The following is a 57,671-nucleotide window of genomic DNA, read 5'->3' as shown; positions in this document are numbered from 1 at the left end:
CTCCTCGCGCAGCGGACGCGCGCGATTGTCGGCGGCCGCCTCGACATCCTCGTGGCCAATGCGGGTATCTCCGGCGCGGCGACGATTGAGGAGACGAGCGTCGAACTTTTTGACGACCTGTTCGCGGTCAATGTGCGCGCGCCGTTTTTTCTCGTTCAGCAGCTGCTGCCGGTGATGTGCAAGGGCAGCAGCATCGTGTTGCTTTCGTCGCTGGCCGCGCACGCGGCGCTCGGCACGCTGTCGGCCTATGCGGCCACCAAGGGCGCCATCGACACGCTTGTCAAACATTTCGGCGCCGCGCTCGGCGAACGGGGCATCCGCGTCAACGCGGTCGCACCCGGTGTGGTGCCGACCGACATGTCCAGCTTCGCAAAAACTGAAGCAGGACGAAACTTCGCGGTCGGCATTCAGGCGCTCAAGCGCATGGCGCAACCGGACGACATCGGCGCGGCGGTGGCCTTCCTCGCCTCCGACGAAGCGCGCTGGATTACCGGCGATACCTTGCATGTGGACGGCGGATCGAAGCTCTGATCACAACGTCGCATCTCAATCTCAAACGGAGAAAAAATCATGAAGCTGTATCACGCCAGCGGCTCGCCCAATTCGCGCCGCGTTCGCATCCTGCTTGCGGAAAAAGGACTCGACATTCCGCTCGTTCCTGTCGATCTCGGGAATAAGGAACAGTTTTCGGATGCCTACCGCGCCGTCAATCCGCGTGTGGTCGTACCGACTCTCGTGCTCGACGACGGCACGGCCATCGGCGAAACGCCCGTCATCATGCGCTATCTCGACGATGCCTTTGCACAGACACCGTTGTTTGGAACCACGGCGCAGGAAAAAGCGATCGTTGCGATGTGGGAGCGACGCGCGGAGACTGAAGGATTTGCCGCGGTGATGGAAGGCGTGCGCAACGCGGCGGCGGGGCTAAAGGGCCGTGCCGTTTCCGGGCCGCACGGATACGAACAGATTCCCGAACTGGTCGAGCGCAGCAAGCAGCGCGTGGCGAATTTCTATGGCGATCTCGAGGAGCGGCTGTCGAGCGTCCCGTTCGTTGCGGGCGAGCACTATACGGCCGCCGACATCACGGCGCTGGTTGCAGTGGATTTCGCTACCCGCGCGTTTGCGATGCCGATCCCTGATCTTCATGTCGCTGTCAGGAGATGGTACGAACGGGTTTCCACACGCCCGAGCGCGGCGGCTTGATGCGCTGTTTGGCTTCACGGGGCGCGAGTCGACGAAGTACAACAATCGGCGCGCCCGCTTCTCGCTAGCCAGTATTGCGCTTCAAGAAGCCACGTATCAGCGGCACCATCTCGTCTAGCTTGTCTTCGAGCGCAAAGTGCCCGGTATCTAGCAAATGGAACTCGACATCGGGTAGGTCCCGTTTGTAGGGATGCGCACCGTCGGCGGGGAAAATGTAGTCGTTCTTGCCCCACACGATAAGCATCGGCGGCTTGTGTTCGCGGAAGTAGGATTGGAGCTTGGGATACAGCGGCAGATTGGTTCGATAGTCGTAAAACAGGTCGAGCTGGATGTCGTTGTTGCCTGGCCTATCCAATAGCGCCTGGTCGTGAACCCAGTTGTCCGGCGAAATGCGCGTCGTATCGGAGACGCCATCGGTGTACTGGAAGATGGTTGTTTTGAGCGTAAGCAACGGAGCAAGCGCCTGGCGGCTGCTTGCTGCGCCGTCGTTCCAGTAAGCCTTGATGGGGTCCCAGAATTCCTTCAGCCCTTCATCGTACGCATTGCCGTTTTGCACAATGAAGCCGGCGACACGCTCCGGGTGCGCCAGCGCAATACGCCATCCGACCGGTGCGCCATAGTCCATGACATACATGAAGTACCGGGCCGCGCCTAGTTGAGCTAGCAGCCCGTCGACCGCTTTGGCGAAATTGTCGAACGTGTAGGCATATTCACGGCGGTCTGGTGAATCGCTTTGGCCGTACCCTGGATAGTCTGGTGCGATAACCCGGTACGTGTCCGCGAGCGCAGGAATAAGTCTCCGGAACATGTGCGAAGACGTGGGAAAGCCGTGCAGTAAGAGCACGACCGGGCCGTCCTTGGGGCCGGCTTCGCGAAAGAACAGCTTTACTTCACCCACTTCCGCAAATCGATGATGGACGACCGGGATTGTGTCGTTAGCCTGGTCGCGACTGCTCAGCGCTTGTTGCTCCATTGCACGGCTCCGTAGAGGAGCGGGTAGCCATCCCCTGATGCGCGTGGTTGTGCGTTTCGTTCAACATCGCATGTCCGCCGACTCCGCACATGCGTGAATCAGGCTTGGACTAACCCCTCGCTACGATTGATCCTTCAGTGGAGCGGATCATCGTGGCGTTCACGGCCGCAACAGAGGACGCAAGGCGGTGAGGCATCTACCGCATCGACCGCAGGGGCCACAAGGTGGAGTCTCCCGCATGGTTGGACAGCGGAACTTAACCTTAGCACTCCACGCGTGGTTCGTTTTGTCATATGCACGTTTCGCTGACTGGCATCGTGCGGTTTTGAAAATCCCGAGCTTTTCGTGTGCGACTGCAGCGGGATTTAGCGAGTCGAGATTTTGAGTCAGTAAGTCGCGATGCTGGTCTGATACCGGTCTGCGCCGGGGCGAGATTGCTGGCCGGAAAGTGCTGATAGCCAATTGTCCGCCGAATGTCGTGAAATTGCAGGAAAAATCGGTAAATTTCGGGAGCGAGAAACGTGCGATGACGAAACAATATGATGGTTGAGGCCGCGTTCTGCCCCACGCGGAGAGCCGTGAAAGGAAGTGGTCTGGAAAGCAGTGCGGATGGCGCTCCGAATCCTGGGACGTCGTCTCATGCTTTCAGCGACTAAACACGGTGCGTCAACGGCCATTTCGCTTTGGGCCGCCAGGATGCAAAAGATCGTCATCGAATGCGGGGCTGCCGGGCAGAATCAATCGTTGCGGCGTGGTGGATCAGGAGCGTCATTTACCAGGGCTCGAACGTATGATTCGGATCGGCTCCATAGAAGTGGACCTCGAACGTCGGCAGTTGCTGCGGGACGGTGCCCCGCTGCAAGTCGGGAGTCGCGCGTTCGACATCCTTGCGGTCCTGATCGAGGCACGCGGAAATCTGGTGCTTAAAAATGACTTGCTACGGCAGGTCTGGCCTCTCACGTTCGTCGAGGAAAACAATCTGCACGTGCAGATGTCGAGATTGCGTTACTTGCTCGGCGACAGTCGAGCGCTCCTCCAGACAGTAGCTGGACGTGGTTATCGGCTTTCCGGCACGGAAGTGCAGCAGATCGAGGCAGGCGGATCGCCAGATCGGCCGACCGGATCGGCGGCGAGCAGTCAGCGGAATGTGCCCAATAATCTACCCGAGCGGGCATCCGACATCATTGGCCGTGATGACGCCACCCTCGACATCATTAATGCACTTGAGACGAACAGGCACGTAACGCTGACAGGCGCTGGCGGAATCGGAAAGACGACGCTCGCCATTGAAGTCGCGTACAAAGCACTCGCCTCCTTTACAGACGGCGTGTACTGGATCTCTTTGGCATCTGCGACCGATTATCACAGTGTGCTGGACGCCGCATCGAAGGCAATCGGTATCAATCCGGCCGATGGACCGCTGTCTTTCGCCCGCATAGGTAAAGAACTTCGCGGCGTTCGGATGCTTTTCGTTATAGACAACTGTGAGCAGGTGGCTCCCGTGGCAGCCGAACTGGCAGAATCGCTAACCACGGTATTTAGCGATGCTCGGGTAATCGCAACGAGCCGTGAGTCCATTAAAGCGGCAGGAGAGCACGTTTACCGCGTGGGTCCGCTTCACGTGTCTGAGCAACCGGATCTTACTGGAGATGTTTTACCGGGTGGCGCGGTTCAGTTGTTTCTTGCGCGCGCACAGGCGCTGGATGCGCTGTTTCCTGTCGACCGACGTAGCACCGAGCTCATTCGCACCATATGCCGCCGGCTTGACGGCATTCCTCTTGCCATCGAACTGGCTGCGGCACGCGCAACGGTCCTCGGCGTTGAAGTTCTCGCGAACCGACTTGACGATCGATTTCGCGTACTCACCGGCGGTAGCCGTTCTGTCCTGCCCCGGCACCAAACGCTCAGAGCGACCTTTGACTGGAGCTACGCGCTGCTTGACGACGTCGAGCGCACCACATTCCGACGCCTGAGCATATTTTCCGCGGGATTTTCGATGCCTGCCGCCATCGCGGTCGCTATCGATGATTCGCTGGACGAATATGACATCGTTCGCGCAGTCTCGGGGCTGGTAGAGAAATCATTGATCGTGCGGCCGACCGGCGAACATGATCTTGCATACCGACTTCTGGAGACGACCCGCTCGTATGCTCAAGAGAAGCTCGAGCATAACGGAGAACGGCGCAAAGCGAGGCTCGGTCACGCAAATTACTTGATTACCCTGCTCGACACGGAATGGGCTCGCAGTCAGGACTATGGGACAGCAACGTGGCAACGCAACATGCGCCATCTGCTTGACGATCTGCGGACGGCTTCGGCGTGGGCGCTTTCTCCCGCGGGAGACAAATCAGTTGGTGAATCGCTCGCGGTGCGCCTTGTATGGCTTCTGTTCGAGTTGTCATTGGTCAACGAGTGCTGCGTCTGGGCGCGGCGATCACTGGTCGCGATGCAAAGCTGGTACGACCCTGGCATCGGGACGTCGCGCTTTAAGCGTGTTCGTCTACAGGTGCAGGCGGCGCTTGCCGCGGCCCTCGTGTATGTGAATGGGCCACAAAAGGAGACTTTCTCGACCTGGTCGGAAGTGTTGACGTCAGCGATCGCGCTTGGCGATAAAGCCCTTGAGGCACGGGCTATATGGGGCATGTGGAACGCTTCCCTCGGTTCTGGAGACATTCATGGTTCGGCATCATTCGCCGAACGTTTTTCGAAGCTCGAGTCGCAGTTTGCAGGCACGGATCTCGCTCCGGAGCGTGCAGCGTCAGGGCGGATGCTTGGCGATAGAATCATTGGCACTTCAGCCCATTACGCAGGCGATCAGAATCACGCGTTTGCCGCCCTGCAACGATTTTTGTCGCGAGCACGCGGTGTGCGTTCCTGGATGCCGCTAGGGCGATCCGTTGATCAGGACATCGTCAGCAGTGCGACCTTCTCGCGGGTCGTATGGATGAAGGGAGAACGGGAGCTTGCACTTCGAATTGCCGGGCAATGTGTTACCGCAGCCCGCTCGCAGGAGCAGGCGATCGTAACCTGCCATGTTTTGATAGAGGCCGGTATCCCGATCGCGCTGTTATCGAAGGATCACGCAAGGGCCGCAGAAGCCGTCGAGATGTTGTACGAAACCTCGTCTCGCAACGGCCTTAACATCGCCCGCGCATGCAGTCGGGCTTTCGAGGCCTATCTATTGTCTCTCGATGATGTCAGCGCAGAACACCAGCGAGAATTCCTTGCTGCATTGAAGGACCTGGATAGTCTCGGGTTTGGTGCATTGAATCCGATGTTGTATGCACAGTACGCCATGTCGCTGCTGCATGCTGACCGACGGCATGATGCAATTACGGTGATCGAGGATGTGGCAAAGCGTTGCGAAGAGACGGGGAATGCGTGGTATCTCGCTGAGGTCTACCGCATCCATGGTGAATTGTTGATTGCCAAGCCGCCTGTTGGCGAGCGGGCTTCGAGGCCTGCTGAAACGTCCGTCGCCAAGGAATATTTTAATAAAGCGTTCTCGACGGCGCAGACCCAAGGCGCAGGCTCGTTACAAGTGCGAGCCGCGCTCAGTCTTGCACGCCTGCGGCATTCGTTGGGCCACGGAACCGAGGCGGTCCAGATATTCGATAAGGTGTGCTCAGCCATTCCTGAAGCTCGTCGATGGCAAGAATGTAGGCAGATGGAACGATTGCTCCAGGCGTCACGTCATGCTTTGACACGCGCGTGAAGTGCATTTTTGCAAAGCACACCGGTCTATTTCGATAGTATACATTTCACGCATCACCTCCAGCCGCGACGCTGGGGGTAAGCGCGAGTCATTTTTGCAGGAGAGTAGCGTTGACAGTTTATGCAGCTAGCTCAATAGCAGCACCCGAATTGCACTGGCGTCAGCGGCCGGTAGGACGTCAGCACGAACAGGACTTCCGGGCAACGCTGAGTAAATGGTGCCTGGCTAAGCCGCAGCAACCGCTTGAGTTCCAGCACGATGTCGCCGATGGAACGCATACGATTACCGTCAACAGGACGATTAGCGCCGGACGGTTTCTATACGCAAAGAAAGAGATCGCCTTGAATAAGGTGCCGATTAATTCGTGCCTTCTCGTGCCGCCCGCGGAGCCGACCCGCATCGTGTTCTCCGAAGCAGCTCAGGCATATCGGCTCTATCTTTCGCAGGCGTTGCTGGCCGAATGCCACGAGCACATTTACGGTGTACCGGCTAGCGCCGACATCGTGTTATCCAATATCACATATTTACAGGATGCTAGCGCCCGTCACCTGATCGAGGCGTTATTGCACATTAACGAAGAGAATTCGGCTGCCAATAGCATAATGCTCGAGAGCGTCAGCCTCGCCATTGCGGCCAGATGCCTGTCATTAGATTCACGTCTTCCAAAAGCCAAATCGAGAATAGGTCCGCTTGCAAGGTGGCGTTTAAAGCGTGTGATGGAGTATATCGACGCGCATTTGTATGAGCAAATTTACCTGTTCGATCTGAGTAATGTCGCAGGTTTGACGCGCATGCACTTCTCGACGCAGTTTCGTCTGGCAACTGGCGTCACGCCCAATGCGTTTGTCCTGAGAATGAAGATAGGGCGTGCGCAGCAACTGCTTGCGGAAAGCAGCTTATCCATCCTGGAAATATCCGAGCTGCTAAGTTTCAAGAGTCAAAGCCACTTTGCCGTTGTCTTCAAGAATATTACGGGCCTGACGCCTTCCCGCTGGCGAACGGCTTCGAAGTAGGCATCTGTTCGACATCGCCAACAACCAACTCCTTCATACCGAACGTGCGGACATATCGAGCTCCGTTGCTTTGCGCACGAGTTCCGCTAACGACGTTGCGTTCATCTTTCGCATCACGGAAGCGCGATGCATTTTGACCGTTATCAGGCTCAAGCCGAGGCGTCGCGCAATGTCCTTGTTTTGTGCTCCATCAACGATGAAATCCATTACCTGGCGTTGACGATCCGTCAACGACCGGTACAGATCCCTGAGTTCCCGATGCATGTCCTGCGCGTCCCGTCTGGTTCTGTCGACCAGAATGGCCGCACCAACAGCGTCGATCAGTTCCTGGTCGGCGAACGGTTTGACAAGAAAGTCGATTGCGCCAGCTTTCATCGCACGTCTGCACATTTCGACATCGGCAAAACCCGTGATGAATATGATGGGAGCCTTTAGCATGTCGCGGCTACGCTGATGAAACATCAGCCCGCTCTCGCCGCGTAGACGAATGTCGATGATCACGCAGTTCGGCATTTGCTCGAAATCCTTTGCGGTGAAATCCTGGGTACCGGCAAAGGTCCGGACATGCCAGCCGACCGAGCGAAGCAGCGAATCGAGAGAAACGCAAATCTCAGGATCGTCATCAACCACATAGACGATAGGCACGGTGCGATCTTCGCTAAAGGACGTTTCCATTTTGTCGACCTGAGTGTCTGTCTCCTCGCAAATGCAAGCGCGAGGATCGCTTCTATCACCATCTCGTGACTTGTCCGATACGTGTGCGTATTCAGTCTTCCCATGCAGAGCCAAAGATGAGACCGCAAAAGTTGATACGGCAAAAATCCGGATTTTGGCGGTCAAGCACGTCGGCATTGACTGTTCCGAACGTCGTTGCTGGCCGCCCCATCATTCCGGCGGACAGTGCCTCAATCAACGAGGACTTGAAAATTGGGCCGCGCGGATAAGCGCGAACGACTTCAATCCGGTTGGCGAGAGAGATCTCATCAAAGTGCCATGCCATCAGATCCGTTTCGATTCCGGCAAGCAGCAGGCCTATGAGGGGTGCCTCGAAGCCGGCAAGCCCAAATGTCGTATGAAGGGCGATGGCGTCCCACACGTCGAGTGAGGTTCTTGCTGCTACCTTATAGCTTCTCAGCAACTCAAGTGCAGCATCTGCACTATCCAGTTCAAATCGGCGCTGCGATGTTTGGTAGCGCGGCGAGAGTCCGTAGTGATGCAGCGCTGCAGCGATGAACAACAGTTCGTCCGAAAAAGCGATCCCGCGGCGCCGCCCGATCAATGCTGAAAAGAGGAAAACGCGCAACGCGTGACCAATCAATACGTCAGGCAGGCCCTCTCGTGCGACTGCGAGCGCGTGCTGCGCCATTTCACTGTCCGGGATAGGAATGCCTGCAACGTGCACCTGCATGTCTCGCTCCTTTTTAGCACCGTGCGCAGTGAACAATCGGATGCCAGTCGAGTGTAGGCGTGTCCGGACTGGAAGTCCTTTAACGGGCCTTAATTGTTCTTAATGGCGGTCCAATCGGCACGGAAATACTGTAGGCTAGCCGACAGGCTGCTGAATTGCGTCTGCCCTTTGAGGGCCATGCAATTCATCAAGAATGAGTCAGGCGAAGTTCGCTACTCCCCCTTCCGACGAGTGCCCATGAGAGCTATCGAATTACGCCAATTGCGCTACTTCTCGATTCTTGCAAGGGAACTCCACTTCGGCCGTGCGGCCGATCTGGCGTCCGTTACGCAGCCCGCGCTCAGCCAGCAGATTGCGAAGCTTGAAGAACTGGCGGGCGTACAACTGCTGAACCGTGACCGCCGCGGCGTCACCTTGACTGCGTCGGGCGAGGCCCTGCGCGACAACATCGACGCGATTTTCAATCTGGTAGACCATGCGCTGCGTGCGACCCGCGAGGCCGCGGGCCACAAGCAATTCAGGATTTCGATTGGTCTCGTTGAATATACGAATCTTCCTTTTATCCCACCGGCACTGATCCGGCTCCAGGCGCTTTATCCCGACATCATGGTGGCGCGTCACGAGATGAATGCCCTCCAGCAAATAGCCGCGTTGGCAAAGAATGACATCGATGTTGGCTTCGGGGTGCCCATCGGTGCGCCGCCGGACGACTCCGACGTCCTGATGCAACCTCTGCTTGAAGCACGCTGGGCGCTGCTGATGCGCAGCGACCACCGGCTTGCGAATGTCGATTGCCTCGACCTTTGCGATCTCGCGCAGGAACGCCTTATTGTCTCGGCGCGTGCCGTGAACGCTCCGCTATATGATTCGATTCTTGCCCACTGCGAGAAAGCGGGTTTCGTGCCGAACTTCGTTTATGAAACAACGCAGGCACAGGTCGGCATTACGCTCGTTGAGCAAGGGCTCGGTGTAATGATCGGAACAACTTATGTATTCTCTTCGCTTCCTAAGACCTTGCATTACCGGCTGATCAACGGCCTCCATCCGATTACGGTGCAAATGCTGTCACGCGCCAACGAACATGATTCGCTGATTCTTGATTTCCTCGAGCTGGCAGCCGAAGAAGCCCGTCGCCTGCAGACGCGTCTGGACTAAAGCGGCGGTCCGGGCGATGGGGTCATGAGCGACGCTTATCCCGCGCTGAGGTATTTCGAATTGGCCGAAAGTGTCGAGACTTCTCGTTAGCAGCCTGCGTAGTTGTCGGCGTCTTCTGTAACCTGTTGGACGTACCTCACATTCGACTAGCAGCGTGACTCGCCGATCCATCCGGCGGTGACGCTTGCAGGACAGGCGTACCGACGGCGATACCCAGCATTGCGCCCGCGTCGCAAGCAACGCGAAGGCGATTGCGCGCGGCGTTCGCGCGTCACTCCGTCCCGCGCCTTGCGCTTAATCTGCCCGGCACAAAAAAGGGCGTCCTCGTGCGCGATGATCCTCGCGGCGCCTGCCGATCACCACGGCTTACGTCCCACTAAACCAGTGTATCCGGCGCGCGATACCTTGATGTGAAGCGCAGGTATCCACGGGCATAGGTGCGCCGAATATTTGCGCAAGGTATCGTGATATCGAACTGCCGAAGTCGACGCCAGGTGTATGCACGCGCAGCGGCGCAATCGACTCGATTCAATCAATGAAGAGGTGACACGGTGATACGTTGTGTACGCATCTGGACAGGCGACGATAACGACAGCTACTTCGAGGAAGGCACGATCGGTCTGCCCAACGGGGAGCGCGGCGACGCGCTAAGCAGCCTCGCGCACGTCAAGTCGATCTCGTTTCGCGAGACCAGCGCGGGCGGCGCTTTCGAATGGCACGATGCCCCCGCCCGGCAGTTCGTCATGACGTTGAGCGGCACACTCGAATTCCAAACGCGCAGCGGCGAGCATTTCGTCCTGCGTCCCGGCGACGTTTTGCTCGCAGAAGATACGACCGGTAGCGGTCACCGCTGGAAGCTGATCGATAACGAGCCATGGCGGCGCGCTTACGTGATTCTCGAAGCCGGCGCCGACGCACTTTTTGTCGCCACTTCTGTTCATCCCTGAAGCGCAGGAGCGATGATGTCCACCACGAATATTCCCGAGCTCGCGGATGTCGTATTGATCGGCGCGGGCATCATGAGTTCGACGTTCGGTACGATGCTCCAGGAACTCGAGCCGACGCTCAGGATCGTCATGCTGGAAACGCTGGACGATTGCGCGCTCGAAAGCTCGGCCGCCTGGAACAATGCAGGCACCGGTCACGCGGCGAACTGCGAGCTAAATTACACGCCACAGAGGCCGGACGGCACCGTGGACATCTCGCGCGCACTCGAGGTCAACACGGAATTCGACGTCTCGCGCCAATTCTGGAGCTACCTCGTCGAAAGCGGTGCGATTGCGGACCCGCGTGCGTTTATCCACGAATGTCCGCACATGAGCTTCGTATCCGGCGACGACAATATCGCGTTCCTGCGCGCGCGCTTCAAGCAGATGTCCGCGCATCATTGCTATCGAAGCATGGAGTACAGCGCAAGCGGCCGTGAGATTGCCGATTGGGCACCACTCGTAATCGAGGGACGGGCGCCCGGCGAACCGATCGCGGCCACGCGTATCGCGAGTGGCGCCGATGTCGACTACGGCTCGCTGACCCGTTTGCTGATCGGGCATCTGGGAACGCACTCCGGGTTCTCGGCTCACTATCGACAGCACGTCGAGAGCCTCGAGCGCGAACCGGACGGCCGCTGGCGCGTCGAAATGCGCGATGCCGATACCCACCAGGTTAGCGCAATACGCGCAAAGTTCGTTTTTGTCGGCGCGGGCGGTGGCGCGATAGATCTCCTGCAGAAATCGAAGATCCCTGCAGGTCATGGCTATGGCGGTTTTCCGGTCAGCGGCATCTGGCTGCGTTGCGATGTCGACGCGATCAGCGAGCGACATCACGCGAAGGTGTACGGCAAAGCCGCACACGGATCGCCACCGATGTCGGTACCGCATCTGGATACGCGCATCATCAACGGCAAGCGCTCGCTGCTGTTCGGCCCGTATGCGGGATTCTCCAGCAAGTTTCTGAAACACGGCTCGTACGCGGACCTGTTCGAATCGGTACATGCGGACAATCTGTTGCCGTTGCTTGCGGTGGCGCGCGATAACTGGCAGCTCGGCGAATATCTGCTCGGCCAGCTGCTGCAAAGCACGCAGCACATGTTCGCGACGCTCCGCCAGTTCTTTCCTCACGCGAAGCGCCATGACTGGCAAAAGGCGGTAGCCGGCCAGCGCGTGCAAATCATCAAACCCGATGTGGGCAACCAGGGCGTGCTCGAGTTCGGCACCGAACTGATTACTGCGGAAGATAAGTCGCTAGCCTTTTTGCTCGGCGCTTCTCCCGGCGCGTCGACGGCTGCACAAATCGCGGTACAGGTACTGGAAAAATGCTTTGCAGACCGGCTAAGCGACAGCGCCTGGATACGCTCCCTGAAGAAGATGGTGCCGACCTACGGAATCGACTTGCGGCAGGACGCTGATGCATGCCGGACGAGCCGAACGCAAACCGCTAGGGCGCTTGGGCTTGCCGAGGGATGACGGGCGTAACTGCGAGGACCGTACCATACCGCCCCACGCGTCACAGATTTCTCGTCCACACTGCACAACCACAACCAATTTGAACGGCACCGGACAATGCCACTCGTCCGTATCGACCTGTCAGGCAATCTGCCTTCGAGGATCGTTCGCGGCATCGGCGACACGGTCGGCGAAGCGCTCAGAGCCATCGCCCACGTGCCAGAAGGCGACAAGTTCCAGGTCATCACATACCATGCGCGCGACGAACTCGTCTACGCCGCCGATGGATATCTCGGCATCACCTATTCCCTGGCCATCGTGTTCATTCAGGTCACCTGGAATTCCGGCCGACCTTGTGAAATGAAAAAGTCATTTTACAAAGCCTTAGCGGATGGAATTCACGCGAAGACAGGTTTGCGAAAACAGGACATCGTCATCAGCCCGATGGACGTCGCTCGAGAGGGCCGTTCGTTTGGCAACAGCGACAGGCAGTACTCAGAGAAGCAGGGCGTGAGTCATACGTGCTGTGGAAACATGTCGTGACGCTGCCCCTCGAGAATGTCGGCTTACATCGAAAAATTACCGTTCGCCCATTTTCCGGAATTTCATAAAGTTTAATAAATTTTCAGCCCATCTTTATGGAATTTCAGATTACGAGATAGTACTTCAGAACCTGTTTTCGACCGCCTGATTTACGCACAACGGGATTAACTTCTCGGTCTAGCACCTAGGTATAACTCGTGGTCATCCCCGGCATGATGGAGCGGACTGCGACGCTGCTCTAGACTGGTCCGCATTGCTCGGCAGCCTGCCGCGTCGGATACAGCCACCTTCGCTTTGTACGCGACGCCGACGCGTTGTACGCCTGGGTGCTCTCGCCCGACCACGGGCCGCGAATACGCCCGCTATTGAATCGATTAGCGTTGGTAATCGGTCAGCCAAGTTTTTCGAATTGGCCTTCAGGGAGGATGTTGCCCAAACTTGCTTCCAACACGAACCGAAGAGGTGAGTAGGTCCGTTGCCTGATATTGCAAACCCGCGCAATCCATCGCACGTTGCGCGTTTTTAATTGACTGGAGTAATTGAAATGGCCCAAGCCCAAGCGAAACCCGGAAAAGCCCTGCTGTCGCCCAACGACCACACGCTGATCATGATCGACCATCAATCGCAAATGGCTTTTGCGACGAAGTCTATCGATGCCGTCTTGCTGCGCAACAACGTCGCACTGGTCGCGAAGGCCGCTCGCGAGTTCGGCGTATCGACCATCCTGACGACGGTTGCCGAAAAGACCTTCTCCGGTCCGATCTTCGAAGAGATCAGCTCGACCTTCCCGGGCCAGGAAACCATCGATCGCACGTCGATGAATACCTGGGAAGACGCGCGTATTGCAGTGCGTGTGAACGAGATCGGCAAGTCGCGCATCGTGCTGGCTGGCCTGTGGACCAGTGTGTGTATCGTCGGTCCGGCGCTGTCGGCGCTCGATCAGGGATTCGAGGTCTACGTGATCGCCGATGCCTGCGGCGACGTGTCGGACGAGGCGCACGAGCGCGCGCTCGAACGCATGATTCAAATGGGCGCACGCCCAATGACGTCGCTGCAGTACCTGCTCGAACTGCAGCGCGACTGGGCGCGCACCGATACCTACAACGAAACGGTCAAGACTTCGGTCGCGCATGGCGGTGGCTACGGCCTCGGTCTGATCTACGCGAAGACCATGTTTGGCGGTTCGGAAGGGCATTGATTTTTCACGCCGGTTCGCCGCGCCGCCGGCTCGCCCGGCGGCGTTGACCGGGCCGCACAGATGCCGATCACCGTGATCCTCGATGCAGCAAGAAGACCGGTGATTGATTAGGATCGCGAATCGTAAAGCGATTAATCGACACCAGGATACCCATGAAACTCTATCTGTTGTCGCTCGGCGCCGGCGTGCTGGTCGGCGTCATCTACAGCCTGATCAATGTGCGATCGCCGGCTCCGCCGCTGATCGCGCTGCTTGGGCTGCTCGGAATGCTGGGTGGCGAGCAGGTGATACCGGTCGCGAAGAATCTGCTGGCCGGCACCACCCTCGCCGCTGCCTGGCGAAACAGTCAATGTTCGAGCCATATGTTTGGTCTGCTGCCTGGCCGTCAAGCCAATTCGCGAACCGAAACCCGCATGGCCGACAACACGGATAAGACTCAGCTATGAATGCCTCAGTCAATGCACCGGATCTGGTCCTGCACAACGGTCGGCTTACCACGCTCGATCATGCGAATCCCACGGCAACTGCAGTTGCGATCAAGGATGGCAAGTTCGTCGCAGTCGGCGCGGATGCCGAAGTGATGCGCCTCGTCGGCTCCGCGACGCGCGTGATCGATCTGAAAGGCCGCTCGGCGTTGCCGGGTTTGATCGATAACCACCTGCACATCATTCGCGGCGGCCTGAACTTCAACATGGAACTGCGCTGGGATGGCGTTCGTTCGCTCGCTACCGCAATGGACATGCTGCGCGCGCAGGTTGCGATCACACCGGCGCCGCAGTGGGTGCGCGTGGTCGGTGGATTTACCGAACATCAGTTCGACGAAAAGCGCTTGCCGACCATCGACGAACTGAACGCAATCGCGCCCGATACGCCGGTGTTCATTCTGCATCTGTACGACCGGGCGTTGCTGAATGCAGCGGCGTTGCGCGTGGTCGGCTATACGAAAGACACCCCGGAACCGCCGGGCGGCCAGATCGTGCGTGATAGCGACGGCAATCCGACCGGCTTGCTGCTGGCAAAGCCGAACGCGGCGATTCTCTATGCGACGCTTGCCAAAGGCCCGAAGCTGCCGCTCGACTATCAGATCAACTCGACGCGCCATTTCATGCGCGAATTGAATCGGCTAGGCGTAACCGGCGCGATCGATGCGGGCGGCGGCTTCCAGAACTATCCGGAAGACTACGAGGTGATCCAGAAGCTATCGGACGCCGGGCAACTGACGATTCGTCTTGCGTACAACCTCTTTACGCAGAAACCGAAGGCGGAGAAAGAAGACTTCATCAACTGGACCAGGTCGTCGAAGTACAAGCAGGGCAACGACTACTTCCGGCATAACGGCGCAGGTGAAATGCTGGTGTTCTCCGCGGCGGATTTCGAAGACTTCCGCGTCGAACGTCCGGACATGCCTGAGCAGATGGAAGACGACCTCGAGGGCGTGGTGCGCGTGCTTGCCGAAAACCGCTGGCCCTGGCGGATGCACGCGACCTACGACGAAACCATCTCGCGCGCGCTGGATGTGTTCGAGAAGGTGAACAAGGATGTTCCTCTCGCGGGCTTGCACTGGTTCTTCGATCATGCGGAGACGATCAGCGAGAAGTCGATGGACCGGATCGCGGCGTTAGGCGGTGGGGTTGCCGTGCAGCACCGGATGGCCTATCAGGGCGAGTACTTCGTCGAGCGCTACGGCACGAAGGCCGCTGAAGCGACGCCGCCGGTGGCGCGCATGCTTGAAAAAGGTGTTCGCACCTCCGCTGGGACCGACGCGACCCGCGTGGCGTCGTACAACCCGTGGGTCGCGCTCGCGTGGCTAGTGACTGGCAAGACGGTAGGCGGCTTGCGGATGTATCCGCAGCGCAACTGTCTGGATCGCGAGACGGCCTTGCGCATGTGGACTGAAAAGGTCACGTGGTTCTCCAACGAAGAGGGCAAAAAAGGCCAGATTCAGGTCGGGCAGTTCGCTGATCTGATCGTGCCCGATCGCGATTTCTTCGCGTGCGCGGAAGACGACATTGCCGATGCCACGTCGCTGCTGACGATCGTCGGCGGCAAGGTGGTGTATGGCGTCGACGATTTCGCATCGTTCGACGAAGGCGGTGTGCCGCCCGCGATGCCGGACTGGTCGCCGGTGCGCCGCTACGGCGGTTTCGCGGCCTGGAAGAATGGCACCGGCGATGCCGCGCCTTTGCAGAAGGTCGCCGCGGCGGGATGCGGTTGCGCCTCGACGTGTGCGGTGCACGGTCACGACCATCTGCGCGCGTGGTCGGGCAATGCGCCCACTTCGGACCTCAAGGGTTTCTGGGGGGCACTGGGCTGCGCATGCTGGGCCGTATGACATGAGGATAGGTGTGCAGAACCACCCCTTGTGGGTAGCACGGCTGCTCGGTCGGCGGTGGGTGCTGCCGCTGCTCCGGGTAGCGCTCGTGTCGGCTTATCTGGTTGGCGGCGCGCACAAGCTGATCGATTTTCACGGCGCGGTTCTGGAGCAGCAGCACTTCGGCTTGCGTCCGGGCCCGCTGTGGGCTGCCGCTGCAATCGCGGCGGAAGTCGGCGGATCGCTGTGCGTGATTTTCAACCGCTTCGTCTGGCTCGGCGCTGGTGCGCTCGGCACGGTGACCGCAGTGGCGATGCTGGTAGCAAACGATTTCTGGAATCGCACCGGCGTGGAGCATTTCATCGCGCTAAACAGTTTCTTTGAACATCTCGGACTGCTGAGTGCATTCGCGATGGTTGTGTGGATAGCCAATCTGAAGGAATTTTTTCATCATGCGTAATTTTAGGTCTCTAGTTGCGGCGGCAATCGTCGCGAGTTCGATGGTCGCTGCGTTGCCACTCGCGCAGGCAAAGGCCACGGCGGCGGGCTCGTTTGCCGTTGGTCCGCAATACGACACGACGCACGTCTATGTCGCGCCGCAGGACTTCGATAAATTCACCGACAGCCTGGTGGCGACGTTCGGCGGTCACAAGTCGCAGCAAGGCGTGTTTCAGGTGACGCCGACGCCCAGCCAGACGATGTCACAACTGGTATTCACACCGGTCGGCACGCTGTCGGTATTCGGCTTCAAGACACCGGTACCGTACCCGTTCGGCGGCGAGCGCACCGGCTATCTGGTCACCGATATGGATGCCGCCGTGAAGGCGGCGAGGGCGGATGGCGCCGACGTGATCGTCGATACGTTCCCGGATCCGATCGGCCGCGATGCCATCGTGTCATGGCCGGGCGGCGTGCATATGCAGCTTTACTGGCACACGCAGGCACCTCATTACGATGCGCTGCAGACGGTGCCGGAAAACCGCGTATACGTTTCGCCGGAGCGTGCTGACGCGCTGGTGCGCGATTTCACGAAGTTCGCGCACGGCAAGCTGCTTTCGGACGTGCGCAATGCGCCGGGCGTGGAGATTGGGCGGCCTGACACGACGTACCGGCGTATCCGCCTCGAATCGGGCTTCGGCAAGATGACCGTGCTGGTCACCGACGGCCATCTGCCTTACCCATTCGGCCGCGAGACGACCGGCTACGAAGTGAGCGATCTGGCCGGCACCTTGCAGAAGGCGCAGGCCGCAGGTGCAACGGTGCTCGTGCAGCCGTTCGCGTCGGATAACCGCGACGCTGCCCTGGTGCAATTTCCCGGCGGTTATATCGCCGAGATTCACGCCGCAGCGAAGTAAGCAGAGCCACGCTATGAAGTCGGAAGATAGCGTGCTTGCCGCGGTTGCAGGCTACGTCGATACGCTCAGCTTCGTTGCGCTTTTTGGACTGTTCACTGCGCATGTGACCGGCAACTTCGTGTTGATCGGCGCAGGCATCGCGGGGTTCGGGCAAGGCGTCTTCATCAAGCTGATGGCTTTTCCCGCGTTTATTGCCGGCGTGGCCACAGCAAGCGTGCTGGCGCGCCGGCAACTCGCCGCGGGACCCTTGTATGCAGCGTTTTTGCTGTACGTGCTGCAGGCGACGCTGTTGTTTGCGTTCTGCCTCGCAGGGGTTGCAATCGGCCGCAACGTCGACGCGAACAGCTGGTCCGCCGTGTCATGCGGCATGTTGGGCGCCGCCGCAATGGGCGTGCAGAACGCGCACGGCCGGCTCGTGCCGCGCGCGGCGGTCCCCAACACGGTGATGACCGGCAACGTCACGCAGTTGATTCTCGATGCAGTCGACCTGCTGTCTCCGTACACGCAGGTCGACGTCAAATCGGCTGCCCGCGCGCGACTCGCGAAGATGATCCCGGCCGTGGCCGCCTTCGCTGCCGGCGCGGCGGCCGGCGCGCTTGGTTTTCGCTTTGCGGGCTTTTCGGCGTTGCTGCTGCCGTTCGTCGTGCTGGCTGCGCTGGCGGTGTGCACGCGGCTCGCGCATCGCACCGCTTGCGCGCTGGCCCGCGCGCACGGCCGGGTCGATGCGTAGCCGCCGTGGCGCACGCGCGCCAGACGGACGCTGGTGTCTGCGCAGGATGTACAGGAGAGTCGATGTTTGAGGCCACACCGCGGCCGCGTTCGCTTCCCGCCGTGGACGTTGCCGCTTATCTGTCGATGGTCATGGCGGGACTGATGGCCTTGATCTGTTGCAAGGCGCATGCGGAAAGTGAAACCGGAGCGACGCCGCAGACTGTCGCAACCGCAGCCTGCAATATGAAGCGTCCGGTCGTGATGTTCAATCGCTGGCAGGAGGACTGGTCGGTGTTGTCGAATCCCTGCGTGCCGCGCGAGCCGCTCGATGGACTGAAATATATCCCGCTTGGCGGCGATCCCGATTCGTACCTGTCGCTCGGTGCCAATCTGCGCGAGCGGGTCGAATTCAACGATGCGCCGCTATTCGGTCTGGGCACCGCTCGTTCCGACACTTACGTGATCCAGCGCGCGGAGATCGATGCGGACGCGCGGCTCGGCAAGCGGCTGCAATTCTTTGTGCAGCTCGAAGACGCACGCGCATTCGGCAAGGACGCCGTGTCGCCGGTCGACAAGAATCCGCTGGACCTTGAGCAGGGATTCGTGACGTGGACCAGTCCACTTGGCCCGGGTAACGTGAAGCTGCGGGTGGGTCGGCAGGAAATGGCCTTCGATTTGCAGCGCTTTATCGCGGTGCGCGACGGCACGAACGTCAGGCAGGCCTTCGACGCGATCTGGGCCGACTACGAATACGGCAAATGGCGCGTTATCGGCTATGCCACGCAACCTGTGCAGAACCGGCCGATCTCCGCGTTCGACGATGTATCGAACCGCCATCTGACCTTCAGCGGCGTGCGCTTCGAACGTCAGGACGCGGGCCCAGGTGACGTATCCGGCTACTACTCGCGCTACAACCGTAGTGGCGCTCGCTTTCTGGATGCGAGCGGCGAAGAGCATCGCGACGTATTCGACTTGCGCTATACCGGCGAGACCGGCCGCGCGGACTGGGACATCGAGACGATGTACCAGTCGGGCCATGTCGGCAACAAGACGATTGCCGCATGGGCGCTCGGTTCGATCGCCGGCTATACGTTTGACGCCGCGTGGGCGCCACGCATCGGTCTGCAGATCGATGCGGCCTCGGGCGACCGTCATCCGGGCGACGGCCGCGTCGAGACCTTCAATCCGCTGTTTCCCAATGGTTATTACTTTGCGCTCGCCGGCTATACGGGGTACGCGAACCTCGTTCATGTCAAGCCGAGCCTGACCTTGAAGCCGTCCAGCAAGCTAACGCTGCTCGCCGGTGTGGCTTTTCAGTGGCGCGTGACGACTGCTGACGCGGTGTATCAGCAAGGCAGCGCTGTGGTGCCCGACACTGCGGGACACGGTTCGTTATGGACTGGCGTGTACACGCAGTTTCGCGCCGACTGGATGGTCAAGGCGAATCTGATCGCTTCCGTCGAAGCCGTGCATTTCGCGGTGGGCGAATCGCTGCGCAGGATCGGGGCGAGCAACGCCGATTATGTGGGCGTCGAGATGAAATATGGATGGTAGTTACGTTAGTGTACCGAACCATCCTTGTGGAAGGATCGTTCCGCTCTTGTTGAAAGGAGGATACGTATGATCGCGCTTCACCATGCCATCAAAATCGCGGTGCCTCGGAGCGCGGTCTTTCTCGCGTTTGCGGACGTCGACGAACTCGCCGGTTGGCACCCTGGTGAAATCGAGGGAGAGCCGCATGCACGCACGCGGGTGCGACGACAGGACTCGGGATGGCATCAGACCGACGCCCATTTGCCGTTGTGCAATACGTATTGGGGCGAAGCGCTGGGTATCTCCACGATCGGCACATGATGCGGCTTTCATCCAGGCGCTACGCGGTTACAAAGAACGCAGCGCCGCTGATCTGCGTGACGGCGGCGTTGGCCGGCCTATCATGCGCGCACGCGCAAAGCAGCGTCTCGATCGGCGGCATCATCGACGGCGGTGTCACCTATGTCAACAATGAACGCGGCGGCGCTACCGCGCTATTCGACAGCGGTATTCTCACCCCCGACATGCTGACGTTCAAGGCGACCGAAGATCTCGGCGGTGGTAACAAGGCCATTTTCCAGCTGACGTCGCAGTTCGACCTCGGCAGCGGCGCGCTCATCCCTGGCGCCGGGCAGATCTTCGGCCGCACGGCGTTCGTTGGCCTATCCAATGAACGATGGGGTACGCTGACGCTCGGCAACCAGTACGACTTCATGTCCGACGTGCTGATGGCGGGGCATTACGATGGTGCGCCACTGTTCGGTGGTCTTTACGACTATCGGCAAGGGCCATTTGCGGCGCTGGGCATACCCGGCAATCCAACGGGTTCATTCGACTTCGATCGTCTTGCCGGCGCGACGCGCGTACCGAGTGCGATCAAGTATCTGAGTCCGCAGATTTCCGGGCTGACGGTGGGTGCGCTTTACGGTCTGGGCGGAACGCCCGGTTCCATTGCGCAAAACTCCACAACAAGTTTCGGTGCGAACTATGAAGACGGTCCGTTTGCCGTCGGCGCGGCTTATGTCGAGGTGAAGTATCCGCAGTTGGACAACGGCAATCGCGGCATCCGTAACTTCGGATTCGGCATGCACTACGCGTTCCGGCGCGTGCTGGCCATGCTGCTCTATACGAATACGAAAAATACGGCCAGCGGCGCGCAGATCGACGTGTACAAGTCGGGTTTCCTTTGGCAAGTGTCCGGGCCATGGGCCTGGGGTGTGGACTACCAGTATATGAAGGGCAATCACGTGCTGGAGGGCAACGAAGCCCAACAGGTGACCTCGGCGTTGCAATACAACTTCTCGAAGCGCACGGTCGTCTACCTGGAAGCATCGTATCAACGGGCCGGCGGCAATGGCGCGCAGGCCTGGCTCAATGGCCTTGGGCAGCCCGCAAGCGGCCGCTCGCAAACTATCACGCGGGTCGGGATGCAGACGAGTTTTTGAGGTTCGTATTATGCATTGGCGACTTGCATCACTACCTGAATAGGGAGGCGGCTATGGCGGTAACGCTGCAAACGATGACCGACGAACAGCGCAAGTCGGTCGCGATCGAATACCTAAAGGCGTTCGATCGCGGCGGAGTGACGTCGACGGGCCGCGGTATTATCGAGCTGTTCGCTGACGATGCTGAAGTGTGCTTTCCGAAGTGGGGTATTGCGCGCGGCAAGGAGCAGATCGCCAAGCTGTTCGCCGAGGTCGGCGGCACGTTGAAAAGCGTGACACACCACTATGCGCACTTCAACTGGGTTTTTTCCGGCTCCGACACCTTGGTATGCGAGGGCACGAGCCACGGCGAACATCGCGATGGACCGTGGCGGGCGGGTGTGCCGGACTGGGGCGCCGGCATGTGGTGCGATGTGTTCGAAGTGCGCGACTGGAGAATCCAGCGGCTCTTCATTTATCTCGATCCAGATTACGCGGGTCAAGATATTGCGCGCTATCCATGGCTCGTGCCGGACCAACGCGGTGTGCCGTGACAGGCCGCGATAATCAAGGTCGTCCTCCGGCACGTGGCCGGGGGAGGCGGCTGGCAGGTTGTCAGCGCATACCGGAATGACAGTGCGAGCACGGAGAACCGGCGGCTGATATCGGTGCCGAGGAACGTGCACGGGGACGGTCCACTCTCACTGAGTCTGCAATGCAGGTGCAGGCCCATCGACTTTCTTCTGTGCAACAGCTGCGCTCTTGCCAGCGGTACATCTTTCACCGCGCTGGCACTGTTAAGCGTGAGGTCATTGTGCGGGGACTCGGCCGCCGACTTTCCGTACTGGTCAGCGCAACGCGCGCAAGGTTGAATCCAAAGGTCCATTTGTGAATTGCCAATCACTGGACGCGCGCCTCACCCGAATGACATGTCGTCGCTCTTCACCTACCAAGTTGGGACAGACACATTACGCTCATCGGCGAGTTCGTGATGCGACGGCCGTTCAAACCTCTGGCATAGCAAGCGATTGCCATTCTTTGACCAGCTCGAAATTGTCCCGAAACCATCGACCCCGAAAAATCTGCGAGCCCATCCGGTGAAGACGGCTTGCGTACTCTCCCATTAACCAGAAATGGCGGATTGCGACGAATACCGGGATTGCCTGGAAATCGACCGACGCGACCGGCACAACGCTGCAGTAACGTCGTAAATATCGTTAAAGCCCCGCTGCAGCAATGTGCAATCGTCGATTGGGCCGGTCATGAAAGTGCGTTCAAGTATTTTGCGAATCTCATCGCCCCACACCGTCGAATACACGGCTCGTAGTGGGCTTGAACGATTGGTTTCAGTCGCCGCCATTGTCGCTACCGTTCGGGAAAGGGGACCGCAGAGTATGCTCCGCCTTTTCAGTGGAAAATAATCTTTGTCTGGTGGGGCGTCGTATCAGGTAGCGACCTGATGCATGCCGCATGGCTAAAAGTTTCGTGGTGTGTTCCTTCCTAACTTATAGCGGCTACGTCCCTCAGTGGCCGAGGCCGTGTAAAAACGCGGCGACCGGCCGGCCGGTAACGTCCCCGCAGGGGCGCTCGTGTGGCGCTCGAGTTCGCGAACCAGATCCGATTTTGCCGCGGCAAAGAACAAAGCATGCAAGTCAGGTCAGGCACTTGCCATCTTCATCGCCTGCATCGCCTTCCCGAACCCCAGAATCCCGATCACCCGCTTGATGTTGTACGCCAGCACGTGCAAGCTCATTTCGGCAGCGACCCGACCAAGCCCACGAGTCTGGAAGTGTGTTGAACCCATCCAGTGCTTGAGGGTGCCGAACACGTGCTCGACCGTGCGACGCCGGATTGTCATCGCATCAAGCTGATGATCGAGCCGGCGTTGCATTGCCTCGAGTACTTCCTCGTGCTCCCATCGACGGATTCGCCGGTAGTCAGACGGGGTGCACTGGCTTTTGATCGGACAGCGTGGACACGCGCTGCTCCAGTAGGTACGCAATTTCATCGGGTTAGCACGCTCAACGGAGCTGAACCGGTAAATCGCCCGCTGTCCCGCCGGACACTGATACTGATCATCCGCAGCGATATAGATGAAGTCTGCCCGATCAAACCGACCGTCAGCCTTGGCACCAGACGTCTGTGATTTGGGCACCAGTGCAGTGATGCCGGCATCGTCACAGGCCTTGATTTCAGGGGCGCTGAAGTATCCCCGATCAGCAAGTACCTTGAGCGTCTTTCGTCCCATGGCATCGCGCGCGGCTTTCGCCATCGGGCTCAACTGGGTCCGGTCGTTGCCGACGTTCGTGACCTCGTGGGACACGATGAGGTGATGGCGGGTATCGACAGCGATCTGGACGTTGTAGCCAACTACACCCGTGCCCTTGGCCTGCGAGAGCATCGAGCGTGAGTCGGGATCGGTTAGCGAGATCTGCTTCTCCGGCAGATCGCTCAGAAGCTTTGCCGCGTGATCCAGATCGCGCATCTGTTCACGCAATCTGTCGATCTTCTCCTGCAGACGTTCGGTCTTCGCTTCTACCTCGACTGGCTGCGTACGATCTGCTGTCTCCATCGCGTCCAGGTAGCGCTGGATGCTTTGTTCGATCTGCTCCTGTCGCCTCGCAATCTTGTTAGGCGTGAAGTTCTGGTCGCGGCTGTTCACCGCCTTGAACTTGCTACCGTCAATGGCCACAGCGGCCTGCGCAAAGAGCTTCAGCTCGCGGCATATGGTCACGAAGCGCCGGCATACGTTGCGGATGCCTTCGCCGTTGCCTCGCCTGAACTCCGCTATTGTCTTGAAGTCGGGCGCCAGGCGCCCGGTCAGCCACATCAGCTCGACATTGCGCTGGCACTCGCGTTCGAGACGACGGCTCGACTGCACGCGGTTGAGATAACCGTAGATGTACAGTTTCAGCAATACCGCCGGGTGATAGGACGGACGCCCCGTGCTCGCCGGCGTAGCTCCTTCAAATCCCAGAGCAGCAAGGTCGAGTTCGTCTACAAACGCGTCGACTATCCTTATCGGGTTGTCGTCGGCGATGAAGTCATCAAGACATTCCGGCAGCAGCGTTGTTTGATTTCGGTCCACGCCTTCGACAAATCGCCCCATCTTCGTCTCGCCCTCAACAGGTTGATTTAGTCTAGGCGATGGTCTGCGTTTTTACACGGCCTCGGCCCTGAAAGAGCGAGTCGACTTTCCGCATAGCAGACATAACCTGCCCTGTAACGGAAAGTAATGCTCATGCCGTGAGAATTGCTCCCGGGCCGTCAAGTACGGTAGCCGGGAAGCCGTTATTAAAGTGGCCATTCAAAAAAGTCAGCAACCGGGGATATAGTTGAAAACAATATTCAGACTTTCTCTCGCATCGGTCACTTGTGCGATGTTCGTCGCAGGGTGTGCGACCAACGAGCAGGGCCAGCTCGTTGTAGATCCAGACAAGGTAAACGAAGTGCTGGCGGGCGCGCTGAATCCACCGCCACCAGCGCCGCCCGTGGTCGTCGAAGAGGCTTATCAGCCGATGCCAAATGATATCTATGTCTCTACCGTTGTCGACAAGGATGTGGTGTTTGTCGGCGGCAACACCTATATCTGGGTGGTTGGGTCAGACGGAGTGCGACACCGGCGTCTATATGCTCATGGCGATCATCGGGAAGACATATTTCATCGCAGGGATGAACTCCACAAGGTCATGATAAATCATGGCGGCCGTCTACCCGACCATGCGATAGCCGCGCACGGGCCGACGGAACATCCGGGCGCGCCCGGCCATCCTGGCGCAGTGACGCAGAACCATCCCGCGCCGAGCGCCAAGCCTGTTGCACATGCCGCTGCTCAAGGCAAGGCCGCCCCAGCGGCGAAGCCGCCCGTAAAGGATGTGAAGAAGTCGTAGGCCTGCCTTTTGCCGAGACGGTGGACGAGCTCAAAGGTTGCTTTGTCGGTGACCAGCGAACAACGGCAAACCCGATGACGAAGGTTTTCGAGTGTCTATCTCGATTGTTTCGGGTCGAAAACACAACCGAACCTTCCCACGCGCACTCGATCGCAAGTCGTTGGGTTGGTTGAACCTGGGTGGCTTGTTGAAATAACGGTGACCGCTGCCAGAACAGCATAGCGGCTTCATGCTTAGGCGCCCTTGTGGGCACCGAAATGAGCGCAGCACACACGGATCGTTGACGATCTACGCACCTGTGTCGGCTGGTCGTTCCTGGCCGCACTGCGTCTTACGCAGCGCAGCGTATGCTTGGCATGCAGAACGCACAAGACGGCCGCGACGCGCGCCTCCCGTCGAGCGTTCGGCATGATCCGGCGTGGCGGCTCCCATCAGGTTTGCACTACCGTTTTCCCACGGACATGCGCTAAACGCCTTGTGGTACCTGCTTTGGCCCGTCTCCTCGCGCGGCCGCTAATCCCAATACGGGCGTGGCAGGCAGCCGATTTCGTTACATCGAAGAGGCTGTTCTCCGGAGGAGTGACGGATACGAACAGCAAAAAACGACCGTATACCGTCAGAAGTACCGTCACAAACTCGCAGCTGTAGCGGGTTTTAGCGAGACGACGGTAGACAGTAGAAAAGCCGAAAACCGAATCACTTCAATACGTTATAGCCGTCCTGAGACGCCCCAAGCATCCGCTCCACATACCGCGCAATCAAATCAATCTCCAGATTGACCCGAGTCCCTTCCTTAAGATGCTTAAGCGTCGTCACCTGCACCGTATGCGGAATCAGGTTGATCGAAAACTCGCAGCCATCCTCACGGTCGCTAACCGAATTGACCGTAAGGCTCACGCCATTCACCGTAATCGATCCTTTGTACGCGAGATAACGCCCAATCTCCTTAGGCGCAAGCACGCGCAGCTCATGTGACTCGCCCACAGGCGCAAACCGCGTCACGGTGCCCATCCCATCGACGTGGCCCGACACGATATGTCCACCGAGCCGGTCATGCGCCCGCAGCGCCTTCTCAAGATTGACCTCACCGGTCTGAGCCAGCCCCGAAGTGAGATTCAAACTCTCGCGCGACACATCGACGTCAAACGAATGATCAGTCTTCCCGATCACCGTCATGCAAGCGCCCTGAATCGAAATACTATCGCCCAGCTGCACATCATCAAGATCGAGCCCACCCGCTTCGACGGTCAACCGCACACCCGCTTGCGGCGCGTTGCCGAGCGGCGTGATCGATGCGATACGGCCGACGGCCGCGACAATTCCTGTAAACATCGTTGTCGTTTCCTGTTCAGTGCAAGGGCGGAGGCGGCACGAGCCGCGCAAGAACGCGAATGTCGGTGCCGATCCGGTCCACCGATTGATACTCGAGCTGCACGCGCTTTTCAAGCGATGCCGGTGCGACAAGGTTAAACATACTCATCGAATCCGAACCCAGCAGACTCGGCGCAAGATAAACCAGCAGTTCGTCGACGCAACCCTCGCGCAGCAGCGAGCCATTGAGCTTGTATCCCGCTTCGACATGCAGTTCGTTCGTGCCGCGTTCGGCCAATTCTTTCAACATGGCCGGCAGATCGACCTTGCCGTCCTGATTCGGAAGCGGCACGATCTCCGCGCCGCGGTCGCGCAATGCAGCGGCGCGCTCGGCGAGCCGCTCGTCGAGATGGCCGCAGATAATCAGCGTCGGCGCGCCCGCCAGAATGTGCGCTTCGGGCGGCACGTCGAGCCGGCTATCGATCAGCACGCGTTTCGGCTGGCGCGGCGTATCGACCGCACGCACCGTCATGCGCGGATTGTCTTCGCGAATCGTGCCGATGCCCGTCAGAATCGCCGACGCACGCGCACGCCATGCGTGCCCGTCCGCACGCGCGGCTTCGCTGGTAATCCACTGGCTTTCGCCCGAAGGCAAACCCGTGCGGCCGTCGAGCGACGCCGCGACTTTCATGCGCACCCACGGGCGATTGCGCGTCATGCGCGACACAAAGCCAATATTGAGCTCGCGCGCTTCATTCGCGAGCAACTCGCAGCGCACCTCGATACCGGCATCGCGCAGCATCGACAAACCACGCCCCGACACAAGCGGGTTCGGATCTTCCATGGCCGCTACCACGCGCGCGACTTTCGCTTCGATCAGCGCATTCGCGCATGGCGGCGTGCGGCCGAAGTGACTGCACGGCTCGAGCGTCACATAGACCGTCGCGCCGCGCAGGTCATGCCCGCGCGCGCGCGCATCCTTCATCGCGCGGATTTCCGCATGGTCCTGACCGGCCGGCTGCGTAAAGCCTTCGCCGATCACTTCGCCATCCTTGACGATCACGCAGCCGACGCGCGGATTCGGATCGGTCGTGTACATGCCACGCGCCGCAAGCAGCAGCGCGCGCTCCATATGAACGAAATCGGTTTGCGAGAACATCGGTGTCCTGTTACGCGTTCAGCGCTGCAAATGCCTTGCGTGCAATCTCGACGGTCGTGTCAATCACCGCGTCGTCGTGCGCGCTCGACACGAATCCTGCCTCATAGGCGGACGGAGCAAAGTACACGCCCGCATCGAGCATCTTATGGAAAAACGCATTGAAGCGCGGCACGTCGCAATGCGAAATCTCCGCGAAGCTGCGCGGAATCGAATCGGTGAAATAGAGGCCGAACATGCCGCCGATCGAATCCGCGGCGAACGGCACTTTCGCGGCGCGCGCCGCTTCGGTCATGCCGCTCACGAGCCGCGCGGTTTGCCGCGTGAGCGCGTCGTAGAAGCCCGGCGCCTGGATCAATTGCAGCGTCTTCAAGCCGGCCGCGACCGCAATCGGATTGCCCGACAGTGTGCCCGCCTGATAGACGCCGCCCAGCGGCGCGAGATGCGCCATGATGTCGCGCCGTCCGCCGAACGCCGCCGCCGGCATGCCGCCGCCGATCACCTTGCCGAGACACGTGAGGTCCGGCGTAATGTCGTACACCTCCTGCGCGCCGCCGAGCGCGACGCGAAAGCCGCACATCACTTCGTCGAAAATCAGCACCGAGCCGTATTCGTTCGTGAGGCCGCGCAGCGCCTGCAGGAATTCGGGCGTGGCGCGTACGAGGTTCATATTGCCCGCGACGGGCTCGACGATCACCGATGCGATCTCGTTGCCGAACGCCTTGAACGCTTCTTCGAGCGCCTCGACGTTGTTGTACTCGAGCACCGTGGTGTGTTTTGCGATATCCACCGGCACGCCCGCGGAAGTCGGATTGCCGAACGTCAGCAGGCCCGAGCCGGCCTTCACGAGCAAACTGTCGGCGTGGCCGTGATAGCAGCCCTCGAACTTGACGATGCGGCTGCGGTTGGTGAACCCGCGCGCAAGACGCAGCGCGCTCATGGTCGCTTCGGTGCCGCTCGATACCATGCGCACCTGTTCGATCGACGGCATCAGCTTGCAGATTTCCTCGGCGATTTCGATTTCGGCTTCAGTGGGCGCGCCGAACGAAAAGCCGTCGACCAGCACGCGCTGCACCGCTTCGAGCACCTCCGGATGCACGTGGCCGACGATCATCGGCCCCCACGAGCCGATGTAGTCGATATAGCGCTGGCCGTCGGCGTCCCAGAAGTACGGGCCTTGCGCGCGCTCGATAAAGCGCGGCGTGCCGCCGACCGACCGGAACGCACGCACGGGTGAATTGACGCCGCCGGGGATCGTCTGTTGCGCGCGTTCGAAGAGAGCTTGGTTCCTGGACATGGCTTGGACCTGCGTAATGGTGTGTTGGGGCGGTGCGTGAGCGGGCGGTGCGGATGGCGCGCGATGGCCGGCACCCCATAGCGCCGCGATCAGCGCCGGCAGGCGGCACGCCTTGGGTTGCGGGCGGGCCGCGGCGGCCGAGTGGTTTCCTGAAATTGTACCGGAGTCGCGGCGGAACGGCCTGTGGCGGGGTGGCGCGGAACGGGCCGGCTATTTGCGTGCTTTTTCGGCCGCTGGTGCGGACCGGGTCCGTGCCCCGGTCAGTTCCTTCCACCGTTTTTCGAGCGCGCCTTCCACCATCGGCTTGATCGACGTGCCCGAACTCTGCGCATCCCAGGTTTGCACGGAGAATGGATGCGCACGCAATGCGTCGCGCGGAATCACCACCTCGTGGTGCGCGTCGACCAGCCAGTCGTAGACGAAATCGATGCACAGCCGGTAGCCGCGCTTGCTCGCGGCATCGGGCACCTCATACGGCGCGCGCGTTACATAACCGGACGCAAACAGCCCCTTCGGCTCCTGCGCGACCCGATGCACGAAGACGCGATCGCCGGGCATGATGCCGCGCGCGACGCCGCAGCCCCAGACATCGGCGACCGCTTCGCCGGCCGCGACGCGTTTCGCGACATCGGGCAATTCGGGCCAGGGCCATTTCCTGGGGCTCCAGATCAGCAGAAAGGCGGTCATGACGGTTTCAGTCGACGAATGGCGTCAAAGCCCGGAGCTTAACCGAAAGCGCCGACGCTAACCGGGCATTTCCCTGTTGCTGCCCACGCGGTTGTCTCCCCGGTTGCCTCCGCTGAAAGCGAAGTGAAATAGCTTTCGAATTCGCGTCGGATACAATTACGAATCCGCTACACCGTCACTCGCCGTTCGTTGCATGCGCATCCAGTTTGCCGATCTGCTGATCCGCGCACTTGCGGGCGAGCCGCCTCACACGTCATCTAGCGCTTCACTGGCCATTCAATGTCCCACCCCGTCAAAGGCCGGCCTGATTTCCGGCTGATTCTGCTACTCGGCGCGCTCGCCGCATGCGGGCCCATTTCAATCGACATGTATCTGCCGAGCCTGCCGTCGCTGACGCAGGCGTTCTCGATCAGCGCAAGCGCCGCGCAAACCACGCTTACCAGCTTCATGTTCGGTTTCTCGATCGGCATGCTGCTGTACGGGCCGCTGTCCGACTCGCTTGGCAGGCGGCCGGTGCTGCTCGGCGGCATCGTCATGTATGTGGTGTCGACCATTGCTTGCGCGCTGTCGCTCTCGATCGGCTCGCTGGCCCTGTTCCGCTTCGTGCAGGCGCTGGGGGCGGGCGCCGCCTCGGTGCTCGCGCGGGCGATTGCGCGCGATGCGCACGAGCCGGCCGAAGCGGCGCGCGTGATGTCGATGATGGCGATCGTGACGTCGGTCGGGCCTTTGCTCGCGCCGTTGATCGGCGGGCAATTGCTGCTGCTTGGCGGCTGGCGCGTGGTGTTTATCGTGCTGACGCTGTTCGGCGCGTTTTGCGCGGTGACCGCGTTTTTGCGCGTGCCGGAAACGTGGCCGCGCGAGAAGCGCGCGCATTCGGCGCTGCTGAAGTCGTTCGCGGCCTACGGCAAGCTCATGAAAGACCCGGTGGCATGGGGTCATCTGCTGTGCGGCGGAATGGCGTTTGCGTCGATGTTCGCGTATATCACCGCCACGCCGTTCGTTTATATCGATTACTTCCACGTGTCCGCGCAGCATTACGGCTTTCTGTTCGGTCTCAATATCATCGGCATCATGGGCGGCAATTTTCTCAATACGCGGATGGTCGGGCGGCATGGGCCGGTGCGCATCATCATCGTCGCCGGGACGATCAGTTGCGTCGCGTCGCTGTTCGTCGCGCTGGTATGCGTGACAGGGTGGGGCGGATTGTGGTCGATCGTGTTCGGGTTGTTCTTCGTCGTCGGGATGGTGGGGCTGTTGTCGGCGAATTGTGTGACCGACCTCATGCATCGGTATCCGACCAGCGCGGGTGCGGCCGCCGCGTTATTCGGCGCGGTGCAGTTCGGGCTCGGCGCGCTCGCGAGTCTTGCGGTCGGCTTGTGGCGCGATGGGTCGCCGCAAGGGATGGGCGTGACGATTGCCGTGTGCGGTCTGCTTTGTTATCTCGGGCGGGTGCTCATTGTGCGGTGGCATGCGCGGCCGGTTGCAGCGGCACCGGCGCGCTGAGGCGCGGTTCCATGCCGTGCCTCTTGCCTTGCTTCCAGGCACTCACTGCGCAATGGTCACGCGTCCGCTTCCGACAAGTACGCGATCACCCTGCGATTCACCTCATCGGCCGCTTCGAACTGAGCCCAGTGCCCCGCATCCGCCACCAGCCCGAAGCGATGGCGAACACCTTGCGCATGCAACTGATCTGAAAACGCCTGCGGGTCCGCAGCGGTCACATCGTGCGCGCCCCACAATAGCAGCGGATCGACATCGGCCGTTTTGAGCAGCGGCTCGAGTGTGCTTGCAAGCGACACCTCCTTGCTGCGAAAGCGCGTCCTCAGGCACGCGTCTTCATAGACCGTCAATGCGAGCGAATCGGCGTTGCCGGGATCGTGCAGCATGAACGATTTGAGGTTCGCATCGAACAGCGCGCGGCGTGCGTCTTCCGCCTCGACCTTTTTCCAGTTCAGCAACTCGCGCTGCTGCCGCCGCTTGCCGCCATGCCCCGCGCTGCCGACGAGCGCGAGTTTGCCGACCGGCCGGCGGCACGCGAGCGTCGACGCGACCACACCGCCGAACGAAAACCCGCCAAGATCGATTTCAGTCGACGCGCCGATCAAACCATCGAGCGATTCGAGCGTCGCCGCGAGGAACGCTTCGAAATCGGCGCCTTGCGGCAATGCATCGGAATCGCCATAGCCGGGGAGATCCGGCACCCATACCGCACGCAATGCGCTGAGCGCTTCGACGTTGCGCACCCAATGCGTCCAGCTGCCGTGTCCGCCGTGCATGAGCACGAGGGGTTTGCCGCTGCCGAATACACGCCACACCACACGCAGGCGCGATGCGACACGATAACGATGATGGATCGCGCGTGCATCGAGCCGTGCGAGCGCTGCGCGGCCTTCGATCAAAGCCGACGCGGGTACAGAAATAAGGTCCGTCATGCTGCGGAAAAGAATGCCTAAGAGTGCGTGAGCGACGCCTCAATCGTCTCATACGTTGAGCCTCGATGCCGCGACGCGCGCAATGCGTCGACGGGGACCGACGTGCTGGCTTTCAGCGTGACAGCCACAAGAAAAAAGCCAACCTGCGGGAGGTTGGCTTTTTAAGGCTGCAGCAGCGAAACGATACGGAACGCGACGCGCGACCTGGTCTTAGTCTTTAGGCGTAGCCGCCGCGCCATGACTCAACCAGTCCAGCACCGCGCTCGTCTCTTCATCCGCCCCTTCGCGTGCTTTGGCCACCGCATCGGTCACTTCTGCTTCCGGCACCGCACGACGAATCGCCACGCCGACCGCGAGAATATCGATCATCAGCAAGTGCAGGATGCGCGAGATCATCGAAAGCTGCGATTCGCGAATTTCGATGTGATCGGTTTCGAGCGCAACGGTGGCGCGTTTCGCGAGCGGCGTATTGCTCGACGTAATCGCAATCACCTTCGCCCCCGCTTGCATCGCGACATCGAGCACGCGCAGCAACTCGGGCGCGCGCCCGGACTTCGACACCGCGACAATCACATCGCCCTTGCCGAGCAAGGCAGCCGAAGCGGCCTGCATATACAGATCGCCATAAGCAATGGTCGGAATGCCGAAGCGGAAGAACTTGTAGTGCGCGTCCTGCGCGACGATATTCGAATTGCCGAGCCCGTAAAACTCGATACGTCGTGCGGTGTTCAGCAGGTCGATGGCCGCTTCGACATGCTCGAAGTTCAGATGCTCGCGCAACTGCAAAATGGCGGACACCGTATTGTCGAGCACCTTCGCGCCGAAGTCGGTGGCCGTATCGCCAAGATGCACCTGGCTATGGCTCACCGGAATCGTGCCGGTCAAACCGGTGGCGAGCTTCAGCTTGAAATCGGACAAGCCCTGGCAGCCCAGCGAGCGGCAGAAACGGATCACGGTCGGCTGGCTCACATCGGCCTTGCGCGCGATATCGACGATCGGATCGTTGATGATCGAACGCGGATGGTTCAACGCGAGATCGGCCACGCGGCGTTCCGCGGGCGTCAGCGCATCGCGCATCTGGCGAATCCGTTCGAACACCGCGGAAGAACTGCCGCCCGTGCGATTCGACAGCTGCTCCGCAAGAATCGCGGAGACGCCGAGAAATGCCGGATATTCGGCGGTAATCACAAAGGTCGGCACGTTCTTCAGATAGTCTTCGAAGCGGCCCTTCGCTTCGAAGCGCTGACGGAACGACGACTTCGCAAAGAACTCGCCAAGCCGCGGCACCACGCCGCCGCCGATATAGATGCCGCCCAGCGCACCGAGCGTCACCGCGATATTGCCGGCGAACGTGCCGAGAATGCCGCAGAACACATCGAGCGTCTCGGCCGCGAGCGGATCGCCTTCGAGCCCGCGCTTGGAGATCTCCGACACATCGAGCGTGGACGCCACGCGCTTCTTGTCGCGCGCCGCCAGCGCGCGATAGATGATCTCGATGCCCGGACCCGCCGCCACGCGCTCGAACGACACATGCGACCACTTCTTGCGCGCGTATTGCAGCACGAGGTCTTCGCGCTCGTCGGACGGCGCAAACGACGCATGGCCGCCTTCGCTGCCGAGCGCAATCCAGCGGTCGTCGGCTGGGATCAGACCGGACACGCCCATGCCCGTACCGGGCCCAAGCAAACCGATCACGCTATGCGGCCGGCGCGTGCCGCTGCCCACCTGCACGCGCTGCGTGTCGGTCAGGCCCGGCAACGCCATTGCCAGCGCGGTGAAATCGTTGACGACCAGCAGCGTATCGAAGCCCAGGGCCCGACGCGTCGCTTCGATCGAAAAGTGCCAATCATGATTCGTCATCCGAACCTGGTCCCCGTCGACCGGATTCGCGATGGCGACCGCCGCGTGATTCACGCGGCCGATCTTCGTATCTTTCAGGTACTTCTTGATGACCTCCGCGATGCCCGGATAGTCGGCACACGGATAAACGTGCACCTGCGTGATCTCCCCCGGTCTGGTCTCGAGCGCGAATCGCGCATTGGTCCCGCCGACATCGGCGAGAAGCCTCGGTCCATCGGCGTGCTGGCCCGCTTGCGGGGCAGCTTTAGTTGGCACACCAGTAGACATCGAGTCTTACCCCCTTGTCGTTTGCGAGCTGAGAAATGGCTTTTTTTTGCAGGGTGGCGGACGCTTCGTTCAGCACGTCCATCTTCTTGGGACCGGCGATCAGCAGGAACAGATGATCGACCTTCTTCAACGCCGACATCGACCAGCTGATACGCGCATGCGGCGCGCTGCCCGGATGCACGGCGACGAAATGGTCGGTTGTGGTGATCGCGAAGTCCCACTCGGGCGCGTCCGCGAAAATCGACGCGGTGTGCCCGTCTTCGCCCATGCCGAGCACGGCGACGTTCGGCACGCGCCGTTTCGGGTCGCCGTTCAATGCGGCGACTCGCGCTTCGAGCGTGGTCGACGTATCGACGAGCGGCAGATAGCTCGCACTCGCGGCTGCGTTCTGCAGCAGCGTTTCGTGCACGAGACGCGAGTTGCTGGCGCTGTCGGTATCGGGCACCCAACGGTCGTCGACCAGTGTGACGTCGACGCGCGACCAGTCGAACGGCTCGTGCGATAAGGTTTGCAGGAACGGACGTGGACTTGTGCCGCCCGACACGGCAAAGGTCACGCGGCCGCCGCTCACGCCGGGCGTGGCGGTCTGAGCGGCGAGCGACGCCTGCAATGCGTTGCTCACGGCCTTGGCCAAAGCGGCGGATTGCGCCGCCTGGTCGTCGAAAGCATGTAGCTGGATCATGGACTTCTCCTCCGTGCTGCTTTCTTGTTTAGTCTAAGAACAGCGAGAAAAATGACATCGGAAATCGCACACGGTACTGTTACAAAAACACGGCGGCGCCGCGCACGATGCTGCGTGCTCAGGTGCGTCATCAGCGCCGCCGTCGATCAATTCTCTTCCTCGAGCCAGCAGGTGTCGTGCTGCGCGAGCATCGCGCTGGCGGCCGCCGGGCCCCACGTGCCGGCCGCATAGGGCTTCGGCTTCGTGCCGGACGCGGCCCATTCGTTCAGGATCGGCTCGACCCAGCGCCACGCGGCTTCCTGCTCGTCGCGGCGCACAAACAGCGCGAGACGGCCGTTGATCACATCGAGCAGCAGCCGTTGATACGCTTCCATCTGACCTTCGCGGAAGAACTGATCGAACGCGAGATCGAGGTGAACGCTCGACAGGTTCATCCCTTCGCCGGGCTTCTTCGCGAGGCAATACAGGCGGATCGTTTCGTTCGGCTGCAAGCGGATAACGAGGCGGTTGGCGCCGGCGCGCAAGGCAGTTGCACCGAGCGCCGAATGCGGCACCGCGCGGAAGTTGACGACAATCTCCGCCACACGATCGGCCAGACGCTTGCCCGTGCGCAGGAAGAACGGCACACCGGCCCAGCGCCAGTTTTCGATTTCCGCTTTGAGCGCGACGAACGTTTCGGTGGTGCTATCGGGCCGCACGCCCGATTCGTTCGCATAGGCCGGCACCGCCGCGCCGCGAATCACACCGGCATGATATTGACCGCGCACGGCCACGCGGCTGATATCGCGCGGATCGATCGGCTTCAAGGCGCGCAGCACGCGCAGCTTTTCGTCGCGGACCGAATCGGAGTCCATCGAATGCGGCGGTTCCATCGCGACAATCGAAAGCAGCTGCAGCAGATGGTTTTGCACCATGTCGCGCAACGCGCCCGTATTGTCGTAGAAATCGCCGCGCGCTTCCACGCCGAGTTCTTCGGCAATCGTGATCTGAATGCTTTCCACCCACTCGCGGCGCCACAGCGGCTCGAACAGCGCATTGCCGAAACGCAGTGCGAGCAGGTTCTGCACGGGCTCTTTACCCAGATAGTGGTCGATCCGGTAGATCTGCTCTTCGGCAAACATCTCGCCGACCGCGTCGTTGATCGCATTCGACGAACGCAGGTCGTAGCCCAACGGCTTCTCGAGCACGATGCGCGAATTCTCGTTAAGCCCGACCGAAGCCAGCGCGCGACAGATCGGCACGAACAGCGAAGGGCCGGTTGCCAGGTAGAACACGCGAATACCGGGCAGATTCGCAATCGCATCGCGCAGCAGGACGAAGTCTTCGGCTTTGCCGAGGTCGATTGCGACGAACTCGATACGATCGAGGAACGTGCGCCACGCGTCTTCCGTGAACTGCGCGCTGGCCACATGGGCGCGCACGTGTTCGTTGACCCACTGCAGGTATTGCTCGCGGCCGTCGATATGGCGCGCCACCGCGTAGATCTTGCCGCCCGCGGCCAGCATGCCTGCGCGATGCGCTTCGTACAGCGCGGGCAGGATCTTGCGCATCGACAGATCGCCGGTGCCGCCGAACAGCACGAAGGTGAAGCTGGAATCCGTTTGCATGTGTCTCCGCGATGCCTTTGGAAGGCGCTGAAAGCAGGCCGTAGTGCGATAAAATTTTTTTTGACACTGAATTGTAGTTTAACTACAATCCAAATCAAGAGGTAGCGTGAATTCGATGAAAAAAGCGTGCGGGGCCTGCAGGAATGCGCGTTTTCACCGAGTCAAACAAGCTTCCCGGCATGTTATCGACAAATGCGTTTTGATGTGGTCGGCCCGTTAGGCGGGCGCGGCATCAAGGGCTTTAACGAAAGGCGTGCGGGCGGTGAAAAAGCGCCTCGAGTCTGCAACGCGCGACGCGGGCAGGCACAAAAGCAAAAGAGGAGACGTTCTTTGCATTCCGAGTCACTCATCTCTTGAGCATCCGCGGCCGAACGTCGGCTAGCCAGGCGCACGCCAGAAGCGAAGCGCTCGTCGATGCCTGTTCGTCACGCGGTTTTCTTGCGGTGTTCCCGCAGTGTTCTAGTTGTTTGCCTGTTTGATTCGACCATAACCGCTCCCTGTCCAGCAGGGGCTCAACGTGTTTAAGTCAGGTGTCTGGAGGAGATAAGCAATGAAATTCCGTGCGATCATGGGCGCCCTGTGCGCCGCAGGTCTGATGTGTGGCGCCGCTGCAGCACAGGCGGCCGAGCAGGTCGAGGTGTTGCACTGGTGGACGTCGGGCGGCGAATCGAAGGCGATCGGCGTGCTGAAGGACGATCTGCAGAAGCAGGGTTACGTCTGGAAGGACTTCGCAGTAGCAGGCGGCGCCGGTGCAGCGGCCATGACCGCACTGAAGACCCAGGTGATCGCGGGCAACGCGCCGAGCGCGGCTCAGATCAAGGGTCCGCTGATTCAGGACTGGGCATCGCAAGGCGTGCTCGTCAATATCGACTCGGTCGCCGGCGACTGGAAAAAAGAGCTCCCGCCGGAAATCGACAAGATCATGCACGCGGACGGTCACTACGTGGCCGCGCCGTTCTCGGTGCACCGCGTCAACTGGCTGTACATCAACAAGGCAGCGCTGGACAAGGCGGGCGGCAAGGTGCCGACCACGTGGCCTGAGTTCTTCGCGGTGGCCGACAAGATGAAGGCCGCGGGCATCCAGCCGATCGCGATGGGCGGCCAGCCGTGGCAAGACCTGACGCTGTGGGAAGACGTCGTGCTGTCGCAAGGCGCGGACTTCTACAAGAAGGCGCTTGTCGACCTCGACCAGAAGACGCTGACGTCGGCGCAAATGGTTCAGGTGTTCGACACGGTCCGCAAGATCCAGGGCTACTTCGACAGCGGCCGCACGGGTCGCGACTGGAACCTCGCCACGGCGATGGTCATCAACGGCAAGGCCGGCATGCAGTTTATGGGCGACTGGGCCAAGGGCGAGTTCGCGAACGCGAACAAGAAGTCGGGTTCGGACTATATCTGCGCGGCCGTGCCGGGCACGGAAAAGAGCTACACGTTCAACGTGGACTCGTTCGTGTTCTTCCAGCAGAAGGGTCAATCGGCGGCCACGCCGGGTCAGCTCGCGCTCGCGAAGACGATCATGAGCCCGGCCTTCCAGGAGCAGTTCAGCCTGTACAAGGGCTCGATCCCGGTTCGCCTCGGTGTGTCGATGGACAAGTTCGACGATTGCGCGAAGAAGTCGTACGCGGATGAACAGGCTGCGATCAAGGCCGGCGGCTATGTGCCGTCGCTTGCTCACGGCATGGCTCAGGCGGACGCCACCGCTGGCGCGATCAGCGACGTCGTGACGAAGTTCATGAACTCGCAGCAGGATTCGAAGAGCGCGGTTGAAGCGCTCGCGAAGGCCGCGAAGACCAAGTAATTCGCGCTACACGCACTACAGTAGTGGTATGCAGTAGCAGGATGCCCGGGGTCGTGTCTGTGCTTACCGCATGGATGCGCTCCGGGCCAAGACGGTTCGACGACAGTCGCGCCCTCGGCCGCATCGACGGGCCGCACTTTTCCGGATCTTCCGACGAAAAGCGTGCCGGCCCTCGCGGCATAGTTCCAGGAGTCGAGTTGTGACTGCTTCTATTAGCGGAAACGCAAAGCGCACGGTTTCCGTGACGCGCCGCACGTCGCCGACGGCGGCACTCGCCGACCGCTGGATCCCGAAGCTGGTGTTGTCGCCCAGCGTCGTGATCAGTCTGGTCTTCGTCTATGGCTTTATTCTCGTCACGGGTTATCTGTCGCTGTCGAATTCGCGACTGTTGCCGCGTTACGACTTCGCCGGTTTGCAGCGTTACCGCGAACTGTTCGACAACGACGTCTTCTGGACGTCGGCAAAAAATCTCGGCTGGTTCGGCATTCCATTCATTGCGATTTGCATCGGTTTGGGCCTGTTCCTTGCCATTCTGCTCGACCAGCGGATTCGCAACGAAGGCGCCTTGCGCGCGGTGTTCCTGTACCCGATGGCGCTGTCGTTCATCGTGACCGGTACCGCGTGGCAGTGGATCCTGAATCCGGACCTCGGCTTCCAGAAGGTGTTGAACGACTGGGGCTGGACGAGCTTTACGTTCGGCTGGCTCGGCGATCCGGACAAGGCGATTTTCTGCGTGGTGATCGCGGCGGTATGGCAATCCACGGGCTTTGTGATGGCGCTGTTCCTGGCCGGTTTACGCGGCGTGGACAGCGAGATTTTCAAGGCCGCGCAAGTGGACGGCGCAACGCTGCCGACCATCTACCGCAAGATTGTGATTCCGAGCATGCGACCGGTGTTTTTCTCGGTGCTGCTGATTCTCTGTCACATCACGATCAAGACCTTCGACCTCGTCGTCGCGTTGACGGCGGGCGGCCCGGGCACGTCGTCGAATTTGCCGGCCATGTTCATGTACACGTTTTCGTTTAACCGCGGGCAGCTGGGAGTGGGAGCGGCATCGTCGATGATGATGCTGGCGACGGTGGTCGCCGTGCTGGTGCCGCTGATGTATCTGGAATCGCGAGGTACCCGCAATGCAGCCTAAGATGAACCTCAACCGCGCGGTGATTTACGCGGTGCTGATTCTGTTTGCGCTTTACTTCCTGTTTCCGCTGTACGTCATGTTGTCGACGTCGTTCAAGGACATCGATCAGCTGCGCGCCGGCAACCTGCTCACGCCGCCGACGCACTGGACGTTTGCGCCGTGGATCAAGGCATGGAGCGAAGCGTGTACGGGCGTGCGATGCGACGGCATGGAGCCGTTCTTCATGAACTCGGTGCGCATGGTGATTCCGGCCGTGCTGATTTCGTCGATTGTCGGCGCGTTCAACGGTTATGTGCTCACGCACTGGCGCTTCCGCGGCGCGGACGCGATCTTCACGATGCTGCTGGTGGGCTGCTTTATTCCGTTCCAGGCCATTCTGCTGCCGATGGCGCGTCTGGAAGGCTTCTTCGGCCTGTCGAACACGACGACCGGCCTGGTGGTGGTGCATGTGGTCTACGGTATTGCGTTCACCACGATGTTCTTCCGCAACTTCTACGTGAGCGTGCCGGCGGAACTCGTGAAGGCGGCGCGCATCGACGGCGCGGGTTTCTTCATGATCTTCACGAAGATTCTGATGCCGGTGTCGCTGCCTATTTTCATGGTGTGTCTGATCTGGCAATTCACGCAGATCTGGAATGACTTCCTGTTCGGTATCGTGTTTTCGGGCGTCGATTCGATGCCGATCACGGTGGCGCTGAACAACCTCGTCAATACGTCGACCGGCGTGAAGGAATACAACGTCGACATGGCAGGCGCGATTATCGCGGCGCTGCCGACGCTGCTGGTCTATGTGATCGCCGGCCGCTATTTCGTGCGCGGCCTGACGGCGGGCGCGGTGAAGGGTTAATCGAGCAGGTTAAGAGACAAGAGGATTCACAGCATGGCAAGCCTTTCCATCCGTGACGTGTACAAGACCTACCCGAACGGGGTGCCGGTCTTGAAGGGTGTCAACATCGACATCGAAGATGGTCAGTTCCTGATTCTGGTGGGCGGTTCAGGGTGCGGGAAGTCGACGCTGCTCAATATGATTGCCGGCCTCGAGACCGTGACCAAGGGCGAGATTCAGATTGACGGCAAGACCGTCAATAATCTGTCGCCGAAGGATCGCGATATCGCGATGGTGTTCCAGTCGTATGCGTTGTATCCGTCGATGACGGTGCGCGACAACATTTCGTTCGGCCTGAATATCCGCAAGGTGCCGAAGAACGAGCAGTCGCAGATTGTCGATCGCGTGTCGAACATGCTGCAAATCCAGCATTTGCTCGATCGCAAGCCCGGGCAACTGTCGGGCGGTCAGCGTCAGCGTGTGGCGATGGGCCGCGCCTTGGCGCGCGACCCGGTGATGTTCCTGTTCGACGAACCGCTGTCGAACCTCGATGCCAAGCTGCGCATCGAGATGCGTTCGGAAATCAAGCTGCTGCATCAGCGCCTGGGCACGACGATCGTGTATGTGACGCACGATCAGATCGAGGCGATGACGCTCGGCGATCGCATTGCGGTGATGAAGGACGGCATCGTGCAGCAATTCGGTGCGCCGCAGGATATCTACGATTCGCCTTCGAATCTGTTCGTGGCCGGCTTTATCGGTGCGCCGCCGATGAACTTTATTCAAGGCAAGGTGGTGGAGCAGGGCTCCGGCGTGGGCATGGAGCTCGACACGGGCGTCAAGAAAACGGTGCTGAACCTTCCGTTCGACGGGCAGGTGAAGTCGCATATCGGCAAGGACGTGATTCTTGGCTTGCGGCCGGAGCGCATTACCGATCCGCGCCATGCGCACAATGCGGAAGGCGGCAAGCTGCAGCAGATCGACGTGAAGGTGGATGTGATCGAGCCGACCGGGCCGGATACGCTGGTGTTTGCGCAAGTGAACGGCAAGCGGATTGTGAGCCGCGTGCACCCGGGCGCGAATCCGCAGCCGGACCAGAATATGACGTTGTTGTTCGATGTGTCGAAGGCCGTGCTGTTCGACCCGGCGACCGAAGAACGGATAGCCTAAGGAATTTTGTTGACGGATTATGCCAAGGCCCTGTGCGTGCGATGACGCTGGGGCCTTTTTCTTCAGCATTTCGGAGACTGCATCATGACGTCCAATTCTTCCGCTCCCAAAAAGCCGCTTTCGCAGAAGCGTGTCGATTTGCTTGGAGCGTTGCTGCAAGAAGCGCTGCTGACGGGGCGGCGACATCAGCGTCAGTTTGCGCAGCTGGCGGCGCTGGCGCGCGCGATTGAAAGCCCGGAGACGCCGGCGGGGGATCGGGTTCGGCTGCTTGCGCTGCTTGGGCAGGTGGCGGCGGATGCCGAGACGCAGTCGCAACTCGATCTGGATATGTTCGAGAGTTTGTTAGGCGGGCGCGTGATGAAGCGGCAGACGCAGCAGGAGGCGCATCACGGCAAGGATGTGTTTGTGGTGGCGGCTAACGATACGCGGCATTGACCGTTGAGCGCCGCGCGGGCGCTCATGCCTGGGTGCTTGAGTGCGTTACCGCATTAGCGCATTAATGCGGTAGGCGGATGTCGAATTTGAAGGTGACGAGCCGCGCGATCAGAATGAACAACGTCGCGATCAGCACGCTGTAGACGTTGTCGAAGTTGATGTGATCGAGAAAGACATAAAGCAGGCAGCCGACGAACGCGCAGGTGGCGTAGGGGCGGGAGTCGCGCAGGATGAGCGGGACTTCGTTGCACAGCACGTCGCGGATCACGCCGCCGAAGACGCCGGTGGTGACGCCCATCATCGCTGCGGTAAAGCCGGGGAGCTGGGCGTCCAAGGCGAGCGATGTGCCTGAGACGCTGAAGAGGCCCAGGCCGATTGCGTCGGCCACCAGCAGAACGCGTTCCGAGAAGAGGCCCGAGGCGGCCTTGAGCAACATCGGCGCGAAGAACGACACCACGAAAAGCGCTATCACATAGTCCTGATGCTCGACCCAGTAGAACGGGCGATGCTCGAGCAGGATGTCTCGTACGGTGCCGCCGCCGAAGGCGGTGGCCATGGCGACCAGAAATGTACCGATTGGATCCAGACGGCGCGCGCGGGCTTCGATAAAGCCCGAGATGGCGTACGCGAGGATGCCGATGGCCTCCATGGCGGCAAGGGCTAGGGTTAGGCGCGGGTGCATTTGGGTTGTGCTTTTGTTTTTGCTTCTGAGTCTAGTTCTGGTCTGTTCAGGCTTTCGGCTGGTTGGTTGGCGGGCCGGGTTGCAGCAGGACAAGGACCGCGCCGGCGCCGCCGTCGTGCGGTCGGGCCTGGCAGAAGGCTATCACTTCTTCCTTTTGTACTAGCCACGCGCGGACTTTGCCTTTTAGGACCGGTTCTTTGCCGATTGAGCCTAGGCCCTTGCCGTGGATTACTCGCAGGCAGCGGAGCCCCTTTTTGCTGGAGTCGCGGATGAATTCGGCCAAGGCTTCTCGGGCTTCTTCGCGGCGCATGCCGTGGAGGTCGAGTTGCGATTGGACAATCCATGCGCCGCGGCGGAGCTTGCGGACCACCTCCTGGGCGATGCCCGGGCGGCAGTAGAAGAGCGATTCGTCTGTGTCTAGAAGCATTTCCGGGTCGAATTCGTCGGAGATGGCTTCGGTTAGGACGGCGGCTTCGTCCAAGCGCGTTTGGACTGGCAAGGGCGCAGGTGGGTTGCGGGGGAGGGTGGCGCGGGGTTTGGCTCCCAGCGGCGTGACTCCTTCGCCTAGTTCGCGGCGGAAGAGGTTGGAGTCGGCGTCGGCGGCTCGCTTCGCTTCGCGGACTTGGGCTTGTTGCTGCTGTTGGTGTTGGGATTGTTTTTTTAGGGCGTCGCGGAGGGTGGCGAGGTCGGAGAGGGCGGTGGCGCGTGTAAGAGCAGGTTGGGGTGGCTCGTCCACCGGCTTTGCGGGAGGCTCCGGAGCGCGGGCCTTCGCTGCGCGCTTGGGGTCGCTCGGGTGTGGGCGGTTCTTCGGCATGGCGTGAAAGCTTGGAGAAAGAGATCTGCCGCTTGTACGGAATGCCATGATCGGTGAGCGTCGTGGCGCCGCCAGCGACTTCAGACTGGTGACCTATCTATGCATTTTATCCGCTCTCAAAAGCTTGGCGGAATTGGCGCGGCTGCGCGAAAGGCATTGGGTAGCAGTTCCGTTTGCAGGATCGGACATTCGTGGTCGTCTGCCTCATGTTGCCCCATCCTGCTACTTGCAACAGCTTCAGAGCCCATTCATACTGCTCCGCGCAACTAATTTTCGATGGCTGACGAGTTTCTCGTTATAAGGAGAGAAAAGCGTGCCTTTGCTTCAGTCGTATGCCGTGTGGAACAATAAGGGAGGCGTTGGGAAAAGTACCCTGACGTTTCACATTGCATCGCGCTACGCGCAGACTCATCCGGATCACCGTGTACTTGTCATCGATATGTGCCCGCAGGCCAATGTCAGCATGATGTTTCTCGGCGGTGGAGTACAAGGTGAGCGGCAGCTTGTTCAGATGTGCGCTGGTGCTGCGCCACACACGGTCGTAGGTTATCTTGGTAGCGTGCTTGGAGCCGGTCCGGGAGCTCCACTCCCGCACCCGAACCAGTACCTCATTCACATTGCCACAGGTAACCATGCGATCCCCGCAAATCTTTATTTAATGTGCGGTGACGGCAATCTCGAGCCGATGGTGCCCGCGATCAATGCCGTGGCTGCAGCTCAGCCTCTCACAGCAAACGCGAACCCGTGGCTGTGGGTACATCAAGCCATTCGCAACTTGATCGGCAACCTTGATCAAGTCGATGCTGCGCCTTGGGTGGTATTCATTGACACCAATCCGAGCTTCGGGGTGTACACCGAGATTGCTGTATCTGCAGCCGACAGATTGATCGTCCCCGTCAATGCGGACGACTCATCTCGCGTGGCTGCTTCGGCTATGTTCATCCTCTTGTACGGTATGAATCCGCCTCACCCAATCTACGGGAATTTCACGTTCGCGTTCAGGGCGCAGACTAGTGGTCTGCCGCGCCCGCTCATGCACATGATCGTAGGCAATCGCCTCACGCAATACGTAGGAGCGGCAACGGCGTTCCAAGCTCTATCAGATGCCACTGCTGACGAACTCTTTCAGCAATTTCACTCCAATCCGCAGCGGTTTACCCAGCGTGCAGTGGCCATTCACTCTGTGCAAGAGTTTCGGCAACAATATTCGAGGCCCCTGCGAGACTTCAATACGGTTGGCGTTGTGGCGGCACACAATGGGTTGCCTCTGTCCGTCTTGCAACAACGTCACTATCCGGTACATGGCGGCAATGTGCGTGTGAATATGCGAGACGTGACTCTCTGTCAGCAGGCACTCGACGATGTCGTCGCTACTTTGTGACTTGGAGTCGGCTCCGCACTTAGGCGGCCAGGCTCGGACAACCTGTCTTGCACACTTGCGAAGCTGAATACTCTTGTCTGTCTACTGCGGCCCCTTCGATGAGTCGATAATTTATCTACTTCTCATAGGAATCGATCGAACACAATATTCTGTCGGACTATACGCACGACAAGATACTTCATGCTCAAGTCAAGACACGAATGGGTCCGTCTTCTCTATGCTAAGAAGAAAATAGCCAAATTGTTCCTTGTCGTTGTCTCTAATTTTCTTCAGCACAAATTTCGCGATCGATGCTATCTCTGCACAATCGATTGGTTGGGCGCTTCGGTCAATAAATTCTCCAAGGTGTGAGAATTCATTGGTCAAGCGTTGCACGAGCGCTTCTGAATTCGTTCCGTCTGAGAAGAACATCTGAACCCGTTTATCATAATCGCTGCGCTCACTATTAAAAAACGGATATTTGAAAAAGAGGAACGCTTCAAGGAATTTTCTAAGATTATTTCCGAAATTATAGAAGCTGTGGTAATGGCGGCCCGCGTTGCCCTGATTCGAGCAGCAGTATATCTCGCCAAATAAAAAGTTAAGCTCCGTGACGTAATTTCGCAGGTAACTCGGCATTAGGCCGATCATGCTTGATTGATCTTTCCTGGTGAGCAAAAAATGCTCGCTGTTTCTTGCGGGTTTGGTAAGCCTTTTCAGGTACTTTAAAAATTCAAGGTTGTGTGTGGAGATGAACATCTGCTCGTACCGATGCTCCGACTTTCCGTCCGCCAGCTCGACGGGTCTGGCCAGATAATTCTCGATCAGGCTGTAGACGAAAAAGATGTGATTGCTATCGAGACTCGAAATCGGATCGTCTATGTAGATGATCACTTTCTTCCCTTTCGTCTCGACATCCTCGAGTTTCGCCAGAAAATAGCAGAATGCGACAAGGCTGCACTCGCCTTCACTCAAATTATACGCAGAGAGATCGCCTCTCAGTATTTCAAAGCGATATGAGGCCGTGTCTGCTTTCTCAACCGCGGAAAGACGAAGACCACCGTGACCCAAGAAATGCCCAAGATAGTGATTGACTCTCTCGGCGCCTTGCGTTTCATCGCGGAGTCGGGTCTTTAGTTCCTTGATACGGTCCGTTCGCTTCTTTCCTTCCGATTGAATTTCGTCGAGTGCCTGCTTGATTATAACTACAGCGTCATCGAGCGCCTTAATTTTTTCACCTTCGCCCGCGAGATTAACGTCGATAACGAACTGTGCGACCTCACTGAGGCGCAGTTTGTCCCGTGCAGTTTTCTGTCTCTCCGAGAGCGATGCAGTCGTTTCGTTGCTTTTCCGGATCACGTTATTTATTGAGGAGATCGTCTCTAGTATCGCTTCGGCATTGTCGGAAACTACAACTGACAGGCGCTCAGAAAAGATGTCCTTTTTGCGGGCGCTAAGTTCGCCTTGCAGTGTTACGAGACTTGCCTCGTACTCACGGAGTAATTTTTCAAGGCCGCTCCTCAAGGTGTCGAATTCGACATGGAAGATCGAATACAACGCGTTCCGCTCAACTGTCGTGATTGCTTTGAGGCACTCCTCTTCGCGGGTAATTTTTTGCAAGAAAGCGTCGATTTCTTTTTCCAGATCGATCGATTCTTTGCTGAAATGCTTTCCGAGTCTTTCCCACAAATCCGTGGGCAAAGGGTTACCGCAGAAGCCGCAGGTAGATCGTCCTCCCTGGTGAAGGCCAACTCCTGATTTGACCCAGCTTTGCAGGATGGCGTCATTCAGCAAATCCTGTATGGGCGCGCTGGGTTTGATTTTTCGAGTTAAGAGGTCGTTGGCTATCGTGACAAGGCCGGCCAGTGCAGGATCGAACGATAGGTGTTTTTTCACATCAGGGAGGGCGATTTCCCTAAGAAGACTGACTTCTGCGCTACGCTCGGTTTCTTCTAACGGCGTAATTTGGTTGTCCTGGACGGTCTTGATATCCACTCTCAGTCTGCGAACGTCGTAGTTCACGTCTTTGTAGAGTGGATTGTGCTTGATGCCTGTCGGCTTCTTGTTCGCCTTATCGAAGATTTTGCTCTCGAGTTCTTCTTGGGCCTTCCTCGCTTGCTTTTGTTTTTCCGCGTGCTCTTTTTTCTTTTCCTGATAATTGTGCCGCAAGCCTGTTTGCTGTTCGGGGTTTCCGAGTTCCAGTTCAAGTCTCTCGATTTCTGACTCAATTTCTTTGTTTTGCAGCCCGAGCACAGCGAACGGTGAAATGTGCCCTTGTTCATCCCGGAGGAACGCAAGGTGCTGGTCGACAAAATCTTTGTTGTACACGCGGACGTCATGGCCCTGAAGTGGAATCTGACTGTTGGTGGCGGTACCTGAGGACAGGGTTATCGTGAAAGACGGATCAACATACCGTGGCGAGATTGCCCCGGTCTCAAGTGCTCGAACAATTCTCGATAGGGTGGTTTTTCCCGAATAATTGCGCCCATAGATAATGTTCAATCTTTTAAACTTGACGATGTTGTTACCAGAATCTCTAACTTCAGCGTTCCACGAGAAATTAGAAAAACATCCAAAATTGATAATGTCAATTTTTTCGATCATGATTGCCCCGGTTTCCTATGCCTCGTCTTCTTCATGGCGCCGCGGTTCAGACGAACAGAATCGCAACATCCGATCATGCTGGATCAAAACGCCAATGTATGGATCGTACGCCCAAGCATATACGAGGGCTTTTATTGTTTGGGCATATCTTCGATCAAAATTTATGCCGTTTGAATAAAAGCTCGTTTGCTAAGGATGTTTGTATCTAGGGCATAATTGTCGACCTACTCCGGGGGATTTATGGCCACAAGAAGAAGGCGGGCGCCCGCAGCCGCCTATGACGTTGATCTATTTCAGCAGTTCGTCAGCGACTCCGACTTAGGGCAGGCGATCGAAGCGCTCAAGAGAGCGAACGATATCTTTGACATTATTGAACCGCAGGAGACACAGCATTCGCAGATACTGCAGTGGCTGCTAAACCCGCGGGAAGGTCACGGTCAGGGCGATGCAGTTTTCAAGGACTTCCTCACGGCCGCTTGGGCTGCTTGCGAAGTCGAAGATGGCCCCAACGCTGACTTCTTTGCCTATTGGACGCCAGCGCGGACCAGCCTCACGGGATTTCATAGCATTCTGCTACTAAGAGAGTACCGTATATCGCCAGATAATCACCTTGACTTTTTCATTGTCGACCCCGTCAACCGGTTCGTCATTGTGGTGGAAAACAAATACAAGGGACGTCTCGGCAATCAGCAACTGAACCGTTACCGACGTTCGGTCAGTGCGCTTGTCGAGCGGCACCCGAGCTTCCGCAATTATCGCGTCGCGCTCATCGCGCTCGACAAGGGCCGTTCAAGACAACTGCAATTGCGTGAACTGCTTCGGCATTGGATCTACTTGGACTATTCATGGTTGGAGGCCGGCGCGAGCCGCGCGGAGGCGCAGTTACGACGAGGTAATCAGTCAGCCAACCTGCTCATCTCCTATTGCCAGCGCCAGGCGGACTACGAGTCGCAAGCCGAGAAAGACGTCGACACCATTCTCGCAAGGCTCTCCCGGAAATACCGCTCGCTCCTCATGCCCCTTGCGGAGGCTCGAGCGGCGCGTTTGAGCAAGGCGCAAAACTTGACTTTGGGTGAGCCGGATAGCGACCTCTGGTTATTTGCACAACACCATTCTGAGCTCGTATCGAGGCTGACCCGCCTAAAGAGTTTATCGTTCGTAAAGGCTGACCTCGCGGTTGCGTTATCCGGCACCAAGTTTGAATATGAAACGGGGGATAACTGGATCCAGATTTTTGACGCGGATTGGTATCAATATGCCCAGCCCGACGAGAACGAAGTTTACTGGTGGCCCTTCTACCTTCGGGTAAGGTCGATTCAGCCAGAACACATGACCGAAGAAGAACTCGCGGAGAGCAACGAGCACCTTTATGGGGTGAGCGTCGCGTATCGCGAGCTTCATCTGCGCAGCGATAAAGCCGCGCGGATTCATGCTGCAATGATCGAGAAATTTCCGGAACTCGCCGGCGGCCGGCAGAAGGCAAATGTGCGTCGCATCATGAAAGACGCGGTCCGCGAAAGCAATCTTATTCCGGAGTTGCAACGTCGCTATCGACTGATCAGCTCCGCTTTGCAGGGACACTAAATCGGTCGAAACACAATACGTCGAGATTGAAGCGATAAGCCGGAGAGCAACCTCACTGTCGCTTGCCCGTGCTGAGTGCGTCAGACCTGCGCACGCGCTGAGGTCACGGAGCATCGACGATGGGACGTTGCGCGATGGATTGAAGCAAGCAGATCGGAACGGCTACCGGAAGCGCGGAATGCGCTGCTTGATATGGACCCGTAAGGCCAGGCAATGAACCAAGCACTGCCACGCGCCGAGCTTTTTGGAGGAACTGGTACAGGCCGTCGGAACAGGGCTGAATAATGATGTTTGGACCAGAGCCAACCACCCTCTGGTCCGCACCCCTCTCACATCAAGCCGGCGTAATCACCAACTTCTCCTTATGCACTTCCACGCGGACCTTGTCGGAAATCTCAAACCCCGCTTCCCGCAGCCAGCGCCCCGACAGACGAATCCAGGGCGCAGGCTCATAATCGTCGTAACCGCGCTTCCAAACCGGCCAGTCCTTGGGACGATAAAACGGCTGGCGTAGTCTCGACACAGTCAAGTAACGAACCGGAATACCGTCCTCTGTTTTATGATTGCGTTTAGCCATGGTCAACTCCTTGGTTGAGTTGGTTGTGGTTAGCGGGTCGTATGGGTGCCAGCCCATGCGGCCCGCGCTCTTTCTCCTTCCTGCTCTCCCTTCTTCTAATTCCGTTTGCTGGTAGAAAGAACGCGCTTCACGTTCTTTAGCGATCCATCATATTTTCGATGATCGGATGCGCGAATGCAATGACTTGGGTAGGCTAAAAATAAGCGCAACAAGCGAAAAATTAACGCCTGCTTGAAGCAAGGAAAACGCGGAATTTCCGGCGACATAAGCAAAAACTGCCGTGCCCAACGAAATGCTTGGTGTGAGTTAAAAAAGCTAAGAATCGTCCAATAGACGTAGCGCTTTAGCTCGCGTAATTTGTCGTTCCTTGTCTCATTCGAGATAAGCAAGCGCTAAGACTTTGTTGCCGTTTTGTCGTTCACGGCTCGATGACGGCGCGCGGCGGAATCTTGACGCGTGGAGCGAGCCATTGGGAGCCATCGCATAGTCGTCCGATTCGTCAGCCGGCAGAGCGCTTTCGGTCATGAAATAGGCACGTTTCAGAATAGCCGATGCAAAACGCAGCGATATAAGATCGTCACCGATGGCTAGCGCATCATGTTCCACCGATTGCCGATGTCATTGTTGAAGGTGTCCACGCGAGAGCCTCTGCTATCGAGGATCGGCTTCGACCCAACCCAAGCGCACGTACAGGAAATCGACCAATGAAACTGACAGGCAATACGGTTTTCATCACGGGCGGGGGATCGGGCATCGGACGCGGTATCGCGGAGGCTTTCCACAGTCTCGGCAACAAGGTCATCATCTCGGGCCGGCGGAAAAACCTTCTGGACGAGGTGACGACGGCCAACCCGGGAATGCAATCCCTGGAACTGGATATCGAGAACGCGTCCAGCATAGCGACCGTCTCGCAGACGCTCACCGACCGATATCCAGACCTGAATGTCGTCTTCAACAACGCTGGCATCATGCAGTTTGACGACGCGGCGGGCACCATCGATGAAAACTTGCTCACTTCCACCATCGCTACGAATTTACTCGGCCCGATTCGGCTGACCTCGGCACTGATCGACCATCTCAAGAGACAAAAAGAAGCGGCGATTCTCTACAACACCTCGTGGTTGGCCTTCACGCCGTTCGCCCTTACCGCAGTGTATTGCTCAACAAAAGCCGCGCTGCACTCCTATGCCTTGTCCCAGCGCTACAAGCTGCGCGGCACCTCCGTGCGAGTCATCGAGATTGTCGTGCCGTGGACGCAGACCGACTTGTTGAACAGCGCAAACGAACCTCGTGCGACGCCACTACGGGAGTGCCTCGATGAAACCCTGCGCCTTCTAGGCACAGATACAGACGAAGTCGTGCTCGAACGGGCCAGGCAACTGCGCAACAATGCAGGTCCGAACGAACATCCCTATGTCATCGAGTTCAACAACGGGCTGCTTGGAGTGGAGTAGTGCAGCGCCGAGACTGGCACTGAGAACGTTTTCATCGCCAACACTTCAAATACAGCCCGGCCGCAGATTCACCATCCCGTTTCCCGCCTACCCCCGCCCTAGGTATTTCCCCATCCCTTCCGTTTGTCAGATGTGAGTATTTCCGTACGGAGTTTCCTATTTCGATCGAACACCATCCGATTGCCGACATGGTTTCAGCGGCGTGCGTCGTCTGGCTTCGGGTATGCGTTTAAGAGGGTTCCGGCAAGGAAGTCGCACATGAAAAATGAATAACGTCATCGCGAACGGCGCGAGATGCGTGGCTGTTTAAGCACCACCAATCCGCCATGCCACAAGCGATCGACGGACGATATGCAATCTGCAAGCCATTGCATTTAGCCAGATCGCACTGTCGTGAGAGCGACCGTGAAATGCTCAAGAGATCGGATTATCCGGGGGCGTTGTGCAGTCACGAGAAGGGTGGCGTCTATCACCACGCACGAGGCTGCGTATCGGCATGGGGTCGACCAGGGAGGTCGCTTACGCATTTCCATTTGTCTCTCTAGCTACGAGGTGAAGCCATGAGAACTAAATCGTTGTTAGGGATTGCGGTTGCGTCGGTGGTGTTGGCGCCATCGCTGCAATCCATTCCAGCACTAGCCGACGGTCCGAAATCGGCATACGACAACGGCGGGACGGATGTGTCGCTCGATCCCGGCGAAGAACGTGTGACAGCCGATGAGGAAAACAAGGCCCGTCAGAAAGACCTGAGCGATGCCTATCACAATGGCTACGCCGCTCGGGCGAAGGAAGACGCCGAGACGTACGCTTCGTTGAAGGATCAGTTGAAGCAAACGTCGAAGCCGGCCAAGGCGAAAGAGGTGCCGCCGCTTCCGCCCGGCTTGCCCGGCGACGATGACGACGACGAGGCCACCGTGACCCCCGTCCCGCAGCCGCCGCAGACCGCGCAGCGCGCCGTGGCGGCCCAGCCGCAGCCGCGCTACCAGGCCGCGGCGCAGCAGCAGCCGAGGTACGCGCCGCCACCCGCACCACGTTACGCGCCTCAGCCGGTCTACGCGCAAGCGCCGGCTTACGAAGAGGGGCCTTCGCCGTATCGGCAGCAGCCGGTCTACGTGCAACCCGCGTATGCACCGCCGGTGCGTACCGTGCCGTACGTGCCCGTTTACGCGCAGGAGGAGTATCAGCCGTATCCGGTGCCCACCGTGGTGCAGCCGGTTATGGCAGTCCCGACGCCGTACCCGGTCTACCGGGCGGGATACTGGGCAGGATCGTATCCGCGGCCATACAGCAACGGACCGATGATTTACCAGGTATGGCAATAAGCAAGGCGCGGGCTGGGGGGATTGCGACCCCGAGCCCGCCAGCCGGCTTCGTCACGTTCGCGCCTGGGCGCGCGCACCCGCAACAATGAATTCCGCCGATAGGGCTGATTGTCGAGCAGATGCAGGTCTAGACTGCGATTTAACGGATGCGTACAACACGGTACGCAGCGCCTTTCCCGAAGAGAAAAGCCATGAAAATCGCACAATCTGTTATCGCAGCCTTGATCGCCGTTTCGCCCGCTCTCGCATTCGCACAATCGACGCCGCCATCGTTCAATGACGACGTAAGGGCAAGCATCGCGCAAGAGCAGGCGAACTATCGGTATGCGGCTCCCGTCGACCAGTCACAAGCGGCGATCAACGACGCGAGACGGACGGGCCTGCTGCCGCATCAGATGGCGCAAATGAACCTCGGTCGTTACTCGCTGTCGGTTGTGCGGCCTTCGTTTTAATTGAATCGTCGTTCGCCGCGGCGCGGTGGTCTTGACGCCACCGTCGCCGCTGAATGCACTTCGCATTACCCGCCATCCTCTTCCTTCCGCATTCGCCTTCCTGTGAACGTGAACAAACAGGATTAGGCAAACCTTCCGGAGTTTCGAACAAACCCGGTTCGTTCTCTTTCGGCGAAACTCAGACACGTTGCCGTCGCTGTGTCCGGCGTCGCTTTCGAACGTCAACCCCAACCCCAACCCGAACGCCAATCCGGACACTCACCGAGACCCGCGGCAATGTCTTGCGCATCCGCGCCACGCGGAACCCGCGCCGCCGCCAGCCACTGCCCGGCAGCGCAGCCGCGCGTCACGCATGCGCAAAACGCACAACCACAAATCATCCTCTCCACGGAGCAGTCGATGTCGACCACCTTGATACTCAACGGCAAGTCCACCACACTGGACGCCGATCCCAACATGCCGCTGTTATGGGCGATTCGCGAAGTGGCCGGCCTGCACGGCACGAAGTTCGGCTGCGGCATGGCGCAATGCGGCGCCTGCACGGTGCATCTCGAAGGCCAGCCGATCCGCTCGTGCATGATGCCGCTGTCGGCCGTAGCCGGCCGCCACATCACGACCATCGAAGGGCTGGACAGCAAACAGGCGCACGCCATCCAGGCCGCCTGGGTCAAACACCAGGTGCCGCAGTGCGGTTACTGCCAGTCCGGCCAGGTCATGTCGGCCACCGCGCTGCTCACGGAAAACCCCGCGCCCACCGACGCGGATATCGACGCCGCGATGAGCGGCAACATCTGCCGCTGTGCAACCTACACGCGTATTCGCGCCGCCATTCACACGGCCGCCGAATCGATGCAGGGGTGAACGATGACGACCGATATCGTAGAGATCCAGCGCCCCGCACGGCGCACGTTTCTGAAAGGCGTCGGCACCGCCGCCGCGCTTGCGCTGACCATCGGCTTCGAATGGGGCGGCCTCGGCAAGCGCGCGCTGGCCGCCGAAGCGCCGGCCGGCGGTAGCACGTTCGCGCCCAATGCGTTCCTGCGCATCGGCGCCGATAACAGCGTGACCGTCATCGCGAAACACGTCGAAATGGGCCAGGGCGCATACACCGGCATCGCGACGATCGTCGCCGAAGAACTCGATGCCGACTGGTCCAGCGTACGCGTCGAAAGCGCGCCCGCCGATGCGACCCGCTATGCGAACCTCGCGTTCGGCAAGATCCAGGGCACGGGCGGCAGCTCGGCGATGGCCAATTCGTGGACGCAGCTGCGCGAGGCCGGCGCGAAGGGCCGAGCGATGCTGGTATCGGCGGCCGCGCAGCAATGGCAGGTGCCCGCTGCGTCGCTGCGCACCGAGCGCGGTGTGGTCTATCACGACGCAAGCGGCCGGCACGCGAGCTACGGCTCGCTGGTCGCGCAGGCGTCCGCGCTGCCGGTGCCGGACAAGGTCACGCTGAAAGACCCGAAAGACTTCAAGCTGGTCGGCACGCGCGTGCCGCGCGTCGACGTGCCGTCGAAAACCAACGGCACCGCGCAGTTCACGATCGACGTGACGTTCCCCGGCATGCTGGTCGCGCTCGTGCAGCGCCCGCCGCAGTTCGGCGGCACGGTCAAGTCGTTCGACGCGACCGCGACCAAGGCGGTGCCGGGCGTCGTCGACGTCGTGCAGGTGCCGCGCGGTGTCGCGGTGGTGGCGAAGAGCTTCTGGGCCGCGAAACAGGGCCGCGACGCGCTGAAAGTGGAATGGGACGATACGCACGCCGAAAAGCGCAGCTCGGCCGCCATCATGGCCGAGTACCGCAACCTCGCCGAGCAGCCCGGCCTGCCGGCGCGCACCGAAGGCGACGCGGCGAAGGCGATTGCCGGCGCGCCGCGCAAAATTTCCGCGAGCTATGAATTCCCGTACCTCGCGCATGCGCCGATGGAACCGCTCGACGCCGTCGTCAAGCTGACCGCCGACAGCTGCGAAATCTGGGCGGGCGACCAGTTCCAGACCGTCGACCAGGCCAACGCCGCGCACACCGCGGGGCTCCAACCGCAGCAGGTGAAGATCCATACGCTGTATGCGGGCGGCAGCTTCGGCCGGCGCGCGAATCCGGGCTCGGACTATATCGTCGAAGCGGTGTCGATCGCCAAGGCGCTCGGTGCGAACGGCACGCCGCTCAAGCTGCAATGGACGCGCGAATGCGATATCCACGGCGGCCTGTACCGGCCGATCTACTTTCACAAACTCGAAGCCGGTCTGACCGACGACGGCAAACTGGTGGGCTGGCAGCACCGCATCGTCGGTCAGTCGATCGTTGCGGACACACCTTTCTCGGGCCTCGCGAAGAACGGTATCGATTCGACCTCGGTGGAAGGCGCGGCGAATATCGCGTATGCCATTCCGAACCTGTCGGTCGAACTCGCGACCACGCGCACCGGCGTGCCGGTGCTGTGGTGGCGCGTGGTCGGCAGCTCGCATACCGCGTATGCCGTCGAGGCGTTTATCGACGAAGCGGCGCATGCGGCCGGTCAGGACCCGTACACGTTCCGGCGCAATCTGCTCGCCAACCAGCCGCGCATGCGCGGCGTGCTCGATCTGGCGGCCAGCAAGGCGGGCTGGAGCAACGCGCCGCTGCCGCCGGGCAAGGGCCGCGGCATCGCGGTGGCCGAGGCGTTCCACACGTTTGTCGCGCAGGTGGCTGAGGTGTCGGTGGGCCAGGACGGCAAGGTCAAGGTCGACCGTGTGGTGTGCGCAGTGGACTGCGGCACGGCGATCAATCCGGACGTGATTGCCGCGCAGATCGAAGGCGGCATCGGCTACGGCCTCGGCGCCGCGCTGTACGGCGCGATCACGCTGAAGGACGGGCGCGTCGAGCAGAACAACTTCGACGGGTATCAGGTGCTGCGCATGAGCGAAATGCCGAAGGTCGAAGTGCACATCGTGCAGTCCGCGGAGGCGCCGACCGGCATCGGCGAACCGGGTGTCGCGCCGGTTGGGCCAGCAGTGGCTAACGCGATTTTTGCGGCGACAGGCAAGCGGTCGTATTCGCTGCCGTTTGCTCAAGAGAAGACTGCCTGACGCGGCATTGCTTCTAACGGCGGGCCGGTTCCGGAGTGGGGGAGCCTGGCTCGCCGTTTATGCCCACCGTTTCTTATCGCTCGAGGACGCCAGGCGCCGCTGCTTCGCAGCAGCCGGGCGTTCGCGCCAACGTGGCGAAGACAGCCTTTTCGGCGGGCGAGTCCGCCATCTGCGCAACACGTCGATGCCGTGTAGGGCTGAGCCTGAACATTAACGGAGCCTGTCGGTAAAGCGCTCGATAGCGGCTTTCAGGTGCCGGTAGCCGTTAGGCCGCAGAGCCAGACGTCCCACGTTCCGATTGTCTGGAAACCCAGACTCGCGTACATCGCCTTGCCTGCCTCGGTCGCGCTCAAATAGAACCTTTCGATTCCGCGATTTCGATATAAAGCGATTGCCTGACTGAGCAGGGACCGGCCGAAACCCTGGCGCCGGCGAGACTCTGCGGTCGCCATGAACCAGATCCCGGCTGTGTTGCCACTGGCCGTTACCGTAAGTGTACTGACGGCGTCGCCGCGCGAGATTCCGACAAAGATCGCCACTGTTGGATCCACGATCATCGATGGATTGACCGTCCTTTTCATCGACTCGATCGAATAGCGTCCCTCCGAGCGCAATGCGATCGCACGCGAAATTAACGGGTCGTCGACCGCAGGAACAAGCTCGCAGGTATGAGCGGCACCGGGTAGCGCATCCTTGCGCAGCACCATAAGCGGCATCTGCCCCGCGTGTGTGTAACCGCACGCGGATGCCGATACCGACGCTTCTGCCGCCCCTTCTTGCGCGATAAGCGCCAGAGCGGGGTGTCCGCAGCGACGCGCGCGCGCGGCGCTCGTCAACAGCACGTCTTCAGTTTCAGCGCCGAGACGTGCAATTATCATGTTCATCGCGGCATGCGGTTCCCCGCTGAATACGACCGCACAATCCTCCGTAAATCGAGTGTGAAGGCCCGGAGCACCGCCCATCAAGGCGGCGACGGCTCGACCGCTCAAGCGACCGAATTCGATAAATTCGTTCATACAGTTCCGCGAGTATTAAAAACCACTGCATTATCCGGCAGCCATCGCGCGCATCGGCGACACAAATATTTATGATTGTCGAGGGTTCCGGCCGTCCTCGATACAGTGGGAGATATGCCGTACACGGAGGATCATGCGAACGAGACATTGCGATATGGACGATCTCCAGCATCTTCCTTAGAGTGGCGCGATTCAGCCTTGATATTCGATTTCGATGTAAGCCTACGCCCTAGCAAATACCCAGGTGCTCTCGCATGATTCCGACGCCGACCGTTCGCATGGATTGCTGGACAGACTACGTGTGCCCTTTCTGTTATCTGCAAATGGGCATTCTTGATCAGTTCATCGAGGAGTCTCGCGTGCCACTGGTCATCGAGTGGCACGCCTTCGAACTGCGTCCCGATCCAATTCCTCTGATCGAACCGGACGGCGAATACATCAAGCGCATCTGGCTCGACGCGGTCTACCCGCTCGCCGCCGAACGTCATGTGAAAATGAGGCTGCCCCCGGTGGCGCCGCGCAGCCGGCTCGCATTTGAAACGGCCTTTTTCAGCCGCGGTGCAGGGCGCTTCGATAGCGTGCATCGCGCGCTTTTCAAGGCTTTTTTCGAGGATGGAAGAGATATCGGCAACGTGGACGTGCTGCTCGATATAGCAGACGAATGTGGGGTGGATCGCTCGGCGCTATCCGCATCCCTTGCTGGCAACCGGTTCAGAACGGCGATCGAAGATGACGAAGCAATGGCCGGCCGACTCGGCGTAACGGGGCTTCCGTTCGTCATGTTGTCATGCGCGAGCAATGGGCTGCAAACGCCTCCGCTGGTCGTGCGAGGTGTCGCGCCCATTGAACACCTGACGGCCGCGCTGGACCGGCTGCTGGCCGACGCCGCCGTCGACAGTCAACCGCCGTCAAAGACGCAGGTCAGGTCGTGATCGAGCAATCCGCCGCAAGCGCCCCGAAGCCTTCCTTCGTCACCGTTCAGGTTCACGCGGCCCAACGCGACGCCGCGCGCGACACCTACCCAGGCGTTTCGTCCGCGCTGTTCTTCGAGGTCGCCACACGCACCATTCACGCCTACGTACTCGACGGCTACGACCACACTTACGCCACGGGGAGACTGCGCCGGGTTCGCGGCGGCCTTGCCCCCAAGCATTTGCAGCTTGCCAAGGCCATGTTGTCGATTCGCGACCATGACACCGTC

51 protein-coding genes and 1 pseudogene (2 of these 52 running past the window's edge) are annotated in these 57,671 nt (G+C 59.6%); 34 read left to right on the top strand and 18 right to left on the bottom strand.

Going from position 1 to position 57,671, the window contains the following annotated elements:
- Together ACYPXD_RS33070 and ACYPXD_RS33065 are read left to right on the top strand one after the other, a co-directional pair.
- Positions 1-531, top strand: partial view of an SDR family NAD(P)-dependent oxidoreductase gene (locus ACYPXD_RS33070; RefSeq protein WP_459722378.1) — the 3' portion only. It extends 216 nt beyond the left edge of the window; the window shows 531 of its 747 coding nt (coding positions 217-747); its start codon lies beyond the left edge, outside the window; its stop codon occupies positions 529-531.
- Positions 532-570: 39 nt separating this feature from the next.
- Positions 571-1,203, top strand: a complete 633-nt coding sequence (locus ACYPXD_RS33065; RefSeq protein WP_459722375.1) for a glutathione S-transferase family protein — start codon at positions 571-573, stop codon at positions 1,201-1,203.
- Positions 1,204-1,267: 64 nt separating this feature from the next.
- Here the strand turns inward: ACYPXD_RS33065 and ACYPXD_RS33060 are convergent, their stop codons facing one another.
- Positions 1,268-2,176 (bottom strand): alpha/beta fold hydrolase, encoded by a 909-nt coding sequence (locus ACYPXD_RS33060; RefSeq protein ID WP_459722371.1) that lies wholly within the window; start codon positions 2,174-2,176, stop codon positions 1,268-1,270.
- A 790-nt stretch (positions 2,177-2,966) separates the two neighbouring features.
- On the opposite strand from ACYPXD_RS33060, the gene ACYPXD_RS33055 reads away from it, so the two are divergent.
- Both ACYPXD_RS33055 and ACYPXD_RS33050 read left to right on the top strand, forming a co-directional pair.
- Entirely contained in the window at positions 2,967-5,891 is a 2,925-nt protein-coding gene (locus ACYPXD_RS33055) for an ATP-binding protein (RefSeq protein WP_459722368.1), read from the top strand.
- Between the two features lie 110 nt (positions 5,892-6,001).
- Complete coding sequence (locus tag ACYPXD_RS33050) at positions 6,002-6,904, top strand: helix-turn-helix domain-containing protein (RefSeq protein WP_459722365.1); 903 nt, start codon at positions 6,002-6,004, stop codon at positions 6,902-6,904.
- Between the two features lie 33 nt (positions 6,905-6,937).
- Here ACYPXD_RS33050 and ACYPXD_RS33045 read toward each other — a convergent pair whose 3' ends face one another.
- Positions 6,938-7,579 (bottom strand): response regulator transcription factor, encoded by a 642-nt coding sequence (locus ACYPXD_RS33045; RefSeq protein ID WP_459722362.1) that lies wholly within the window; start codon positions 7,577-7,579, stop codon positions 6,938-6,940.
- A gap of 91 nt (positions 7,580-7,670) precedes the next feature.
- A complete protein-coding gene (locus ACYPXD_RS33040) occupies positions 7,671-8,312 on the bottom strand; it encodes an HD domain-containing protein (RefSeq protein WP_459722358.1) in 642 nt (213 codons plus the stop codon).
- A gap of 237 nt (positions 8,313-8,549) precedes the next feature.
- Between ACYPXD_RS33040 and ACYPXD_RS33035 the strand changes: the two genes are divergently transcribed.
- From ACYPXD_RS33035 to ACYPXD_RS32970, 14 genes are all read left to right on the top strand, one after another.
- Positions 8,550-9,467, top strand: coding sequence for a LysR family transcriptional regulator (locus ACYPXD_RS33035; protein ID WP_459722354.1), 918 nt, complete (start codon positions 8,550-8,552; stop codon positions 9,465-9,467).
- A gap of 551 nt (positions 9,468-10,018) precedes the next feature.
- Complete coding sequence (locus ACYPXD_RS33030; protein WP_459722349.1) at positions 10,019-10,414, top strand: hypothetical protein; 396 nt, start codon at positions 10,019-10,021, stop codon at positions 10,412-10,414.
- A 15-nt stretch (positions 10,415-10,429) separates the two neighbouring features.
- A complete protein-coding gene (mqo, locus tag ACYPXD_RS33025; RefSeq protein WP_459722343.1) occupies positions 10,430-11,929 on the top strand; it encodes a malate dehydrogenase (quinone) in 1,500 nt (499 codons plus the stop codon).
- Between the two features lie 96 nt (positions 11,930-12,025).
- Positions 12,026-12,451: a tautomerase family protein gene (locus ACYPXD_RS33020; protein ID WP_459722339.1), complete on the top strand. Its 426-nt coding sequence runs from the start codon at positions 12,026-12,028 to the stop codon at positions 12,449-12,451.
- Between the two features lie 544 nt (positions 12,452-12,995).
- Positions 12,996-13,649, top strand: a complete 654-nt coding sequence (locus ACYPXD_RS33015; RefSeq protein ID WP_459722335.1) for a hydrolase — start codon at positions 12,996-12,998, stop codon at positions 13,647-13,649.
- A 152-nt stretch (positions 13,650-13,801) separates the two neighbouring features.
- Entirely contained in the window at positions 13,802-14,095 is a 294-nt protein-coding gene (locus tag ACYPXD_RS33010; RefSeq protein WP_459722329.1) for a XapX domain-containing protein, read from the top strand.
- Positions 14,092-15,981 (top strand): amidohydrolase, encoded by a 1,890-nt coding sequence (locus ACYPXD_RS33005; protein ID WP_459722326.1) that lies wholly within the window; start codon positions 14,092-14,094, stop codon positions 15,979-15,981. Before ACYPXD_RS33010 ends, ACYPXD_RS33005 begins: the two co-directional genes overlap by 4 nt.
- A 1-nt stretch (position 15,982) precedes the next feature.
- A complete protein-coding gene (locus ACYPXD_RS33000) occupies positions 15,983-16,420 on the top strand; it encodes a DoxX family protein (RefSeq protein ID WP_459722321.1) in 438 nt (145 codons plus the stop codon).
- Positions 16,421-16,460: 40 nt separating this feature from the next.
- Positions 16,461-17,315, top strand: coding sequence for a glyoxalase (locus ACYPXD_RS32995; RefSeq protein ID WP_459722445.1), 855 nt, complete (start codon positions 16,461-16,463; stop codon positions 17,313-17,315).
- Between the two features lie 13 nt (positions 17,316-17,328).
- Entirely contained in the window at positions 17,329-18,045 is a 717-nt protein-coding gene (locus ACYPXD_RS32990; RefSeq protein WP_459722318.1) for a YoaK family protein, read from the top strand.
- A 62-nt stretch (positions 18,046-18,107) separates the two neighbouring features.
- Positions 18,108-19,580: an alginate export family protein gene (locus ACYPXD_RS32985; protein WP_459722315.1), complete on the top strand. Its 1,473-nt coding sequence runs from the start codon at positions 18,108-18,110 to the stop codon at positions 19,578-19,580.
- A gap of 66 nt (positions 19,581-19,646) precedes the next feature.
- Positions 19,647-19,880, top strand: a complete 234-nt coding sequence (locus ACYPXD_RS32980) for a hypothetical protein (protein WP_459722311.1) — start codon at positions 19,647-19,649, stop codon at positions 19,878-19,880.
- The gene (locus tag ACYPXD_RS32975) at positions 19,877-21,004 is read left to right on the top strand and encodes a porin (RefSeq protein WP_459722307.1); all 1,128 of its coding nucleotides are present in this window, start codon (positions 19,877-19,879) and stop codon (positions 21,002-21,004) included. The genes ACYPXD_RS32980 and ACYPXD_RS32975 overlap by 4 nt, the downstream gene beginning before the upstream one ends.
- 53 nt (positions 21,005-21,057) lie before the next feature.
- Positions 21,058-21,537 (top strand): nuclear transport factor 2 family protein, encoded by a 480-nt coding sequence (locus tag ACYPXD_RS32970; RefSeq protein ID WP_459722303.1) that lies wholly within the window; start codon positions 21,058-21,060, stop codon positions 21,535-21,537.
- A gap of 1,103 nt (positions 21,538-22,640) precedes the next feature.
- Here the strand turns inward: ACYPXD_RS32970 and ACYPXD_RS32965 are convergent.
- Positions 22,641-24,092: an IS1182 family transposase gene (locus tag ACYPXD_RS32965; protein ID WP_459722300.1), complete on the bottom strand. Its 1,452-nt coding sequence runs from the start codon at positions 24,090-24,092 to the stop codon at positions 22,641-22,643.
- A 226-nt stretch (positions 24,093-24,318) separates the two neighbouring features.
- Between ACYPXD_RS32965 and ACYPXD_RS32960 the strand changes: the two genes are divergently transcribed.
- On the top strand, positions 24,319-24,873 hold the full coding sequence (locus tag ACYPXD_RS32960) for a hypothetical protein (protein ID WP_459722295.1): 555 nt from the start codon (positions 24,319-24,321) through the stop codon (positions 24,871-24,873).
- Positions 24,874-25,569: 696 nt separating this feature from the next.
- Here the strand turns inward: ACYPXD_RS32960 and ACYPXD_RS32955 are convergent.
- From ACYPXD_RS32955 to ACYPXD_RS32940, 4 genes are all read right to left on the bottom strand, one after another.
- Complete coding sequence (locus ACYPXD_RS32955) at positions 25,570-26,205, bottom strand: riboflavin synthase (RefSeq protein ID WP_459722292.1); 636 nt, start codon at positions 26,203-26,205, stop codon at positions 25,570-25,572.
- 16 nt (positions 26,206-26,221) lie between these two features.
- Positions 26,222-27,343 (bottom strand): bifunctional diaminohydroxyphosphoribosylaminopyrimidine deaminase/5-amino-6-(5-phosphoribosylamino)uracil reductase RibD, encoded by a 1,122-nt coding sequence (ribD, locus tag ACYPXD_RS32950; protein WP_459722289.1) that lies wholly within the window; start codon positions 27,341-27,343, stop codon positions 26,222-26,224.
- Positions 27,344-27,353: 10 nt separating this feature from the next.
- Positions 27,354-28,637, bottom strand: coding sequence for a glutamate-1-semialdehyde 2,1-aminomutase (gene hemL, locus ACYPXD_RS32945; protein WP_459722286.1), 1,284 nt, complete (start codon positions 28,635-28,637; stop codon positions 27,354-27,356).
- 210 nt (positions 28,638-28,847) lie between these two features.
- On the bottom strand, positions 28,848-29,324 hold the full coding sequence (locus tag ACYPXD_RS32940; protein ID WP_459722281.1) for a hypothetical protein: 477 nt from the start codon (positions 29,322-29,324) through the stop codon (positions 28,848-28,850).
- 279 nt (positions 29,325-29,603) lie between these two features.
- Here ACYPXD_RS32940 and ACYPXD_RS32935 point away from each other — a divergent pair, with 279 nt between their 5' ends.
- Positions 29,604-30,827 (top strand): Bcr/CflA family multidrug efflux MFS transporter, encoded by a 1,224-nt coding sequence (locus ACYPXD_RS32935; protein ID WP_459722278.1) that lies wholly within the window; start codon positions 29,604-29,606, stop codon positions 30,825-30,827.
- 56 nt (positions 30,828-30,883) lie between these two features.
- Here ACYPXD_RS32935 and ACYPXD_RS32930 read toward each other — a convergent pair whose 3' ends face one another.
- From ACYPXD_RS32930 to zwf, 4 genes and pseudogenes are all read right to left on the bottom strand, one after another.
- On the bottom strand, positions 30,884-31,756 hold the full coding sequence (locus ACYPXD_RS32930) for an alpha/beta fold hydrolase (protein WP_459722274.1): 873 nt from the start codon (positions 31,754-31,756) through the stop codon (positions 30,884-30,886).
- 210 nt (positions 31,757-31,966) lie between these two features.
- The gene (locus ACYPXD_RS32925; protein ID WP_459722442.1) at positions 31,967-33,883 is read right to left on the bottom strand and encodes a bifunctional transcriptional regulator/glucokinase; all 1,917 of its coding nucleotides are present in this window, start codon (positions 33,881-33,883) and stop codon (positions 31,967-31,969) included.
- Positions 33,861-34,565: pseudogene (gene pgl / locus ACYPXD_RS32920) on the bottom strand (6-phosphogluconolactonase); the annotation flags it as partial. The gene ACYPXD_RS32925 and the pseudogene pgl, both read right to left, overlap by 23 nt.
- A 146-nt stretch (positions 34,566-34,711) precedes the next feature.
- Positions 34,712-36,172, bottom strand: a complete 1,461-nt coding sequence (gene zwf, locus ACYPXD_RS32915; RefSeq protein WP_459722271.1) for a glucose-6-phosphate dehydrogenase — start codon at positions 36,170-36,172, stop codon at positions 34,712-34,714.
- Between the two features lie 550 nt (positions 36,173-36,722).
- Here zwf and ACYPXD_RS32910 point away from each other — a divergent pair.
- The 5 genes from ACYPXD_RS32910 to ACYPXD_RS32890 all read left to right on the top strand — a co-directional run bounded on the left by ACYPXD_RS32910 (position 36,723) and on the right by ACYPXD_RS32890 (position 41,542).
- Positions 36,723-37,970: an ABC transporter substrate-binding protein gene (locus ACYPXD_RS32910; RefSeq protein WP_459722266.1), complete on the top strand. Its 1,248-nt coding sequence runs from the start codon at positions 36,723-36,725 to the stop codon at positions 37,968-37,970.
- Between the two features lie 199 nt (positions 37,971-38,169).
- Entirely contained in the window at positions 38,170-39,111 is a 942-nt protein-coding gene (locus ACYPXD_RS32905) for a carbohydrate ABC transporter permease (protein ID WP_459722261.1), read from the top strand.
- Positions 39,101-39,958 (top strand): carbohydrate ABC transporter permease, encoded by an 858-nt coding sequence (locus ACYPXD_RS32900; RefSeq protein WP_459722258.1) that lies wholly within the window; start codon positions 39,101-39,103, stop codon positions 39,956-39,958. Before ACYPXD_RS32905 ends, ACYPXD_RS32900 begins: the two co-directional genes overlap by 11 nt.
- Positions 39,959-39,991: 33 nt before the next feature.
- Complete coding sequence (locus ACYPXD_RS32895) at positions 39,992-41,107, top strand: ABC transporter ATP-binding protein (RefSeq protein ID WP_459722255.1); 1,116 nt, start codon at positions 39,992-39,994, stop codon at positions 41,105-41,107.
- An 84-nt stretch (positions 41,108-41,191) separates the two neighbouring features.
- Positions 41,192-41,542, top strand: coding sequence for a hypothetical protein (locus ACYPXD_RS32890; protein WP_459722251.1), 351 nt, complete (start codon positions 41,192-41,194; stop codon positions 41,540-41,542).
- Positions 41,543-41,603: 61 nt separating this feature from the next.
- Here the strand turns inward: ACYPXD_RS32890 and ACYPXD_RS32885 are convergent, their stop codons facing one another.
- Together ACYPXD_RS32885 and ACYPXD_RS32880 are read right to left on the bottom strand one after the other, a co-directional pair.
- The gene (locus ACYPXD_RS32885; protein ID WP_459722246.1) at positions 41,604-42,224 is read right to left on the bottom strand and encodes a trimeric intracellular cation channel family protein; all 621 of its coding nucleotides are present in this window, start codon (positions 42,222-42,224) and stop codon (positions 41,604-41,606) included.
- Positions 42,225-42,270: 46 nt separating this feature from the next.
- Positions 42,271-43,038 carry a Smr/MutS family protein gene (locus ACYPXD_RS32880; RefSeq protein WP_459722241.1) on the bottom strand — a complete coding sequence of 256 codons (768 nt, stop codon included), beginning with the start codon at positions 43,036-43,038 and terminating at the stop codon, positions 42,271-42,273.
- A 313-nt stretch (positions 43,039-43,351) separates the two neighbouring features.
- Between ACYPXD_RS32880 and ACYPXD_RS32875 the strand changes: the two genes are divergently transcribed.
- Positions 43,352-44,419 carry a ParA family protein gene (locus ACYPXD_RS32875; RefSeq protein WP_459722238.1) on the top strand — a complete coding sequence of 356 codons (1,068 nt, stop codon included), beginning with the start codon at positions 43,352-43,354 and terminating at the stop codon, positions 44,417-44,419.
- 189 nt (positions 44,420-44,608) lie between these two features.
- On the opposite strand, the gene ACYPXD_RS32870 is transcribed toward ACYPXD_RS32875, so the two are convergent.
- Positions 44,609-47,002, bottom strand: coding sequence for an AAA family ATPase (locus ACYPXD_RS32870; protein WP_459722235.1), 2,394 nt, complete (start codon positions 47,000-47,002; stop codon positions 44,609-44,611).
- Between the two features lie 240 nt (positions 47,003-47,242).
- Here ACYPXD_RS32870 and ACYPXD_RS32865 point away from each other — a divergent pair, with 240 nt between their 5' ends.
- Positions 47,243-48,586, top strand: coding sequence for a PDDEXK-like family protein (locus ACYPXD_RS32865; protein WP_459722228.1), 1,344 nt, complete (start codon positions 47,243-47,245; stop codon positions 48,584-48,586).
- A 334-nt stretch (positions 48,587-48,920) separates the two neighbouring features.
- Here ACYPXD_RS32865 and ACYPXD_RS32860 read toward each other — a convergent pair whose 3' ends face one another.
- A complete protein-coding gene (locus tag ACYPXD_RS32860; RefSeq protein ID WP_459722224.1) occupies positions 48,921-49,163 on the bottom strand; it encodes a SymE family type I addiction module toxin in 243 nt (80 codons plus the stop codon).
- Between the two features lie 372 nt (positions 49,164-49,535).
- Complete coding sequence (locus ACYPXD_RS32855) at positions 49,536-49,769, bottom strand: hypothetical protein (protein WP_459722221.1); 234 nt, start codon at positions 49,767-49,769, stop codon at positions 49,536-49,538.
- Between the two features lie 98 nt (positions 49,770-49,867).
- Here ACYPXD_RS32855 and ACYPXD_RS32850 point away from each other — a divergent pair, with 98 nt between their 5' ends.
- The 5 genes from ACYPXD_RS32850 (at position 49,868) to ACYPXD_RS32830 (ending at position 55,454) form a co-directional block, all read left to right on the top strand.
- Positions 49,868-50,617, top strand: a complete 750-nt coding sequence (locus tag ACYPXD_RS32850; RefSeq protein WP_459722218.1) for an SDR family oxidoreductase — start codon at positions 49,868-49,870, stop codon at positions 50,615-50,617.
- 560 nt (positions 50,618-51,177) lie between these two features.
- On the top strand, positions 51,178-51,939 hold the full coding sequence (locus ACYPXD_RS32845) for a hypothetical protein (RefSeq protein WP_459722215.1): 762 nt from the start codon (positions 51,178-51,180) through the stop codon (positions 51,937-51,939).
- A gap of 191 nt (positions 51,940-52,130) precedes the next feature.
- A complete protein-coding gene (locus ACYPXD_RS32840; RefSeq protein ID WP_459722212.1) occupies positions 52,131-52,391 on the top strand; it encodes a hypothetical protein in 261 nt (86 codons plus the stop codon).
- Between the two features lie 399 nt (positions 52,392-52,790).
- Positions 52,791-53,252, top strand: coding sequence for a (2Fe-2S)-binding protein (locus ACYPXD_RS32835; protein WP_459722209.1), 462 nt, complete (start codon positions 52,791-52,793; stop codon positions 53,250-53,252).
- Positions 53,253-53,255: 3 nt separating this feature from the next.
- The gene (locus ACYPXD_RS32830) at positions 53,256-55,454 is read left to right on the top strand and encodes a xanthine dehydrogenase family protein molybdopterin-binding subunit (protein WP_459722206.1); all 2,199 of its coding nucleotides are present in this window, start codon (positions 53,256-53,258) and stop codon (positions 55,452-55,454) included.
- A 248-nt stretch (positions 55,455-55,702) separates the two neighbouring features.
- Here the strand turns inward: ACYPXD_RS32830 and ACYPXD_RS32825 are convergent, their stop codons facing one another.
- Complete coding sequence (locus tag ACYPXD_RS32825; RefSeq protein WP_459722203.1) at positions 55,703-56,470, bottom strand: GNAT family N-acetyltransferase; 768 nt, start codon at positions 56,468-56,470, stop codon at positions 55,703-55,705.
- A gap of 254 nt (positions 56,471-56,724) precedes the next feature.
- Between ACYPXD_RS32825 and ACYPXD_RS32820 the strand changes: the two genes are divergently transcribed.
- Both ACYPXD_RS32820 and ACYPXD_RS32815 read left to right on the top strand, forming a co-directional pair.
- On the top strand, positions 56,725-57,402 hold the full coding sequence (locus ACYPXD_RS32820) for a DsbA family oxidoreductase (RefSeq protein WP_459722199.1): 678 nt from the start codon (positions 56,725-56,727) through the stop codon (positions 57,400-57,402).
- On the top strand, positions 57,399-57,671 hold the 5' end (the start) of the coding sequence (locus ACYPXD_RS32815) for a helix-turn-helix domain-containing protein (RefSeq protein WP_459722195.1). Its footprint extends 300 nt past the window's final position; only the first 273 of its 573 coding nucleotides appear in the window; it begins with the start codon at positions 57,399-57,401; its stop codon lies beyond the right edge, outside the window. Before ACYPXD_RS32820 ends, ACYPXD_RS32815 begins: the two co-directional genes overlap by 4 nt.

This window comes from Paraburkholderia sp. 2C, assembly GCF_054589215.1.
This window is presented reverse-complemented; position numbering and strand designations above follow the sequence as displayed.

What these genes read in the sequence shown, in the direction of transcription:
- ACYPXD_RS33065 (WP_459722375.1), top strand. Translation starts at nt 571, where the DNA reads ATGAAGCTGTATCACGCCAGCGGCTCGCCCAATTCGCGCCGCGTTCGC.
- ACYPXD_RS33060 (WP_459722371.1), bottom strand. Translation starts at nt 2,176, where the DNA reads ATGGAGCAACAAGCGCTGAGCAGTCGCGACCAGGCTAACGACACAATC.
- ACYPXD_RS33055 (WP_459722368.1), top strand. Translation starts at nt 2,967, where the DNA reads ATGATTCGGATCGGCTCCATAGAAGTGGACCTCGAACGTCGGCAGTTG.
- ACYPXD_RS33045 (WP_459722362.1), bottom strand. Translation starts at nt 7,579, where the DNA reads ATGGAAACGTCCTTTAGCGAAGATCGCACCGTGCCTATCGTCTATGTG.
- ACYPXD_RS33040 (WP_459722358.1), bottom strand. Translation starts at nt 8,312, where the DNA reads ATGCAGGTGCACGTTGCAGGCATTCCTATCCCGGACAGTGAAATGGCG.
- ACYPXD_RS33035 (WP_459722354.1), top strand. Translation starts at nt 8,550, where the DNA reads ATGAGAGCTATCGAATTACGCCAATTGCGCTACTTCTCGATTCTTGCA.
- mqo (WP_459722343.1), top strand. Translation starts at nt 10,430, where the DNA reads ATGTCCACCACGAATATTCCCGAGCTCGCGGATGTCGTATTGATCGGC.
- ACYPXD_RS33020 (WP_459722339.1), top strand. Translation starts at nt 12,026, where the DNA reads ATGCCACTCGTCCGTATCGACCTGTCAGGCAATCTGCCTTCGAGGATC.
- ACYPXD_RS33015 (WP_459722335.1), top strand. Translation starts at nt 12,996, where the DNA reads ATGGCCCAAGCCCAAGCGAAACCCGGAAAAGCCCTGCTGTCGCCCAAC.
- ACYPXD_RS33010 (WP_459722329.1), top strand. Translation starts at nt 13,802, where the DNA reads ATGAAACTCTATCTGTTGTCGCTCGGCGCCGGCGTGCTGGTCGGCGTC.
- ACYPXD_RS33005 (WP_459722326.1), top strand. Translation starts at nt 14,092, where the DNA reads ATGAATGCCTCAGTCAATGCACCGGATCTGGTCCTGCACAACGGTCGG.
- ACYPXD_RS33000 (WP_459722321.1), top strand. Translation starts at nt 15,983, where the DNA reads ATGAGGATAGGTGTGCAGAACCACCCCTTGTGGGTAGCACGGCTGCTC.
- ACYPXD_RS32995 (WP_459722445.1), top strand. Translation starts at nt 16,461, where the DNA reads ATGGTCGCTGCGTTGCCACTCGCGCAGGCAAAGGCCACGGCGGCGGGC.
- ACYPXD_RS32990 (WP_459722318.1), top strand. Translation starts at nt 17,329, where the DNA reads ATGAAGTCGGAAGATAGCGTGCTTGCCGCGGTTGCAGGCTACGTCGAT.
- ACYPXD_RS32985 (WP_459722315.1), top strand. Translation starts at nt 18,108, where the DNA reads ATGTTTGAGGCCACACCGCGGCCGCGTTCGCTTCCCGCCGTGGACGTT.
- ACYPXD_RS32980 (WP_459722311.1), top strand. Translation starts at nt 19,647, where the DNA reads ATGATCGCGCTTCACCATGCCATCAAAATCGCGGTGCCTCGGAGCGCG.
- ACYPXD_RS32975 (WP_459722307.1), top strand. Translation starts at nt 19,877, where the DNA reads ATGATGCGGCTTTCATCCAGGCGCTACGCGGTTACAAAGAACGCAGCG.
- ACYPXD_RS32970 (WP_459722303.1), top strand. Translation starts at nt 21,058, where the DNA reads ATGGCGGTAACGCTGCAAACGATGACCGACGAACAGCGCAAGTCGGTC.
- ACYPXD_RS32965 (WP_459722300.1), bottom strand. Translation starts at nt 24,092, where the DNA reads ATGGGGCGATTTGTCGAAGGCGTGGACCGAAATCAAACAACGCTGCTG.
- ACYPXD_RS32955 (WP_459722292.1), bottom strand. Translation starts at nt 26,205, where the DNA reads ATGTTTACAGGAATTGTCGCGGCCGTCGGCCGTATCGCATCGATCACG.
- ribD (WP_459722289.1), bottom strand. Translation starts at nt 27,343, where the DNA reads ATGTTCTCGCAAACCGATTTCGTTCATATGGAGCGCGCGCTGCTGCTT.
- hemL (WP_459722286.1), bottom strand. Translation starts at nt 28,637, where the DNA reads ATGTCCAGGAACCAAGCTCTCTTCGAACGCGCGCAACAGACGATCCCC.
- ACYPXD_RS32940 (WP_459722281.1), bottom strand. Translation starts at nt 29,324, where the DNA reads ATGACCGCCTTTCTGCTGATCTGGAGCCCCAGGAAATGGCCCTGGCCC.
- ACYPXD_RS32935 (WP_459722278.1), top strand. Translation starts at nt 29,604, where the DNA reads ATGTCCCACCCCGTCAAAGGCCGGCCTGATTTCCGGCTGATTCTGCTA.
- ACYPXD_RS32930 (WP_459722274.1), bottom strand. Translation starts at nt 31,756, where the DNA reads ATGACGGACCTTATTTCTGTACCCGCGTCGGCTTTGATCGAAGGCCGC.
- ACYPXD_RS32925 (WP_459722442.1), bottom strand. Translation starts at nt 33,883, where the DNA reads ATGTCTACTGGTGTGCCAACTAAAGCTGCCCCGCAAGCGGGCCAGCAC.
- zwf (WP_459722271.1), bottom strand. Translation starts at nt 36,172, where the DNA reads ATGCAAACGGATTCCAGCTTCACCTTCGTGCTGTTCGGCGGCACCGGC.
- ACYPXD_RS32910 (WP_459722266.1), top strand. Translation starts at nt 36,723, where the DNA reads ATGAAATTCCGTGCGATCATGGGCGCCCTGTGCGCCGCAGGTCTGATG.
- ACYPXD_RS32900 (WP_459722258.1), top strand. Translation starts at nt 39,101, where the DNA reads ATGCAGCCTAAGATGAACCTCAACCGCGCGGTGATTTACGCGGTGCTG.
- ACYPXD_RS32895 (WP_459722255.1), top strand. Translation starts at nt 39,992, where the DNA reads ATGGCAAGCCTTTCCATCCGTGACGTGTACAAGACCTACCCGAACGGG.
- ACYPXD_RS32890 (WP_459722251.1), top strand. Translation starts at nt 41,192, where the DNA reads ATGACGTCCAATTCTTCCGCTCCCAAAAAGCCGCTTTCGCAGAAGCGT.
- ACYPXD_RS32885 (WP_459722246.1), bottom strand. Translation starts at nt 42,224, where the DNA reads ATGCACCCGCGCCTAACCCTAGCCCTTGCCGCCATGGAGGCCATCGGC.
- ACYPXD_RS32880 (WP_459722241.1), bottom strand. Translation starts at nt 43,038, where the DNA reads ATGCCGAAGAACCGCCCACACCCGAGCGACCCCAAGCGCGCAGCGAAG.
- ACYPXD_RS32870 (WP_459722235.1), bottom strand. Translation starts at nt 47,002, where the DNA reads ATGATCGAAAAAATTGACATTATCAATTTTGGATGTTTTTCTAATTTC.
- ACYPXD_RS32865 (WP_459722228.1), top strand. Translation starts at nt 47,243, where the DNA reads ATGGCCACAAGAAGAAGGCGGGCGCCCGCAGCCGCCTATGACGTTGAT.
- ACYPXD_RS32860 (WP_459722224.1), bottom strand. Translation starts at nt 49,163, where the DNA reads ATGGCTAAACGCAATCATAAAACAGAGGACGGTATTCCGGTTCGTTAC.
- ACYPXD_RS32850 (WP_459722218.1), top strand. Translation starts at nt 49,868, where the DNA reads ATGAAACTGACAGGCAATACGGTTTTCATCACGGGCGGGGGATCGGGC.
- ACYPXD_RS32845 (WP_459722215.1), top strand. Translation starts at nt 51,178, where the DNA reads ATGAGAACTAAATCGTTGTTAGGGATTGCGGTTGCGTCGGTGGTGTTG.
- ACYPXD_RS32840 (WP_459722212.1), top strand. Translation starts at nt 52,131, where the DNA reads ATGAAAATCGCACAATCTGTTATCGCAGCCTTGATCGCCGTTTCGCCC.
- ACYPXD_RS32835 (WP_459722209.1), top strand. Translation starts at nt 52,791, where the DNA reads ATGTCGACCACCTTGATACTCAACGGCAAGTCCACCACACTGGACGCC.
- ACYPXD_RS32830 (WP_459722206.1), top strand. Translation starts at nt 53,256, where the DNA reads ATGACGACCGATATCGTAGAGATCCAGCGCCCCGCACGGCGCACGTTT.
- ACYPXD_RS32825 (WP_459722203.1), bottom strand. Translation starts at nt 56,470, where the DNA reads ATGAACGAATTTATCGAATTCGGTCGCTTGAGCGGTCGAGCCGTCGCC.
- ACYPXD_RS32820 (WP_459722199.1), top strand. Translation starts at nt 56,725, where the DNA reads ATGATTCCGACGCCGACCGTTCGCATGGATTGCTGGACAGACTACGTG.